The organism is Parathalassolituus penaei (genome assembly GCF_026626885.1).
Classification (GTDB): domain Bacteria; phylum Pseudomonadota; class Gammaproteobacteria; order Pseudomonadales; family Oceanobacteraceae; genus Oceanobacter; species Oceanobacter penaei.
The window spans coordinates 1-56,544 of record NZ_JAPNOA010000028.1; the positions used below are offsets into that span (position 1 = coordinate 1).

Below are 56,544 nucleotides of genomic sequence, written 5' to 3' on the forward strand. Positions count from 1 at the left end.
CAAAAGCTTATTCAGAACGGCTTCGCGACGTTCAATGGAATAACGGGCCATGGTCAGTTCCTGGCCGCCCACTGTTCGTTTTAACGTGAAAAACTCATCGGACAACTATGCTGACACAGCGGGATACTCTGGTACGTCATTACGGCCAGTAGATAAAACTCTGCCATCTTCATCTGTAATAGCTGCACCAACTTGGCGGGATAAACAAGCGGATTGCAGAGATGCAAAATATGCAGTCATCATAGCTTTCTCATCCCTGCGAGGTGACATGCCCTCTGCTCCATGAATGAGTTTCACAAAACGATCGATTTCTTTATTGATGTTACGAGCGTGATCATGTTGATTTCTAATGAAGTAGTCAGCAAGAACGGCGGTTTTTTCAACTTGTTGACCAGTTTTATCTTTTTCTTTTCTGTCGCGTCTGATTATATCATCGATTTTTTCTGATTGGATTCGCTTTTCCTCTAAATGGATTCTGCGTTCTTTCTCAGTACGAATAATAGTTAATAAGTAGAAGTTTTGGGGGTAAACCAAACGGAATAAAAAAACCTCTGACGGATGTTTTAACTGGTCGATAATGTAAGCAATTCGACATTTTGTTTTGTTTTGCTCAGCATCGTTAATGATGTCTTCTTTTTCCTCTCTTATTATTCTACTTCTTTCTGTTGAAATTCTTTTTATAGCTAGTTTCGCTAGGTAGTCGGAACCGTGTTTTTCTCGTAAATGATTCCCCTTGTTTTGTAGGCTTGTTATTCTGTCCGCTTCGTTAGTTTTATCTTTTTCTTGAGGTAGCAGATCACTGATCTTGATATGTACTGTTTTATATCCTGCAGCAGTCAAACTGCTTTTTAAACTTGAGCGAAACTCTTCAGTTAAGCTGCCAACTGCTCCACACAAAGAAATGATAATTTCGGATGATATTCTTTCTTTTATTACATCATCAGTGCCTTTTCCTTTTTTATTCAAGGTGGGAGATGTTTTTTCATCACTGATTGATGATATGGCTTGTATGTTTTGCTTCGGTGCTATTGACAATTTTACATCCCTGTTGTTGATTTTCTACCAGCCGCGTTTTTGTGCTCTTTCTATCGCCTTTTTGGACGATATTATTTCTGTAATGGAAATAGCATTGCAGGGCTTATTATCAGGTGAAATTTTTTTAGATGCCTGAATATAGTTGCTTTCAGATTTAGGGGAATTTTCTGTAACATTCAGCGTTATGATAATTGCCATGGTTTTGCCCTTTTTTGTCGCGCGCGATTTTACAACTATTTACATAGATGTCTATCTGGCGCTTATTGTTTTTAGGAATAAAAAACTCTTTTAGCTGAAAATACTCTTTGATCCTAGATGATGCATACAGATCAATCCATGACTCAATAGGACTTTGAGCGAAAAAATTGGACTTTTTCTCCATTACTGACAGTTTTTGTGGTGAGGTCGAAAACAACGGATCTTGCCAGCATCAGACGGTGTGTCAGCTGGTATTTAGCGACCAGCAGCCGGAGTTGCCTCCGGCTGTTGGGGACGATCAGGCGGTGTTAACCCTGTGGTTATTCGCCTACCGGTTTCAATTTCCAGATTTCGTCGTTGTACTGGCTGATGGTGCGGTCGGTGGAGAACATGCCGCTGCGGGCGGAGTTGATGATGCTCATGGTGGTCCAGCGGTCGTGATCGCGGTAGGCATCGGCGGCGCGTTGCTGGGCGTCGACGAAGCTGGTGAAGTCGGCGAGGGTCATCCACGGGTCGGTGGAGGATTTGATGCCGGCGATCAGGTCGTCGAACAGGCCCGGTTCAAAGCGGTTGAAGTGGCCGGATTCAAGCAGGCCCATCACACACTGCAGGTTGTGGTCGCGGTCGATGTAGTCCTGTGGCCGGTAGCTGCGACGCAGGTCGGCGACTTCCGGGGTCTTGAGGCCAAACAGGAAGAAGTTGTCTTCTCCTACGGCTTCCAGGATTTCAACGTTGGCGCCATCGAGGGTGCCGATGGTGACCGCGCCGTTCATCATGAACTTCATGTTGCCGGTGCCGGAGGCTTCTTTACCCGCGGTGGAAATCTGCTCCGACAGGTCGGTGCCGGGGGCAATCACTTCCATGACCGATACCCGGTAGTTCGGGATAAACGCCAGTTTCAGCTTGTCGCCGACTTCCGGATCGTTGTTGATGATGTCAGCAACGTTGTTGATCAGCTTGATGATGTTTTTGGCGGTGACATACCCCGGTGCCGCCTTGCCACCAATCAGCACACAACGGTTGGTCCAGTTGGCGGTGTCACCACGTTTGATACGTGAATACAGGTGAATCACGTGCAGCAGGTTCAGCAGCTGACGTTTGTATTCGTGCATGCGTTTGACCTGCACGTCGAACATGGCGTCCGGGTTGAAATGAACACCGGTGTCGCGTGCCACCAGTTCGGCCAGGCGTTGTTTGTTCTGGCGTTTGACGGCGCTCCAGCGGCTGCGGAAGTCGGCATTGCCGAGTTCTTTTTCGATGCCAGCAAGCTGATCGAGCTGGGTGATCCAGCCTTCACCAATGGTGTCGGCGAGCAGGGCACGCAGGCCAGGGTTGGAGCTGGCGATCCAGCGACGCTGGGTAACGCCGTTGGTCTTGTTGTTGAATTTCCACGGCCACAGCTGGAAGAAGTCGTTAAACAGTCCGTCTTTTAACAGCTGTGAGTGCAGGGCGGCGACGCCGTTGACCGAGAAGCTGCCAACAATGGCGAGGTAGGCCATCCGCACGTTCTGGTGCTCATCAATGATCGACATGTCGCGCAGGCGGTTGTTGTCGCCTGGCCACTTCATCGATACCTGTTTGAGGAAGCGGGCGTTGATTTCGTAAATGATGTCGAGCAGGCGTGGCAGCAGTTTCTGGAACAGTTTCACCGACCAACGTTCCAGTGCTTCCGGCAGCAGGGTGTGGTTGGTATAGGCCATACAGTTGCTGGTAATTGCCCAGGCTTCGTCCCAGCCGAGGCCGTTGTCATCCACCAGAATCCGCATCAGTTCAGCCACCGCGAGGCTTGGGTGGGTGTCGTTGAGCTGGAAGACGTTGTGTTTGGCGAATTCGCGGAAGTCGCGGCCGTGGTGTTCGAGCCATTGCGCAACCACGTCTTGCAGGGAAGCCGATACCAGGAAGTACTGCTGACGCAGGCGCAGTTCCTTGCCGTTTTCACTGGCGTCGTTCGGATACAACACCATGGTGATGTTTTCCGCTTCGGCCTTGGAGGATACCGCTTCGAAGTAGGAGCCTTTGTTGAATTCGGAGAAGTTGAACACTTCGGTGGCCTGGGCGGACCACAGGCGCAGGGTGTTCACAATGCCGTTCTGGTAACCCGGAATCGGCACGTCATACGGTACTGCCAGTACTTCCTCGGTATTTTCCCAATGTACAGACAGGTGGCCGGTTTGATGGTCGCGATAAGGGCGTGATACTCCGCCAAAGCGTACTACGCGGGTGTATTCGCGGCGCTGGAATTCCCACGGGTAACTGTCGTAACCGAGCCAGTGATCCGGGGCTTCGATCTGGTGGCCGTTCTGGATCAGCTGTTTGAACATGCCGTATTCATAACGCAGGCCATAACCCATTACCGGTAGTTTGAGGGTGGCGCAGGAGTCCATAAAACAGGCGGCCAGACGTCCAAGGCCACCGTTGCCCAGACCGGCGTCGATTTCGGCTTCTTCGATATTTTCGAGTGCCAGACCGAGCTGGTACATGGCCGCTTCGGCTTTGTGTTCGATACCGAGGTTGAGCAGATTGTTGGTGAGGGAGCGTCCGATCAGGAACTCCATCGACAGGTAGTAGGCTTTTTTCTTGTCGCTTTTGTTGTAGGACGCCCAGGTCTGCTTCCACAGTTTCATCAGGCGGTCACGGACGGCGTATGACAGCGCCTTGTAGTGGTAATAGGGTTCAGAGGTCAGGCTGCGGCCAAGCATGTTGTAAAGGTAGTTGGCAAAGTCTTCCTCGATATCGGTAACGTTCATACCGATATTTTTCAGCAAGTCCTCAATACGCAGGCGTTGTTCCTCTGCAGTCAGGGGTTCCCGGGGTACAGCTGGTGTGGTCACCGACATTCGTTGCTCTCCTGCTTGAATTACTGAATGAGTTTGAGGTACTGCCTGGCGCTTTCCTGCCAGCCAAAATGCTGGGTCATGCCCTGTTTCTGTAGCTTCTGCCATGTGCGTTTTTTGCCATACAGGTAGAGTGCGTGCAGCAGGGTCGATTTCAGAGCGTGCAAGCTGGGGTCATAAAATACAAAGCCGGTGGCGGTGCCGTTGTCGATGTTTTCAACGGTGGCATTAACCACGGTGTCGGCGAGGCCGCCGGTGCAGTGCACAATCGGCGGGGTGCCATAAATCAGGCTGTAGATCTGGTTGAGGCCACAGGGCTCAAAGCGGGATGGCATCAGGAACATGTCGGAGCCAGCCTCGACCAGGTGGGCGAGGGCTTCGGAATACCCCAGATATACCAGTACCCGTTTCGGATAATAAATGGCGAGTTTCTGCAAGGCTTCGTGATGCTGGCGATCACCGCTGCCCAGCACGACAAATATGGCATTGTGCTCTTCGAGGATCTGCGGCATCAGGTCGAGCACCAGGTCGATGCCTTTTTGCCAGACCAGACGGCCGACCATTCCAATCACCGGTATATCGAGGTCTATCTCGGATTCATGCCAGCCGAAATGATTGAGCAGGGCTTTCTTGTTTTCGGCCTTGCCCGCCACGCGGCCTTTGTCGGCGCTGTAGGTGCGGGCGATCAGGCGGTCGGTGGCAGGGTTCCAGACATCCTCTTCGATGCCGTTGATAATCCCCACCAGTTTGCCTTGTGCCTGTTTGTGAGCCATCACTCCTTCCAGACCATAGGCGAACTGTGGCCAGGTGATTTCACGGGCGTAGGTCGGGCTGACAGTGGTGACCCAGTCGGACATTTCGATACCGGCTTTTAACATCGACATCTGTCCGTAGAATTCAACACCACCATGAGTTTTCCACCAGTGCCATGGCAGTTCCAGGTAACTGAACAGGCTGTGTGGGAACAGTCCCTGATAGGCCATATTGTGGATGGTAAAAATGGTCGCCGGGCGCACCGCTTCTTCACTCAGGAAGGCAGGCACCAGGCCGGTTTGCCAGTCGTTGGCCTGCACCAGATCGGCTTTCCAGCCGATGCTGTAACGGTCGAGGGCAAGGTCGGCGGCGATGCGGGCGAACAGGCCGAAGCGTTCGCCGTTGTCCCACCAGTCGTTGCCATCGGCGGCCAGATACGGGTTGCCAGGGCGATCAAACAGCTCGGGAATATCCACAATCCACAGCGGTACATCAATGCCGGTGCTGCGCGCTTCCTTGATGGCGACGCGGTAGCTGCGGAAGGCACAACGGACATCAAATTCAGCGATCTTGTGGACGTCGGTGAGTTTTTCCCATACCGACAGGTAACCCGGCAGCACTACCCGCACGTCTTCGCCGAGACGTGCATAGGCGTTGGGCAAACCACCCGATACATCAGCCAGACCACCGGTCTTGATGACGGGATGAATTTCGGAAGTAGCAAACAGTATCTTCATGAAACGCCAAAAACCTTGTTAACCCTGATATTGCAGCACCACCGCACCCAGTGGTGGCAGTGTCACCAATGCTGAGCAGGGTTGGCCCATTACGGGTTGTTCCTGTGTATAAACCTGGCCCTGATTACCGCAGTTGCTGCCACCGTAAATGGCGGAGTCGGTATTCAGGATTTCCTGCCAGCAACCCGCTATGGGCATGCCGGTCAGGTAAAGCGTGCGTGGTATCGGTACAAAATTGAGCAGGCATACCAGCTGTTGCCGGTCACTCTTGCGGATAAAACCCAGCACGGAGTGTTGATGGTCGTTGCAATCGATCCACTCGAAGCCTTTCTGCTCGAATTCGTACTGGTGCAGGGCATCCTGTTGCTGGTAGAGGCGGTTGAGGTCGCCGACCAGTTGGCGGACGCCGCTGTGGTTCGGATAGTTGAGCAGGTTCCAGTCGAGGGATTCCGCGTCGTTCCACTCGGTCCACTGGCCCATGTCGCCGCCCATAAACAGCAGTTTTTTGCCGGGATTCAGCCATTGCCAGGCCAGTAACAGACGCAGGTTGGCCATTTTCTGCCAGTCATCACCGGGCATTTTGCCCGCCAGCGATTTTTTCAAATGTACGACCTCATCGTGCGACAGCGGTAACACGAAATTTTCAGTGTAGGCGTACATCTGGCCGAAGGTCAGCTGGTGGTGGTGATGGCTGCGGTAGATCGGGTCCTGACGGAAGTAACTCAGAGTGTCGTTCATCCAGCCCATGTTCCATTTCATGGAGAAGCCAAGGCCACCCATCCAGGTCGGACGAGAGACCAGCGGCCACGAGGTGGACTCTTCCGCCATCATCAGGGCACCGGGGCACTGGCTGTGGACTTCATGGTTGAGCACCTTGATGAATTCGATCGCTTCCAGGTTTTCACGACCGCCATGGGCATTCGGAATCCACTGGCCCGGCTCACGGGCGTAATCGAGGTAGAGCATGGACGCCACGGCATCCACGCGCAGACCATCAATGTGGAATTCCTTGAGCCAGTAGAGGGCGTTGGCGATCAGGAAGTTGCGCACCTCGTTACGGCCATAGTTAAAAATGTAGGTGCCCCATTCCAGATGTTCACCCTGACGCGGGTCGGCGTGTTCATACAGGGCGGTGCCATCAAAACGGGCGAGGGCAAACTCGTCACGCGGGAAGTGGGCGGGCACCCAGTCGAGAAAAACGCCATAACCGCGCTGGTGTAACAGGTCGATCAGGTAACGCAGGTCATCCGGGTTGCCAAAACGACTGGTCGGGGCGTAATAACCAGAGGTCTGGTAACCCCAGGATTCGTCCAGCGGGTGCTCGGCAACGGGCAGCAGCTCAACATGGGTAAAGGCGGTGGCGTCGAGATAATCCACCAGACGGTGGGCCAATTCGCGGTAATTGAGGAACTTGCCCTGTGCATCCCGTTGCCAGGAGCCCAGGTGTAACTCGTAGATACTCATTGGCTTGTGTTGCCAATCGGCATCGGCGCGTTGTTGCATCCAGAGGTGGTCCTGCCACTGGTGCTGGCTCTGGAACACAATCGAGGCGGTGCCAGGGCGCATTTCCATAGCACTGGCGTATGGGTCGGTTTTCACCAACAGGCTCTGATGCTGGCTATTGAGAATCTCGAACTTGTAGAGATCACCAGCTTGCAGGCCGGGGATAAACAGTTCCCAGACGCCGGAGCCGCCACACACCCGCATCGGGTGACGCATGCCATGCCAGTTGTTGAAGCTGCCGACTACCGATACCCGTTTGGCTGACGGTGCCCAGACGGCAAACAGTACGCCATCGATACCATCAAGGGTTCGTGGATGGGCACCGAGCAATTCGTAGATGTGCCAGTGGCGGCCTTCAGCAAACAGATGCAGGTCGAGTTCGCCGATTTGCGGCGCGAAGGTCCAGGGGCTGATGCACTGATGACGGATGCCGTCACCTTCGTCCCAGCATACCGAGTAGTGCTGTGGCAGACGCTGTTTCTGGTCATCGGTCAGACGGGCGACAAAACAGGCGGAGTTCGACAGTGGTTGCAGGGCATGACCTTCGAGCCAGGCTTTGCGGGCACCGGGTATCCATACCCGCGCGACCCAGCCGTCACCATCCGGGTGGAGTCCCAGGAACCGGAAGGGGTCAAAGTGTTCGCCGTTCGCCAGATGTTGTAACTGCTGCGACAGGTCGGCGGTATCAGTCATGTAGAGCCTCTTGATCAAGCGGGGCTGGTGGCCAGAGTTATTCCGCGCTGCGTTCAGCAGCATCCACCAGGTGGGCAATCCGTTGGGCCAGGTCCGGGGTCAGCTGGTGGCTGTCATAACGCCATAACCAGTTATCCACAATGGTGCCAGGCGTGTTCATTCTGGCCTGATTATCCAGACCAAGGAAATCCTGCAGTGGAATAATCGCCATTTGTGCCGGCGACTGCAGGGCGGCATGGATCAGTGGCCATGGCATATCGCCAATGGTCAGATCGAGCTGCGACAGAATCCAGGATTTCTGGCCTTCGTCGGTCAGTGCCTGCCACCAGCCAAGGCTGGTTTCGTTATCGTGGGTGCCGGTGTACACCACCGAGTTTTCCACTTGCTCGGCCAGTGAATGCGGGTTGTCCGGCAGGCCGTTAAAGCCGAACTGCAGTACCGACATGCCGGGCAGCCCAAAGCGGTTTTTTAACTCCACTACTTCCGGGGTAATGATACCGAGGTCTTCGGCGACGACCGGCAGAGTGCTGTGGCTGCCCTGCAGGGCGGCCAGCAATTCGGCACCCGGTGCCTTGACCCATTCACCGACCATGGCGGTGGGTTCTGAAGATGGAATTTCCCAGCTGGCTTCGAGACCGCGGAAATGGTCGATCCGCACCAGATCAAACAGCTCCAGGCTCCAGGCCATACGTTGTTGCCACCAGCGGAAGCCGTTGGCCAGCATATGTGGCCAGTGGTAATGAGGGTTGCCCCAACGTTGGCCGGTTGCCGAGAAATAATCCGGTGGTACACCGGTGACTACGGTGGGCTGTAATTGCTCATCGAGCTGGAATTCGTGCGGATTGCTCCAGACATCAACGCTGTCGTAACCGACAAAAATCGGAATATCACCAAACAGGCGAATACCACGGCGGTTGGCTTCCTGACGGATCGCCAGCCAGCAGCTGATCAGGGCAAACTGCTCCATACAGATGGCATGCAGGGCATCGGCATGTTCACGTTCAACGGCGGCGAGGGTGTCGGCATCGCGGAAGCGCCAGGCATCCGGCCATTCGTTCCAAGCCTTGCCACCCGATTGCTGCTTGAGCAGGGTGAACAGGGCGTAGGGTTTTAACCAGTGTGGCGGGTTGGCCATAAAGTCGGCAAAGGCGGTTTTATCCACCGTGTCTTGCCAGTTGTCCGGCAGCAATGCCGGATTCAGTGCAAACGCCGACACCGCCTGATACGGCGACAAGCCGTCGACCGGTTGGGTTAATGGCAGCATTTGCCAGACCTTGAGGTTGGCCTCCGTCATCCAGTCGAGGAAACGCCAGACATCAGCGTCCAGTTTGCCGGACGGTAATGAGGTCGGGTGCAGCAGAACCCCTGCGCAGCGGGCGTTAGTGGTGCTCATCGTCCCTGTTTGCCTCTTAATTGCGGATCATGGTGCCGGAATGGGCGGACTGGCTACCGGTCGACTGTAACAGGTCGAGGCTGGCCGGTATCGGCAATTGCAGCAGTTCATACAAGCGTTGCAGGTGACGACGGTACATCAGAGAAAAATCGCGCACCGAGTCGGCCGGGTTGTAATCACCGAACCACCAGAACCAGTCGGAGCCTTCACAGATGGCCAGCTGGTGGGTGGCGGCCTGTTGTTGCTCGGCTGACAGTTTGCTGAATTCGCGGTCGTACGCCTGTTTGGCTTCGACCAGCAAATCCCAGCCGATGTTCTTGTCCTTGTCACCGATCCAGGTCGAAAAGCTGCCGTATACCCAGCTGCCGGCTTTTAATTCGGTCAGGCGGTTACAACGCGCACCCTGATCAAGGGCATCGCTGAAGGTGCTCATCTGTACCCGTGGATGCTGGCTGAGGGTGGCATAAAGCGTGTCGAGGAACTGGTAACCGTTGCCCGGGTAGTATTCCCACGGGTTTTCGCCGTCGAGAATCACCGCCACCACGTGTTCTTCAACCCGCTCGCCGAGGTGGTTGGCGATATTTTCGAGGTTGTGGGCGAAGTTGTTGGCGGCGTCCTGCGGGTTCCAGTTCTTGTATTCAAAGCCGATGAGGTCGGACATACCGTCATCGCGGAAGAACAGCGCACAGTTCTGGTCGCGGTACTGCATCGGCTGGTAGAGCGCGCGTTTCGAGGAAATGTCGTGCACATCCAACCGTGATGCTTCACAGGAATGACGCCATACTCCTTCACCGGACGCGGTCCAGCGCAGACCGAATTCGTCCAGCAAACCAACGGCGTCGGCCGATACCGAGCCTTCGGATAACCATACGCCGCTGGGGCGGGTGCCAAAGAAACGCTGGTAGATATCAATGCCTTCCTGCAGGTGCCAGCGTGCGCGGTTGGCACCATCCGGGTAGGCCGCGTGTTGGGGCAATTGCACGTAAGGCATGGCATCACGAGCACTGTTGAAGTCGATCAGCAGCGGCACAATCGGATGGCCATACGGGGTCATGGAGATTTCGATCTGGCCCATTTCCGCCAGAGCCCGATAACGTGGCACCAGGTTTTCGATAACATCGGCCATGATGTTGATCAGGGTGCGCTGGTCGGCACCGCTGAAGTGTTCTTCGGCAAGGCCCTTGTTAATCAGGGCATCAACGCGGCTGTCAGTATTACGTACCGACTGTCCCATCCAGGCGAGGTGATACCAGACCAGCAAGTCGGTAAAAAAGGCCGCTGTGAAATACCCGAGGCCCTTGGCGCTGTCGAGGTCGGTGAGTTTGTCGCGCTGGGCCATATCGAGCAGTTTCCGGAACGGCGGAAACACGTCAATCATGGTGGGCGCAAACGCCTTGCTGCAGGCCTGCAGAATTTCAAAACGGGTTTCGAGGTTGTCATCCACCGGGGTAACACCGGCGACCAGATTCAGCAGTGGATCACTCATCGGCTGGCTGTTGGCCAGCCAGCGCCGCATGGTGCTGGCGTAGTCCTGCAATTGCTCCAGTAATACCGGTGCAAAGTTGACCACCACCCGCGCCTGCGGGTGGTTTTCAAGGTGGGCCACCATATCGGAATAGTCCTTGATGGCATGCAGATACACCCACGGTAATCGGTATTGGCCGTCCAGACCATCACGATAGTGGGGCTGGTGCATGTGCCAGCAAATAACCAGCTTGATCCGGTTGGGCTGCATCCGCGTCCTCCTGTGGGGTTGTGCTTAACGTGTCATGTGAATGTTCTGGCCGAGCATGTCCGGTGTGACCAGCACAATGCCGGACTCATCGACGTAAAAACGCTGGCGATCGGCTTCCAGATCTTCACCAATCACGGTGCCTTCCGGGATTTCGCAGTCCTTGTCGATCACGGCATTCTGAATCCGGCAGTTACGACCAATCTCAACCTGTGGCAGTACCACGGTGTCCTTGATCAGGCTGTAGCTGTGAACCCGGCAGTCGCTGGAGATCACCGAACGTTTGATACGGGCACCGGAGATGATGCAGCCACCGGAGACCATGGAGTCGATGGCTTCACCGCGGCGACCTTCGTCATCGAAGGTGAATTTGGCCGGTGGCAGCTGTGGCTGGTAGGTCCAGATTGGCCAGTCGCGGTCGTAGAGGTTGAGGTCTGGCGAGATGCTGCAGAGGTCGAGGTTCGACTTCCAGAAGGCTTCCAGGGTGCCGACATCGCGCCAGTAAGCCGGGCCACCGGTTTCGTCGGTGAACGGGAACGCCTTGACGTTATGGCTGGCGATCACTCCCGGAATAATGTCCTTGCCGAAGTCGCGGGAGGAGTTCGGGTTGGCCTTGTCGGCAATCAGGGTGCGGTACAGGAATTCACTGGAGAACACGTAAATGCCCATCGATACCAGTGCGGAACCGGGTTTGCCCGGAATCGGCTCCGGATTGGCCGGTTTTTCGGTGAAGCGGGTGATTTTCATGTTGTCATCGATCGACATCACGCCGAAGTCCGAGGCTTCTTCAATTGGCACTTCAATACAGCCAACGGTGACGTCAGCACCGGACTGCTGGTGTGCGACCAGCATGCGGGTGTAATCCATGGTGTAGATATGGTCGCCACCCAGAATCAGTACGTAGTTCGGGGTGTGGTGACGGAGGATGTCGATGTTCTGGTAAATGGCGTCGGCGGTGCCTTCGTACCAGCCTTTGTCGACCCGCTGCTGGGCTGGCAACAGTTCCACAAATTCACCGGCTTCGTAACGCATAAACGACCAGGCGCGCTGGATATGACGAATCAGGGAGTGGGATTTGTACTGGGTGACAACACCAATCTTGCGGATGCCGGAGTTTACGCAGTTAGAGAGGACAAAATCGATAATGCGGTATTTACCACCAAACGGCACCGCTGGTTTGGCGCGCCAGCGGGTCAGCTGTTTGAGGCGGCTACCCTCGCCACCGGCGAGAACCAGGGCCAGGGTTTTGCGGGAAATATCGGCGGTCTGTTGCATATCATCGGAACGTTTGAGCATTTTCTTGTCCTCTATCCTTGGTCTGCTCCGGGCCTTGGCACGCGGAGCGACTGCCTTGGTGACCAGCTGCCAGCGGCGGCCTGGTCGAATTTCCTGTCGTTGTTGCCAACGGTGGGTCGATTGTTACGTGTCTGACGTTTCAACCAACCTGCAATCCCAAGAATCAGGCTTTCCGTTGGCCAGATCAATGGGCTGTATGCGCCTCTCTGACGCTCTTGAGGCATAACAATAGCCGGGTTTGCGGTTGGGTAATGTCCGCTATGTCAATGAATTGGTTACAGATTGCCAATCCTGTGTGACAGCCGAATGCCAATCGCGTTGTGATGTGTCGGTAAATGGCATTTATTCCGCGAGAATGTCAGCGTCAGGCAGACCTGACAGTCGTTTGAACACCCTTGCATGGATTGTTGGATGGATTGTTGCGATAGCGACAATACCAATGAAGCGTTGTTGCGGGATTGAAGCAGTCGTTAGTTGGGTGGTTAACGGGAATGCATACACAGGCCGGGTAATGGTGTGAATCTGTTGGTCCTGAAGAGTGGAGCTGTTTATGCAGTGTGGGCATCAATGCCCACAAATGCTCAATCGATTGAAGTGAATCAGACGATGGTGCGTTGTACTTGCAGGGAGCGCAGGTGGGTCATCAGTTTGGTGATCAGCGACTGGCGTTTCGGGTTGGCCGCAACCGGACGAGATTCCAGTTCGGCCGCGCGGTTCAGAGAATGGGCATAACCTGCAGCGGCGGCTGCACTGTAAAAGCTGAACACTTCGGCTTCATCGAGATCGAGAATGCGAGAGGCCAGTACCGGAGAGGTCGCACGGCTTGACAGCAGGGCGGCGATTTTCAGGCTGTTGGCGGTAGCATGCACGCGGGTGAAGTTTGGCCAGCGTTGCAGTTTTACGACGTCGTTACGGCGGCAGTTACCGATCAGATTACCTTCCGAGCCCATCAGACCCAGGTTCCACAACAGTTCGGCGACCGGGCGACCGTTCTGATAAACCTCTGTCAGGGATGTATCGCCATGTTCCAGCAGATAGGAGCGGCGAGGGTTGCTATTTTTTGCAGGGCGCACCAGATACAGGCCTTCTGTGCCGACAATCAGAATTTCCTGTTGGCCATCGGTGGTGATCAGTGCATCCATGCGATGTTCAAGATGACCCTGGATCTGATCCAGCAGCCATTTGCAGGTGTCAGCATCAAACTTCAGTGCATATGACATGTTCAGGAAACCTTCTTGATTAGGTTAAGGACGCTCTGAATAACTTTGCACAGCCCGTGCCCTTCGGGGCTTTCGGGATGGTGATGACTCTGTGTCGCCGGTTTCTGGCGTAGCTCCCAGCGCATCGGTGTAAGTGCCATCAAACCGGCTTCGTGATTCATCACCATCACGATAAGCCAGAGCGGGCACCGAGTTATTCAGAGCGTCCTTAAGTGTGGATACGTATCTGGCGCAGATTATTGTTGCGTTTTATGTCTTTAATCCCTCAACCCATCTCCTGTCAGAATCGGTAGAAAAGTTGTAATTCGAATATAACTGAACGGTGGGGGTTTTGTGAATTGATCCACAAAATTGGCGCTTTGTTGCTATCACTGACAAGAATATAGTTTTTTACTAAATCACAACCATTAGCATCTATATATCTGAATGGTCATATTTTGATACATTTTGTAATGATAAGAAGGCTTTTAAACCCGGATTGATTTGTATTTTGCAACAAAGTCAGAGAGAAATAACAGGGTTTATAAGTGACTGATTTGTCATTTATTACAAAATAAAATGCCGATGAGCTGTATTACTACATCGGCATGAAACAATGACACGGTTCAAGCACTGATTGCTTGTGGGCGCAACTTTAATTGTTTGAGCAGTTTTTGAACTATAGTAAACCTTGGGCTCGAATTGTGATCTGCCAGTTGCACCACATCTGCACGATTAACGGCCGTACTGTAACCCGCATAGTGAGCAGCACTGCAAAATTGATAGAGTTCGTCCTCGCTGATATGCAGGATGCGTGACGCCAGTACCAGCGAAGTGGCGCGACTTGTCAGTAATGCGGTGATCTTCAGACTGTTGGGAGTGCGGGTCAGACGTGAGAAATTCGGCCAGCGTTGCAGGCGAATCACGTCGTCACGACGGCAGCCAGGCAGCAATTTGCCGTCTGACAGTTGAAAGGCACAGTTCCACAGCAGTTCATCCAGTGGTCGCCCGCTCTGTTGAATGCCAGTCAGGCGCGAGTCATTGGCCTCCAGTGCCTGGATGCGCAGCCCTGCAGAAGTGGATCTGGAGCCTGGTTCGGTGATCTCTTTGTAATGGCGGTACAAGCCGTCTATCCCCGATACTACCCAGCGCTCGTTACCGAGGCTGATCAAACGGTTCAGTTGCTGGCTGCGGGCGCGACCCAGCTCTTGCAGGAACAGTTGGGCATCATTGCTAATCAGACTGGTAACGGTCATATACAACTCTCCCGGAAAACCTCAGTTCAGATGACACAAGTGTCGATACCCAGCAGTTCCGGAATCGTGGTTTCCGCAATCTGCAGGTGCTTTTTGTCGCAATAACGACGCTCCTTGTCGGTCGGGTCACTGATCAGTGCCCAGCCGGACACGGGTTCAGCTGCGCCCCAGGTGATGTCACTCATCACCATCCGTTCGGTATCGCGCTGAAAACGCATCCCCATAAACAGATACTGTTTGCCGAGTCGGTAGTCCTTGAGGAACGCCGGGATGGCAAAGCCGCCCATGAGCTCGGTGATGTAATCGACGTAGTCGGCATCGGACGCAATGTAGACAGCCTCCGGAATCGGGCTGCCCATGGGTTTGAACAGCACCGGCAGGCCGGTATCGACCTGTTGCTGGTCGATTTCCCGATAGTCACCACCCACCCGGTATTCATACAGACGAAAACGGAAGCTGCTGCCCATCAGGCGGGCGGTGCCAAGAATCAGCAGATGATCACGGTCGCGATAACGTTGCTGCAGCTGGGTGTCGCGATTGCAATCAATGATGTAGGGAGCCTGACAGTCGGCCAGCCACTGGTGCAGGGCGGACGTACTCCACTGGCGCTCACCGTAGGTGCGGGTCAGGAAACGTTCGATGAATTTACGGCCTTTCTTGTTTTCGAGATTCATGGCCGCCCGTGGGAATTCGTACATCAGGCGTGGAGCCATGGGTTTGCCGTCGTTCATGGCCAGAATCAGGCTGTCGCTGTCAGCGGGAATTGGCAGACCACTGCCTTCTTCCATGACTCCTTCAAGGGCTCCGGCACCCAGGTAGGGTATCAGGCTGCCACTGCGGATAGCGGCTCTGATCTGTTCACTGTCCGGGATCTGCACCATGTCTCTCTCCTGTATGGTATCGGGTCGTTTGTGATTCACGACGTCTGTACAGGAACGGCAAGAAGCAGGCCATTTATAACCGGTTGATTTGGCTCAATTTGTCGGGAATATCTCCGACAATATTCGCAGTATTTGCAGGCTTTACGACAATTGTGGCGGATATATGACAGGGCGTATTTGCATATAAACAGTATATCGATATGGCTGCTAAATGGTCTGTCAGAGTATGTACGATAACAACCTTATAATTGTTGTGTGTATGACACTGGCATTGTATTTGTCGTACAAATTTTGCCTTGTTTATGTGAGGCTAAAATTAAAAATCCTTATTTTTCAATAGAGTAGGTTTTTACAGCTGAGCTGGCACAGTCACTGCAATATCCATTTCGTGCTCAGGCAGAAGCAACCGTGATGGAAGCAACCGTGATGGAAGTAACGTGCCTGCCGCCCGATACCCGCTGGGGAACAGTCCTGAAGGGTAAAGGTCCTCGCTCGGAAATTTATAGGAGAACTGACTATGGCAATGCGTCAATGTGCTATTTATGGCAAAGGCGGTATCGGCAAGTCTACCACCACCCAGAACCTGGTGGCGGCACTGGCCGAAGCTGGCAAGAAGGTCATGATTGTAGGTTGTGACCCGAAAGCTGACTCTACCCGTCTGATCCTGCACTCCAAGGCCCAGAACACCATCATGGAAATGGCGGCGGAAGCCGGCACCGTGGAAGACCTGGAACTCGAAGATGTGCTGAAAGCCGGTTACGGCGGCATCAAATGTGTTGAGTCCGGCGGTCCAGAGCCAGGCGTTGGTTGCGCTGGCCGCGGTGTAATCACTGCGATCAACTTCCTCGAGGAAGAAGGTGCCTACGAAGAGGACCTCGACTTCGTATTCTACGACGTACTGGGCGACGTGGTGTGTGGCGGTTTCGCCATGCCAATCCGCGAAAACAAGGCTCAGGAAATCTACATCGTTTGCTCCGGCGAGATGATGGCCATGTACGCGGCCAACAACATCTCCAAGGGTATCGTGAAGTACGCCAACTCGGGCGGCGTACGTCTGGCAGGCCTGATCTGCAACTCTCGTAACACTGACCGTGAAGACGAGCTGATCATTGCCCTGGCGGAGAAGCTGGGCACCCAGATGATCCACTTCGTTCCACGCGACAACGTGGTACAGCGCGCTGAAATCCGTCGTATGACTGTGATTGAGTACGATCCGAAGGCCAAACAGGCTGACGAATACCGTGCTCTGGCTCAGAAAATCATCCACAACAAGAAGCTGGTGATTCCTACACCAGTGACCATGGATGAGCTGGAAGAGCTGCTGATGGAATTCGGCATCATGGAAGAAGAAGACGAGAGCATCATCGGCAAGACCGCTGCAGAACTCTGATTCGTAACGACCCGCAGGCTTTGCCTGCCGGGATCCGCTGCGGCCAGATCTGCCAGGCTCTGGTCTCTGCGGGCCCACTCGGGACAGGACAGATTGGTCCTGTCGGAACCCGCCGCACCGTACTCCCTCCACGGTGCGGCGCTCTGCGACCCGTATCCAACTTGTAAGGAGGCCCCTCATGGCCGCTATGTCACGTGACGAAGTCGAGTCCCTGATTCAGGAAGTACTCGATGTGTATCCAGCCAAAGCCAAAAAGGATCGAGCCAAACACCTGAGCCCTAACGATCCTTCTCTGGAACAGTCCAAGAAGTGCATCACTTCCAACAAGAAGTCCCTGCCAGGTGTGATGACCATCCGTGGTTGCGCCTACGCCGGTTCCAAAGGTGTGGTGTGGGGTCCGATCAAGGACATGATCCATATTTCTCACGGCCCGGTGGGCTGTGGTCAGTACAGCCGCGCCGGCCGTCGTAACTACTACATCGGTACCACCGGTGTGAACACCTTCGTGACCATGAACTTCACTTCCGACTTCCAGGAAAAAGACATCGTGTTCGGCGGCGACAAGAAGTTGGCCAAGCTGATCGACGAGATCGAAACCCTGTTCCCGCTCAACAAGGGTATTTCCATCCAGTCTGAATGCCCGATTGGTCTGATCGGTGACGACATCGAAGCCGTGGCCAAGAAAAAAGGCGCTGAACATGGCAAGACCGTTGTACCGGTGCGCTGTGAAGGTTTCCGTGGAGTGTCGCAGTCGCTGGGCCACCACATTGCCAACGATGCGGTCCGTGACTGGACCCTGGGTGCCCGTGACGACGATAACAGCTTCGCCCAGACCCCTTACGACGTTGCCATCATCGGTGACTACAACATTGGTGGTGATGCCTGGTCTTCCCGCATCCTGCTGGAAGAAATGGGCCTGCGCGTAGTCGCCCAATGGTCCGGTGACGGTACCATTTCCGAGATTGAGCTGACTCCCAAGGTCAAGCTGAACCTGGTGCACTGCTACCGCTCCATGAACTACATCTCCCGTCACATGGAAGAGAAATACAAGATTCCATGGATGGAGTACAACTTCTTCGGCCCAACCAAAACCATCGAATCCCTGCGTGCTATCGCCGCCAAATTCGATGAAACCATCCAGGCCAAATGCGAAGAAGTGATTGCCAAATACAAGCCGGAGTGGGAGGCCGTGGTGGCCAAATTCCGTCCGCGTCTGGAAGGCAAACGCGTCATGCTCTACATCGGTGGTCTGCGCCCACGTCACGTGATTGGTGCCTATGAAGACCTCGGTATGGAAGTGGTGGGCACCGGTTACGAGTTTGGCCACAACGACGACTACGACCGCACCCTGAAAGAAATGGGTGATGCCACCCTGCTGTACGACGACGTAACCGGTTACGAATTCGAAGAGTTCGTGAAAAAAGTAAAACCGGACCTCATTGGTTCCGGCATCAAGGAAAAGTACATCTTCCAGAAAATGGGTGTGCCTTTCCGTCAGATGCACTCCTGGGATTACTCAGGCCCGTATCACGGCTTTGACGGCTTCGCCATCTTCGCCCGTGACATGGACATGACCCTGAATAATCCGTGCTGGGGCAAGCTGGCTGCACCGTGGAAAAAATCCGCCGCCGCCGCTGATACCGCCGTGGCAGCTTCTGCCTGATCTCTGTGAGTGAGTCAGGCGGTGGTTGCCGCCTGACCCGGAATAATCCCGTTTACCCGCCAGACCACCGATTCGTGGCGCGGGAGGAGAATGACCATGAGCCAGTCTGTAGAAAACATCAAACCCTGCTATCCACTGTTCGGTCAGGACGAGTACAAGGATATGCTGGCCAACAAGAGGGCCAGTTTTGAAGAAGCACACGCCCAGACCCAAATAGATGAAACCTTCCTGTGGACTACCTCGGAAGAGTACAAGGAGCTGAACTTCCAGCGTGAAGCTCTGACCATCAACCCGGCCAAAGCTTGCCAGCCACTGGGCGCGGTACTCTGTTCCCTTGGTTTTGAGAACACCATGCCATACGTGCACGGCTCCCAGGGCTGTGTGGCGTATTTCCGTACCTACTTCAACCGTCACTTCAAGGAACCAATCTCTTGTGTGTCGGACTCCATGACCGAAGACGCGGCGGTGTTTGGTGGTCAGCAGAACATGAAAGACGGTCTGGAAAACTGCAAGGCCATCTACAAGCCGGACATGATTGCGGTGTCCACTACCTGCATGGCGGAAGTGATTGGTGACGACCTCAACGCGTTCATCAATAACTCCAAGAAAGAAGGCCATATTCCGCAGGAGTTCCCGGTTCCATTTGCCCATACCCCGTCTTTTGTGGGTAGCCACGTAACCGGTTGGGACAACATGTTTGAGGGGATTGCCCGTTATTTCACCCTCAACCATATGGAAGACAAGGTGATTGGCAGCAACCACAAGATCAACATCGTGCCGGGTTTTGAAACCTACCTTGGCAACTTCCGCGTGATCAAACGCATGCTGAAGGAAATGGATGTTGGTATGAGCATGCTGTCCGATCCGGAAGAAGTGCTGGATACCCCGGCCGATGGCAAGTTCCGTATGTACTCAGGTGGTACTACCCAGGCCGAGATGAAAGATGCCCCGAATGCGATGGATACCATCCTGTTGCAACCGTGGCACCTGGAAAAATCCCGCAAGTTCATCGCCAACACCTGGAAACACGAGGTGCCGAAGCTGAACATTCCGATGGGCCTCGACTGGACTGACGAATTCCTGATGAAAGTCAGCGAAATCAGCGGCCAGCCAATTCCGGAAAGCCTGGAAAAAGAACGTGGTCGTCTGGTCGACATGATGACCGACTCCCACACCTGGCTGCACGGCAAGAAGTTCGCCCTGTGGGGTGATCCGGACTTCGTGATGGGCCTGACCAAGTTCCTGCTGGAACTGGGCTGTGAACCGACTCATATCCTCTGCAACAACGGCAACAAGCGTTGGAAAAAAGTGATGGATGCCATGCTGGCCGAGTCGCCATATGGCGCCAACTGCGAAGTTCATATTGGCCGTGACCTGTGGCACATGCGCTCACTGGTGTTCACCAACAAGCCGGACTTCATGATTGGCAACAGTTACGGCAAGTTCATCCAGCGTGACACCCTGTACAAGGGTAAAGAGTTCGAGGTGCCGCTGATCCGTATCGGCTTCCCGATCTTCGATCGTCACCACCTGCACCGTCAGACCACCATGGGCTACGAAGGCGCCATGCAGATCCTGACCACCCTGGTGAACTCTGTTCTGGAACGTCTGGACGAAGAAACCCGCGGTATGCAGACCACCGACTACAACTACGACCTGGTGCGCTAAGACCCGTGGGAGCAGCCCGGCGGGTTGCTCCCGTGCCGTCCTGTACGGTTGTTGTGATACCGGTAACCCCGGATCTGAAGCCGCGTGGAACCAGGTTCTGCGTGGCTTTTTTGCTGGATATCAGGGCTTCAGACCGTGGTTACTGCCGCAGCGGATCTTCCGCGACCTGCCAATTCAGAGGGATTGACCATGCCAAACGTAATGCTGCGTGAAAACGACAAGGGAGAACTGACCTTGTACGTACCGAAAAAAGATCTCGAAGACACCATCGTTGCCATTGAACACAACCGCGCAGATGCCTGGGGTGGCGAGCTGACCCTGGCCGATGGCTCCAGTTTTATTATCGACGTGATGCCCGGCAAACCGGACCTGCCGATCACGGTACGCGCCAAACGTGGTGAGGAAGCCTGATCATGGCGGCCGCGGCGGCACTGGATGAAAGTATCGCCCTACGCATTGGTCTGGCTTGGCGCTGTTTACCGATCAGTATCAGCCTGGCCGACTTTGTTGCCATCCTGATTCGTGCCGTCGGCCAGCCGGTCAGTGCCCAGCGACTGGGGCGGTTACGGCTCAAGCGCTTGCGCGAAGCCGCTCGTGGTCGCCTGGATCACAGTAGTGATGAATCCCTGCGTACGGTTCTGATGTGGTTACGCGGTCAGGGTCAGGCGCCACAACCGCCATTACCACAACCGGTTGCGTTGGCCGCAGGGGATATGCCCGGTTCGATCCGGGTTGCTTGTGCTTCCAATCGCGCCGACCGGATTGATGGGCCGTTTGGCTCTTGTCAGCGTTACCTGGTCTATCAGGTGTCCGCTCTGGAATACCGGCTGGTAGATATTCGCTCCCCGGAGAGTGGTGGTGATCGCGCCGAACGTTATCAGCAGCGTCTTGAGTTGTTGGCGGATTGTCATGTGCTGGTGGCGTTGACCATTGGTGGCCCGGCCGCCGCGTGCCTGGTACGTGCCGGTATGCATCCGTTGCGGCTCGGCGTTCCGGCCGCCGCCCCCGATTTTATGCAGGAACTGCAGCAGGTACTTGAGTCCGGCCCGGCGCCATGGCTTCTGAAGATCATGGAAGCCTCGGCGCGCCAGAGCTGGCAACAGCAACAGAACCGACTTCGCGAGGTAATCTCATGATTGATGCCAATACGCTTGAACAGGCGCTGGCGCTGGTAGACCAGCAGGGCCTGAGTGAACAGACCATCAGCCAGTTGCGTCAGCAATTTCCCGGCTGCCATTTCACCTGGTGTATGGAAGACGATATTCATTTTCCACACAGTTACCGCGATACCGAACAGTACCGGGTCTATCTGGTGGATTCCCGCAATCACTGTTCGATCCTTACCAATGAGCCAGCGTTGGCTTCTGGGGTGGTGCTGGCCGAAGTGATGGGGGAGTAAATCATGGAAACCGAAAACCTTACTCCGGTTGGTGATTGTCGGCGCTGCCGTTATCGTTCCAGTTTGTTATTGGCTGGACGTTGTGTGCCCGGTGATATCTGTATTGCGGTTCCCAGTGGCCGTCAGATGGATCGCTTTTTGCGAGTGAATCCGGAGTTAGCCTCCCTCTATCTGCATGATGATTTCTGGGAGCGGCGTGCCATCGCGGTGCGCTATATTCCCCCTGAATTGCTGGTTGGGCTGGTGGAAGACCCGGACGAAGCGGTACGGCGCGCTGTTGCGTATCGGTTGCCTCGGGAGCAACTGGTGGTACTGATGCACGATGAAGACCGTGAGGTGCGGATTACCGTGGCGGATCGTTTACCGGTCGAGATGATCGAAAAGATGGCCGATGACCCGGATTATCTGGTGCGTGCCTATGTGGTGCAGCGTGTGCCCGCAGGCCGTCTGTTCCGCTTTATTCGGGATGAGGATCGTCAGGTGCGCAAACTGGTGGCACAGCGTTTACCGGTGGAAAGCCTGATTCTGATGGCCCGTGATGAAGAGCCGGAAATACGGGTAATGGTGGCCAATCGGCTGGAAGGGGCTGCGGTTGTACCGCTGTTGACGGATTCAGACTGGATGGTACGACTGGCGGCGGTGGCCAATGCGCCGACTGAGGCACTGCTTGCATTGCAGAATGATCCTGATCCGGAAGTTCGGGATGCGATCAGCCAGCGGCTGGCATCCCGGCCAGTCAGCTAATGCGTGGTTTCGACCTCGTCAGCCAGCATTCGTATAAAGGCAAGGTCATGCTCGGTAAGGTCATCGAGACGATAATTCATCAGCACATTCATGAAGGCCGACGCCGCTTCCGACAGGATTCCCTGTAACCGGCAGTGATTGGTTAACGGGCATTCCACTCCGGCACAATCAATCGGCAGCAATTGCGGTTCGAGGTTTTCAACAATGGTTCCGAGTGCCAGCGTGCGGGCACTGTCGGCCAGACAAATACCACCGGACTTGCCACGGGTACTGTTGATCCAGCCAAGGGATGCCAGGCGCTGACTGACCTTGTTGACATGGTTGTGGTTCATATTCAACCGCTCGGACAAATGTGCCAGCGATACTTTTTCTCCTGTCGGCATGGCACTTACGTACACGAGTATACGTAGCCCATAATCAGTGAATCTGGTTAGTTGCATATCAGTAATCTAAAAGCCACAAAAGGCCAATATATACGCGGTCAGAGTGTCCGAAAACCATATTGTCGGAACAATGGGTTTTACCGCACGAGCTATTGATATGGCTCAGGTTTTGAACTTTCTCATATAGCCTGAAAAGGTTATGGTTAAGGGTTAAATTTATGGCGTTTATGAGCGGTATATTCCTATCCGCAATCCTGGTTGTTATATAAGGGATATGCAGAGCCACTGTTAATTTGCGGGATTTACGAGGAAGAGATGAAAAAAGGCCGCTATTTGCGGCCTTTTTCATCTGACAATTCCGATCAAGGGATAAAGTTGATCGGGAATTCAGCCTTGGCGACTTCCACTTCCGGACGGGACTTGAACTGCATACGACGGCACTGGGATACCAGGCGTTTCAGCAAATCGTCGTCTTTCAGTTCGCTGCGACCAATTTCACAGGAGCTGACGGAGCCGTTCGGAGCAATGGTGGCCACCAGAACCACAGTACCAGACAGGGTCGGGTTGGTACGCAGTGCACGACGGTAGTAGGTGAAGAAGGTGCTCTGATTGCTTTCGAACACTTTCCGCATCTCTTCCTGGGTACGCTTGCTACCCGCTTCCTTGGTCTTGCGCACTTCTTCCTTCGACACGGCCACTTCGGTGACTTTACGCTCACCCAGTGACTGGCCGGTGGTTGCCGTGGTCAGACTGCCGGTATCGACACCACCAGACAGGGCAACAACAGCGTTTGGATCAACCACACTACCGGCGCTGACGGCTTTGGCGCCAACGTTGCTAAGTGCAGCATTGTTGGTGTCGAGCTTGGCGTTCGGAATAGTGGAGGCCAGTGCTGCCAGTGAGCTCATGGCATCAGTACCGAGTTTCTGTTTGGCAGATTCCTGGGCTTTCTGACGCTGTTCCGGCTTGGCTTCAACTTTCGGCTGTTGCTTCGGTTTTTCCACCGGTTTGGGTTTCTCGACCGGTTTTACCTCTGGCTTCGGCTCGGGTTTTGGCTCAGGCTTTGGCTCTTCTTTCTTCGGTTCTTGCGGTTTCGGCTTTGGCGTTTCCGGCTTTTTCTTCTCAATCAGCTTGGCCAGCTGTGGAGGCAATTGCTCCATCTGCTTGCGATCAGGCTCAGGAAGAGTAATACCCGGAATAATCACACCAGCTACCAGTACTACAGCAAGCGCTATACCCAGAATTGGGACAAAACGTTTGCCACCAGTGTCTGACCATGGCAACACGGGCTGGTAACGGTACAGAGGCGAAGTCTCACTCATGGCGTGCCTCCTGTCAGCTGGTTAACGGCCAGGGAGATATTGCCAAAGGTTGCCTTGGAGGCGGTCTTCATGACCTTCTGTAGCAACTGATATGGCGTATCCTTGTCTCCGACGATGTTAATCGGGCGACCTTCTCCGGCAGCTTCAAGATCCGGGTCCAGAGTGGTACGGGCGGCCATGTATTGCAGCTCGGTCAACAGCGGTGCCAGGGTTTCTTCCTGGGTAGCTGCTGCATCTGCTACGGTCATGATCGGACGTCCCTGCACCATGATCACTTCCTTGGTGACCACCACGACGAGGTTTTCGTTGGGTGCGTTCTGGGCAACAGAATCCGGCAGACGGATTTCCTCGCTACCTTCAATCCGGACGTCGCTCTGGTTGAACATCAGGAAGAACACCAGAATGGTGAAGATGTCCATCAGTGCGGTCAGGTTAAGGGTGGCACCGCCCTTGTTGCGCTTGTGCGCACGCTCCATCCGCTTGGCGCGACGAGATGTCTGTTTCATTTCGTCTCCTCCGCTGCGGCTACGTCAGGCGCGTTACCCAGTGAAATGTCCGGGAACAGGGTGGCGTCCACAACGGAACTCACAACCACAGCCGGATACACCCGTACGGTGTCCATCACGGTAATCAGCGTCTGATAATCAATGCCTGCTTCCGGAAGCAGACTGATGTCGCGCTTCTCAACAAAAACAGGTTCCTTTTTGAGTTCCTGCAGGGCTGCGGACAGGCCGGCAAAGTCCTGCTTGCCGTCTTTCAGCGGCAGGCTGGCTACGTCCGTTGTCTGCAGCAGGTAGCTCCAGGAAACGTTCATGCCGTCTGGACGGATCACGACCTCCAGCGTCACATCTTTTGGATCAACTATGGTGGGCTGATCGCTGTTGGGTAACTTGAGATCGAGTACCGACAACTGCGAGAACACCATGTTCAGCAGCAGTACTGGTACCAGTACGATCATCAGGTTCATAAAAGATGTAACGTTGAGTTCCGCCTCTTCACGATTACGTTGGCGTCTCATATCGGCTTACATCTCACTTGGCAGCGGTGGCTGGAGCTTGCTTGCGTTCGGTAATGATGTTCAGGAATTTCACACCGGCCATTTCCAGACTATCAATGATTTCATTGGTCTTGGTTTGCAGGTAGGTGTGCAGCAGCAGCAGTGGAATGGAAGCGATCAGACCGAATGCCGTAGTGTTCATCGCAACCGAAATACTCTGGGACAGCAGAGCTGCTTTTTCAGCAGGAGCAGCGTTGGCTACCGCGGTGAACGCAGCGATCAGACCCATAATGGTACCCAACAGACCCATCAGGGTTGCGATGTTGGCCAGGGTCGCGATGTACTGGGTGCGTTTTTCCAGCTGTGGCAGAGCTTCCATCAGACCTTCTTCCAGCGCGTATTCGATTTCTTCACGACGCTGGGAGCCAGGGATGCGGGCGATAGCAGCAGAGAAGATGTTGCCCAGCTTGCTGTTGGATTCGTTGGCGTAGTTCAGGGCAGCACGCATGTCACGGCTTTCCAGCATTGGCAGAATTTCTTCGAAAGTGTTGCGGTTGGCAGAACGCTCGCGGCTCAGGTAGAGCAGACGTTCGATGGCAATAGCCAGACCGATCGCCATAACGACAGCGATCGGGTACATGAACGCACCGCCCTCTTGAAAGAAGCGAATGATGGAATCCATAAATATCCCCCAAATGTTGGTATAAAAATCAATGACTTAAAGGTTTTGTGTTTGTGCTGCAGACTGTATACAGCAAATTGCATGCAATTGTTTGACGATCACCACAGAGATACCAGAACAGGTATCAACTGCGATGGTCAATCTTTCCTATTCCCTGGTTCCCTATCGCGTACCTTTGGTTTCCTGAGTCAGGTTGCCAATTCCTCGCTGGAAGCGCTGTGCATAGTCACTTTCCAGCTGGAATTTGCGGGGGTGCAGTGGAGTTGCATCGCTAAAGTCCTTCTGGTAACCCTCAATCGGTTCGAACGGAATTTCGATATCCGGAGTGGATTTCCAGGAGGTGATGGTCATGATACTGGTATCTTCGCTACCGCCCATAACCGAGATGCCTTCGAGTTTGACAGTGTCAGCACTCATGGCAGGTGCAGCCAGCAGCAAGCTGCTGGCAACAATCAGGAAAGATCTCATTCTGGGGAGTCCTCAGTACTGGCTTCGGTCGTCACGGCTTCTTCCGCTGTGGCTGCCGGGGTTTCTGCCGGAGACTCGCTGGCTGGTGCTGTACCGGCTGTTGAGCTGGAAGAGGCAAGACCATACCGGGTTTCAAGGTCCTGAATCCAGATGGTCAGATTGGCATCCGCCGGTTTGCTCAAACTCTGGGCAATACGATACTGCTCAACAGCATGGGCATAATCACGCAGGTAGAGGTCGTACAGAATACCCAGATTGCGGTGCAGGTCAGCATCCTGACCGTTACAGGCGATAGCATTCTTATAGGCAATTTCTGCCTTGCGGAATTGCCCCTGTTCACGGTCTACCAGACCTTCCACTCCGAATATCGGGCAGAACTCGCTATTGAGCGCACGTGCTTTGGCAAGACTGCTCTGGGCATCTTCATACTTGTTCAGATGGTACTGTGACAAGGCTAGGTTGACCCAAATTCCCGGATAATCGGGGTACTTCTCGGACATTTGTTGCCAATGAGTCAGCGCTGGCTGGTATTTGCCACTTTTCAACAGACCCAGGCCATGTTTATAGAAGCCTTGCATCTGCGGATCCAGATTGGCATCAGTTTTGGTGGTGACGGTCTGGTCGGTTGGTGCCGCCTGTGTGGTTTCCAAGCTGTCTTGACGGCTGGGCGAAGATGCACAGCCGGTCAGCAGCAAGGCAGCCATCAGGAAACTAGCGAATTTCACTGACATAGTTCACAGCCTTTTCTTCCTTGCGGTACTGGGTCGGTACCAGATCTGCCATTACCTCGAAGCTCTTCTTGACCCATTCGTCATAGATACCTTCGTAGGTACGATTGATGTTTTTCATGTGGATGTTGACCGCAGCTTCTTCGAACGGATAAGCCTGGTCTTCCAGCAGGAACTGGTACTCTTCCAGCTCCAGATCATCCATACCTTTTGGACGCTCAGACTTCAACAGTGACTGTGCCAGTTCGGTGTAGAGCTGGGCAATCTGATAAGTCGAGGCTGTAGTGTATTCCTGTACTCCGGATTCTACGGCTTCTGTGTACTTGGCTTGAGCATCCTGCAGTGCCTTGTTCTTCACTGGTACACTCTTGTTGAGTGGCAGCGTCAGACGGATGGACTCGTATATCTTGCGTTCATCCTCGGCGGATTCATACAGGGCACCAGCAGCCAGGTAACGTGAACGTTGGGTCTGGTTCGGACCAGCGTTGCGGTTCAGACGAATGATCTGATCCAGCCAGTAACGACGGTTCTCAGCGTTGTTGTCCTTGCCATACAGTTCCTGCAGCTTGTTGGCCGCTTCAATCAGTGGATCAAATGGCTGTTGATAGTTGTTGGCATAGCGTTTGTACATCAGCAAGGCATTCTTGTTATCACCTGCTTTTTCGTAGTACTCAGCGGCCTGGAAGGTGGCAATCCGTTTTTCTTCAGGACGGCTGCCTTCACGGGATACTTCTTCCAGTGCGTTAGCAGCTTGCTTCCATTTGCCTTGTTTTTCGTACAAATACACCAGCTTGGCCGGAATATCGGCACTCAGCTTGTCACGTGGGTACTTGTTCTGGAACTCTCGCAGGGCGTTTTCGGCACCCGCGTAGTCGCCGGCTTCCAGCAAGAGGGTGGCGGCGTCGTATTCGGCAATTGCGGTGTTTTTACTGCCAGGAGCAACATCACCAATACGTTTCCAGTTGGCAACGGCCTGTTCGTAGTTACCGGAAGCCTTGGCTTCTTCACCCTGTTTGTAGATCGCTGCCGCAACCTTGTCGCGCAGTTCCTGGCGGGTCTTGTTGTCGATCTTCTGATAGGTGAGGGCATCGCTCAGTGCCTGTTCCGATTCAGGGTACAGACCCAACTCGAAGGCGGAGTGGCCACGAACCAGTGCTGCACCATAACGGTGCTCGTCACTCAGGCCATCACGCATCTCCCACGCCAGACGAGATACTTCCAGTGCTTGCTGGTAGTTGTGATCTGTCAGGAATTGCTCTGCAGTTGCCACCAGAACCTGACCACGTTCCGGGTGGTTAGGGTAGTTACGAACAAAGCTCATGGAGTATTGGGCAGCCTGCTGGCGCCATTCAGCTTCTTCGCCGTCGTTCGGCTGATAACGGTTATAAGCGAGAATAATAGCGTAAGCGGCTTCGGCAGCTTGTGGGCTGTCCGGGTAGTTGTTGACGACTACCATATACTGATCGCGAGCACGTTTGTAGTTGCCCAGCTGGTAATAGATCTCGGCCAACAGGAAGTTGGCTTCAGCGGCATCGGCGGCATCCGGGAAGCTGCGAATATATTCGTCATACCATCTGGATGCATCGGCAAAGTAACGAGCGCGTTCGGCCTTGTCCTTACTCTGCTGTGCAAATCCATGGTTGAACTTGGCCAGGTCGAGAAGATAAGCGGCCAGTGGGCCTTTGATGGTTTCGCGAACTTTTTCGTCGTGGTTTTTCCAGTATTCACTGTTCATACCAAAACGCTCGATGTATTCACCCGCGTACTGGCGTTTCAGTAATGGATAACCGGCAGCATCAAAGCGGCTGACAATTTGCTGGTAGTAGCCAGGTGCACGGTCACTGTCTGGGTGGCGTTGGGTAAACGCCGTCAGGGTGGTTGCGCCTACCTGATAGTACTTCTGTTCGTAGTACAGGTCGGCCAGCTGTGCATAAATCAGGTATTCGTAGTTGCGTTCACCGTGTTTGTCGAAGAATTTGCCGACTTCCTCTGATTCTCCGATATAGGTGAAAATCACTGCCATGGCATGGACGGTATCACTCAGAATCTCACGCTCAACACCTTGTGCACGATCGATTTGTGATTGACTGTTGAAGTCTTCATCCATCACTTTGGCAAAAGCATCCAGACTGTCATCGTAACGGTTCTGTTTGAATAGCGACCAGCCGATCATATAACCGGCGTTGACATAATATTTGTTGCCGCTGCGGCCTTTTGACTGCAAGCGCGCAAACGATGCCTGGGCATCGGTGTAACGGTCTTGACGGTACAGTAACTGACCCAGGCGGAATTCACTGTCAGTGTAATACGGTGACAATGGGTATTCCTTTACCAACTGTTGTACGGTTCGCACGACATCATCGGTGCGACCCGCCATGGTGTAGGCTTTGGCCAGCTGATACAGCACTTCATCGTTGCCAGCCTGGTTCGGAAACTCTTTCAGCACCCGTTCGTAGTCGGCAATACTGGCCTCCAGCTGTACTGGATCCATATTGACATCTTCATTGGTTTCACCCATCCAGGCCGCTTCCTGCTTTTGCATTCGCATGGCCGCGACGCGACGGGATGCCAGAGCTTCCACTTCCTGGCCCTGTACCACTTCGAGATAGGCCTGATAGCGTTTGATAACGTCTTCGCTGGTCACCACCAATGGTTCACGGGATGGTGATTTCAGAGCGTGATAACCAAGATCTGCGATGTTGCCCTGATCTCGATTCTGGACGTTACTGCAGCCAACGCTGGCGAGCAGGCAGGAGGATACGGCGATCCACGCCAGTGAGCGTCGGTTATTGATCATCACCCAGACCTCCGGTTTTGGCATTACGACGCAGTTCTGTGTCATACAGACGGGCGATGGAGAGGCGGGTGGTCGCCAGATAGTCCTTCAGCCGGCTTTTCAGCATGTCCAGATGCTCTCTGGCGGTTGCAACAACGCGCATTTCCTGCTCGCTGCGCAGCTGCGCCAGATGTTGTTCAAGTTGTTCAAGTTTTGTGTAAGTGGCGGCCATACTGCTCAGATGGCTATCGGTATTGGCGTAGAAGCTGGCCATCTGGTCTTGCATGGTACGTGCAGCATTAATCTGCTCGTTCAGTTCTTTAGCCTGTTTCTGACGGGCTCGCAGGTCTGCTTCTGCTGCCGCGCGACGTTCTGGTTCTTGCTCGTGAACTTGCCATTTGGCAAGTCCGGCCAATAACATTGCACGGTTTGCTTCTCGCGCACTGGCTTCTGTGTCGGTACCCGCTTCGAGTATCAGGCTTTCAATATGGGCAATATCGGCTTTTTCACTGTCGGTAGCGAAGCGGAATGGCTGTCTGTATTCGGCACGCAGGGTATCAACACTGGCCAGAATGCTGTTATCAAGTTCATGCAGGCGTTCGGTGGCAGCATTGATATCTGTCAGCAACGCACCTTCGGCAAATCGACTGTTGTTATCACTGGCTTCAGTCTGAAGATTTTGCAGATATTGCTTACGTTCCGTTACCCAGTTTTGCATCGCGACTACGTCCTGTAGCTGTTGCTGTGCTGTAATAAACGGCGCAGTGCTGAACAGGCTGATCAGTGCCCGACTGGTTCGGTCGTCCTGCAGATTGTGCAGGGCTGGATGCAAGGCATCGTCTTCGTTACCAGATGTTTCTGGCAGACGTTTTTCCCACTGTTGAATCCACGCCAACAACAATGCGTCGTCGTTGAGGCGGTCGATCTGCTCGAGGCCAGTCAACATGCCTTTTTCAGCGTATTCGTAAACGTGAAGTGACTTGATTCCACCCTGCATCAGCTCGGCGACGTACGCCGTGGCCATCAGAGACTCCAGTACACTGAGATTGACGATTGGGTAGTTGTCCTGCAACACCCGCCATGGTTGCAGTGCTTGATCGTATTGCCACTGCTTGGACAGGGCCCAACCGTATTGCAACAGACCATCCGGAGTTGCCGAGCTATTCTTGGATACATTCCGCAGGTAGTGAACGGCTTCTGGATAATGTTTTTGGCGCATTTCGTAACGGCCAGCAGTTACCAGGAAACGATCACGCAGAGAGCGTTCGTTGTAGTCGTCCGGTGTGATGCTGATTTCGTTTTTGATGAATTCGGCCAGTTCATCAGAGCCAACGTCCTGGCGCATCATGGCCAGCATCAGGTTATAGCGGGCAAAACTTTGCCAGCGTGTGCCCGCGGTCATTTTGTCCAGTTCGCTGTGAGCTTTGTCGAGCTGGTTCTGTTGCGCGCTGGCGGTTACCTGAATGTAGTGTGCTTCCTGAACTTGATCCGGGGTCAACAAACCCGATTCAGAAAGGGCTCGGTCGGCGAGCTGGAACGCTTCTGGCCAATGGTCATTTTCAGATGCGCGCTGGGCCAGCGCAAACCAGGTAATAGCGGTACCAGGCTGGCGGGCTATTCCATTGTCGCCCAACATGGCAATTGCGTGAGACTGCATTCCAAGATCCATCAGACCATCGGGCACAGTACCCAATATGTCGGCATCCAGTAATGACAGGTCGGCGCGTGAGTCTGTCAACGCAGCGAACTGGTCTCCGGAAAAATAGTGGTACAGATAGATACGCTTGCTCAAGGCATGTTCTCGTGGAGTAGCCTTCACACCGGCAGCCACAGCTGCCTGGTTCAGTTGCTGCACCAGGTCTGAACCGGCCTCTGGGGACTCAGCAGTCGCACTGCTGGCCCAGGCCGCGGCCGATATGGCCAGAGCGAGTAATCCCAGCTTTTGCATGTGTTACCAGGTCCTGAGGGTGGCGACAGCGCTTCTCTGCGCTGCGTTATCAACGATGGACAGCAGCATTTTCAGATGGGTTTCGCCTTTACGAACGATTCCTTCGTACACCAGGTCTCGTTCCTGCTGACGTTCATCCATGCCATGAACCACAATTTTTACGCGGTGATTACCCGGTGCCATATCAATGGCTGGCAGTGGTTGTACACCACCAAACGCCAGTGCCTGAACATCCGCCTGGGTGTAAACGTAACTGATTGGAGTGATTCCCGCGCCACTGACCTTGAGAGTCAGTGGTTTGAAAAAGCGGCCGCCACTGACGGCGACATACAGTGAAGCCTTGGTGCTCACCGGGCTGACCAGACGATCCTCGATTTCGGAAATTTCATTACCGATTTCGATAACAGAGCGTTTAGCCGACTCAATTTCCAGTTGGGCATTGTCCTGGGTTTCTGCCACGGCCTGGGTCATCCCCAGTATCCACAGCATCCCTGCAGCCAAAAACTTCATAACCACCTCATCAACGTTGACGTTCCAGACCAGTGCTCGACAGCCAGGAGGCCAGAGCGCGATCGGTGAATTCCAGATTTCTGTTCAGGTTGCCGACCAGTATGCGGTCGAGAACCCCTTCCGGGCTGATCAGCATGACTGCTGGTACCGGACTTACCTTCCAGGCGCCTGGCAGGTGGCTATCGTTGATCAGCTCGGACATCCCGCTGAGGGTGTCGCGTGGATAACTGTCTCCGTCAGCATCGCGAACCACACGTACAGTCAATGATGGATAATCCTTGCTGTAACGTTTGGCCAGGGCTTCGTATTTCGGCACTGCGTCACGGCAGACAATATTGCAATCGCCAACCCAGATCAGCAGAACCGGTTTGCCCAATTGTTCGCGCAGGCTGAATCCATAACCACGTGCTGCGGGCAAACGCAGGTCACCGGGCTTGTCACCGACCAGAAGGGCAGTGTTATCCGATTCGGCTGCATTAGCCTGTGATAATCCCAGTACGGTCAGGATCAGTAATAGAATCCGGCAGTTAAGCCCCATTGCAGACCCCTGTGAGTACCCACTTTGTTAAGAACATCGTCGTTGACCCGGAAATAACGGGTGTCGATGCCGATCCAGTAGTCGTCCTTCAGGATTTGCAGTGAGGTACCAAATCCGTAGTACATACCGTTGTTGCCACCAGTGAACTGTTGACCCAGAACGGCGTCCGCGTTGAGTTTCCACGGTACGTAGGTTTCACCACCGTCGAAGCTGGTCAGACCATTAAGCAAGGTGTAACCCAGACCCGCGTTGAATACGCGGAAGGTACGACCAGAGCTCATGATAACGGTACCTGAACCATCGGTGATTTCCGGGTTGTCGAGGGAGTCAACACTCACTTCGGCACCCAGCAGGGCATCCCAGTTTTCGCTCACGTGGTAACGTGCATTGCCTGTTACCAGAGTGTGCTCACCGAAGGCAGTGGACGCCTGGCGGGCAAGACCAAAACCGATCAGACCGTTGCGGGTCGGGATGGTGTCGTTAAAGCCCAGATTACGCGGGGTTGGCTCGAAAATTTCATCGGAATCCGGACCGGCTTCACCAGACAGCAGCGGCAATATACTGGCCATTACGTCGGCGTCATCCAGCACGGATGTGCTGTTATCAGTCTCGCTCGCACCAACGGCTTCTGATTTGCGTATTTCGCCCAGCAGGCTGGCCATTACCGCAGGATCGTTCAGAACCTCGGGATTGCTATCCGGCTTGTTACCAACACCCTGCTGGGCAGCCAGCAGAGGGAACAAGCTCTGCATTACCTTGGTGTTGTCCAGAGCTGACGTGTCAGTCGGCGGAACGTAAGTATTACGCTGACCTTTGGCCGCTGCGTCAGAACTGGTTTTTTTGCCCAGCACACCCAGCAGATTTTTCAGCACTTCTGGATTGTTGAGTGTGGAATCGTCAGTCGCGGCATTTGCCAGTGGCGCTACTGCGAGAAAAAGACCCAGTACCAGACTGGATCGGTTCAGAAACGGATTTTCCATACGAGGCCCAACGCTCCATGATTTGCACTGTTGCCAGACAGGGCTTGTTGCATTTGTACCCGCGCCCCAATGCTGACTTTGTAATCGATATTCCAGTTGATGTCGGAAGTGGCAGTTACCAGCGGAACCATGATGGAATCGCCATCATTGTCCCAACGGTGTGAACCCGCGCCATTCTTGCCAACTCCAACTCCCAGAAAACCATCCCAACTCCAGTGACCATTTTCGGCAAACGGTTGGTGCAGACCAGCTTCCAGAGAATGCCAGTCACGACCCTGGTTAGTCGCACTGGTCAGACGGATGGTGAAGTCCTGCTCCAGTGCACTGAAATTCAAACCGACGCCAAGGGCATTTTCGGTAGTGATACTGACTTCCGCCTGTGGTGCCTTGTCATCATGATCGATGAACTGCAACGGTTCTGGACGGTTGATGTGTGGAGCCTTTTCAAGGTCGTAGATATTGATCCAACCTCGGTAATTACCTGCCTGCACGTACAACCAGTCGAGCTGACGTTCCAGAGGAATCAGGGCCGTATCAGAAGGCAGATCCGTAGTGATCGGGTACGAGGACGATGGACCAATTCGGAGGTGCAGTGGCTCGGCGTTCGCAGCTTGAACAAGCCCGACGGTGAGAGCCAGTGCCTTGATAAGAGTGTACAACCCACCGATGCGCGGCACGGGTTGCTGCTGTATTTCCAGAGTCGCCTGCATGTCGGCACCAGTTCCTTGTGTAAATTACCAGCTATGGCTTTGGCACAACGCGTGGGAGTATGCTCACCCACTTTTACTGCGTCAACACGTCGTGCCAATCCTGTTACCAATCGTAACTTTTTGTATATTCAGTAGCCAGCAAGTGCCGGAAATGCCGACTAACAAGCTGTTGAATTGAGAACTGCATCACATATATGTGGGGATTTTCGGTCTGAATTGGCCAGATTCTGTTTGTGTCGAATTTTGACCAGGGGTCAGTTAGCACATGGTTGGCCATGCAGTCGTGTCATGTTATTCGTAGTGTGCATTATCTCCGAGCCCTGTTACAGGATGGCGGCAGATTTTACCTGGGCCCATACCCGTTTGCCGGGCTCCAGTTGCAGGCTGCTGGCGGAATAGTGGGTCATTCGTGATAACAGCGGTGTTGAACCCACCAGTACCCGCACCAGCACAATACCGGGATCATCGGCTGCGGCGATGGCATCGACCTGACATGGCAACAAATTCACTATGCTGCTGTCGTGATATTCCGACAATGCCAGACTGACGTCTTTGGCCAGCACCTGAATCCGGACTCCGGTGCCGATGACGCGGTCGTGCTGACGAATACGCAATTCACCACCGGCAAATCCGAGCGTGGTCAGATGCCACTGGAAATCATGGCTGATGACCTCACCCTCAATCACCACGGCGGCTTCCGTCCCCAGACCGGCGACATCGTCCATACTCGACAGGGTTTCCTGAAGGGTGCCACTGGCGCGCACGCGGCCATCCTGTAGACACACCAGATAGTCTGCCAGACGTGTCACTTCCTGCATGGAGTGAGTAACGTAGAGGACCGGCAAGGAAAGTGCTTCCTTGAGGTTTTCGAGGTAAGGGAGAATTTCCTGCTTGCGTTTGTCATCCAGCGACGACAAGGGTTCGTCCATGATCAGCAGACGGGGTTTGTTGAGTAACGCGCGGGCGATGGCGACCCGCTGGCGCTCACCACCGGATAATTGATATGGACGACGGGCGAGGGTGTGGCCAATCCCCAGCATCTCGATGACCTGATGGATTTCTGCAGGGCTGACCGTGGTTCGTGCACGTTTGATGGCGTAATCGAGATTGCCCTGGGCGCTCAGATGCTCAAACAGGCTGGATTCCTGGAATACACAGGCGATCCCGCGTTGCCAGGTGGGTACAAACGTCTGGCCGGTTTGCCAGGTTTCCGTCCCGAAGCGCACCTCACCGCTGGCACGTTCCAGTCCGGCGATACAGCGCAATAGTGTGGTTTTGCCGGAACCGGAATGGCCGAACAGCACACTGACACCGCGTTCCGGGAAGGTCAGCTGTGCTTGTAGCGAAAACTCACGGCGTTGCAGATTGAGATCAACACTCAGGGTATTGGTTGTCAGGGTAGTCATCCGCGTTTACCCATTCCGGCCAGGCGCTGGCTGTTATAAAGCAACAGCAGGGCAGCAAAGGAAAAAATCACCATCAGTAATGACAGGCTGTGAGCATGGGCGAAATCCAGAGCTTCAACATGGTCGTAAATCTGGACCGAAATGACTCTGGTCTGGCCCGGAATATTGCCACCCATCATCAGCACCACGCCAAACTCACCAACCGTATGGGTAAAGCCCAGCACGGCAGCGGTGATAAACCCCGGCCGGCACAGAGGCAGTACCACGCTGAAAAAGGTATCCAGCGGCGAAGCGCCCAGAGTGGCGGCCGCTTCCAGCGGACGGCTACCCATGGCTTCCATGGCGTTCTGGATCGGTTGCACCACAAACGGCATGGAATACAGCACCGATGCAATCACCAGACCGGCGAAGGTAAAGGGCAGGGTGCCGAGCCCGAGACTCTGGGTGAGCTGACCAACCGGGCCATTCGGCCCCATGGTAATCAGCAGATAAAACCCCAGCACACTGGGCGGCAACACCAGCGGCAGGGAAATCACCGCACTGACCGGACCTTTCCAGCGGCTGCTGGTGCGTGCCAGCCACCAGGCCAGCGGTGTGGTGATGATCAGCAGGATCACCGTTACCAGGGTTGCCAGACGCAGGGTCAACCAGATTGCCGACCAGTCGGCGGCTGACAAGCCGAATTCCATAACATGTCCTTGCTACTGGCCCATATCATTTTTATGCATGGGCCATGTTTACCGTGACTGACAGGCGTTCGCCTCAGTGAGCGGCCGTCGGTTGCGCAGGCGCCTTGTGATGGCGCAGCAGCTTCAGACACATCACATTGGACGCCAGTTCCACCGCGGTAAAACCGTCGATGGTTTGTGCTGTGGTATCGGCATCGTGCCCCAGCAGCCAGGCCACCCATTCCGCTTTGCCGGCAGAGGCCGCATACATCAGTGCAGTCGCACCGTTGTCGTTGCGATTGTTGATATCAACACCGGCTTCGATCAGGCGTTCGGCAATGCGGAAACTGCTGCTGACTACCGCCGCCCACAGGGCATTGGTGCCATCCATATTACGCTGATTTACATCCACACCCGCCGCCAGCAGCTCTTCGACGACATATTCGTGGTCCATACGGCTGGCGAGAATCAGCGGGGTGTCCTGGTAACGGCCCGGTTTGTCCGGTGCGGTTGGGTCCAGTTTGTGTTCTTGCATCCATGAAACGGTTTCAGGGCTGAACGAATAGCTCATCTGTGTGCCTCCACTGCAGTTGCACTGGCAAACCCCTTGCAATCTCCAGTCCGGCGGCCGGAGGTTTGTCGATATCCGGCCGTCGGGGCCAGAGCGCTGATTTTTACGGGGTTTTGTCACGTCGTATAGTGTCGCCAGTCATGATTGGTGACATCGATTGTGCGAAATCCAACAAAGCGAGCGCGACAAATGGCCTGACTGCGACAATTTTATCCGCCAGCAGGAGATGCTTATGCTCACACATCGGATTGAAAAAGGTGATGCGGTTTACGCACTGGTCACCATCGGAAACGACGGCTCGGTTCCCAATACCGAGGCCGACGAAGTATTTGCTCGCCCCGGTGACATGGGGATGCTGATCAACACCGGTCATCTTGAGGAAGACCCTTCACAATTGCTGTATCTGGTGTCCTTTGCCTTGCCCAGTGGTGAAATGGGGCCGCCGGTAACCTGTTTGCCAGAAGAGCTGAGTGCCGAGCGCCCTGTTATGGCCTGATTATGGCCGGATTGAGAGATACGCTGGCCTGCTGCGATGATTGTTCCATGTGGAACCATTCATCGCCGCGCCTGACATCCACGGTGTTACGATTCGACCATCTGTTCTGAACCGGGGGAGCCATGAACCAGCCCGATGACCCCGCTGCGCTGACCAGCCTGTGGCAGTACCACCAACGCAGCAAACACCATCTGCAGCGTTATGCGGCAGGCCCCGACAGCATCGACTGGGATCAGCAGCCTGATCCGTTCCGTCGTTATGACGGTTGTGAGTTGATACATCTGCCCTTACAGGCGGATGCCGAAGTGTTCCCGTGGGCCGCCGTCTGGCTGCCTTGTGTCTTCGAAGCCCGCTCGTCCTCCCTGATCAGTCTGAGCCTGTTGCTGGAGCAGTCGCTGGCGCTGTCGGCCTGGAAACAGTACGGCAGCAGTCGCTGGTCGTTACGTTGCAACCCGTCCAGTGGCAATCTGCATCCGACCGAAACCACCTTGTTGCTGGCGGGTATCGATGGTCTGGCCGATGGCGTTTATCACTATCGGCCGGATTTGCACGCACTGGAATTGCGGGCTCGTCTTGGCCAACCATTCCCGTACCGTGGCATCTGGCTCGGTTTCAGCTCGCTGATCTGGCGGGAAGCCTGGAAATATGGCGAACGCGCCTGGCGTTATTGTCAGCACGATGTTGGTCACGCTCGTGCCGCCGTTGCCTTTGCTGCCCGCACGCTCGGCTGGTCGCTGGCACCTGTGAGGTTGGACGATACAAGCCTTGAACGCCTGTTGGGGCTGGCTGCGATTGTGGCTCCGGCTGAACCGGAGTGTGCCGACTGTCTGCTGGCGCTCGGCCCCGACAGTGTGGCCGTGGATTCTGCCACGCTGGTGCAGGCATGGCTGACAGCACTTGCCGATGTTGAATGGCAAGGTCGTGCCAGTGTGGTGGATGTGCGGCATCTGTATCAGTGGCCGGTCCTGGACGACGCCGTCCAGCTGGCGCGTATAGCGGATACCACTTCCCCGCAGGTTGCGGATGAGCTGTCGGAATGGCCAACACCATTAGTGAGCCACAGCGACCACACCGCCGCCCGGCTGATTCGCCAGCGCCGGTCTGCTCAGGCCTTTGATCGTCAGACCCTGATGCCGCAGGCGGATTTTTTCACCCTGCTGGACCACAGTCTGCCGCGGCCAACGCTGGCACCCTGGCACAGCCTGGCTCATAACGGCGCGGTGCATCTGCTGCTGTTTGTGCATCGGGTTGAAGGTTTGCCATCGGGTTTGTATGCCCTGCCACGTAACGGTGCGGCATTGGCGGATTTACAACAGACCCTGCGGGAAGAGTTCCAGTGGCAGCGGGTCGAGCAAGCGCCTGCCCATTTGCCGCTCTACTGTTTGCTGGAAGCCAAAGCCGAGCGCACCGCAGCGCGTTTGTCATGCCAGCAGGCCATTGCTGCTGACAGCTGTTTCAGCCTTGCCATGTTGGCTGATTTGCAACCGATGGCCGAACAGCCCTGGTGGTATCGCGAGTGTTTGCAGGAAGCGGGTGCCATCGGCCAGCAGCTGTATCTGGATGCGGAAGCCTGTGGTTTTCGTGGCACGGGTATTGGTTGTTTCTACGATGATGCAGTACATGAGTTGTTGGGGCTGACGGATGAGCGTTGGCAAAGTCTGTATCACTTTACGGTGGGGGCGGCATTGCATGATCCGAGGATTGTGAGCTGGCCTCCGTATCGGCGTTAGCTATTGGCGTCTGGCTGGGCCGCGATCGGATCGCGTCTGGCGTCTGGCGTCTGGCGTCTGGCGTCTGGCGTCCGACTTCAGACTTCAGGCGCTTTGCGGCTACTCGGCTTGTTAATTGTCGAGGCTGTTTGCCCTCTTGGGGACCTTGTCCCCCGGCCGGGTCGGCCGTTGCGGTGAATTCCGGCTCGCCCAGATGGGCATTTGGCGGCCAGCTGCGCTGGGTGAGATTAGTGTTGATTGATACGGTTCGTCCGACGTCTGGCGCTTTGCGGCTACTCGGCTTATTAACTGGCCCGGCTGCTTGCCCTCTTGGGGGACCTTGTCCCCCGGCCGGGCGGGCCTCCCCCTGCTTTTGCCCGACTGGGCTCGTGCCTCCGAAATTCACCGACAACGGCGTTTCGACCCCGACCCGATGGCACGTCCTTGTGCCAACGGGTCTGGCGGGGCATCCATGCCCCGGCCGGGTCGGCCGTTGCGGTGAATCCCGGCTCGCCCAGATGGGCAATATCGTAGCCAGCTACGCTGGGCGAAATCGGTGTTAATAAATGCTCTCTTGTAGTGTGGGCATTTATGCCCATAAAAATCCTGATCGACACCCGACACCCGACACCCGACACCCGACACCCGACACCCGACACCCGACACCCGACACCCGACACCCGACACCCGACACCCGACACCCGACACCCGACACCCGACACCCGACACCCGACACCCGACACCCGACACCCGACACCCGACACCCGACACCCGACACCCGACACCCGACACCCGACACCCGACACCCGACACCCGACACCCGACACCCGACACCCGACACCCGACACCCGACACCCGACACCCGACACCCGACACCCGACACCCGACACCCGACACCCGACACCCGACACCCGACACCCGACACCCGACACCCGACACCCGACACCCGACACCCGACACCCGACACCCGACACCCGACACCCGACACCCGACACCCGACACCCGACACCCGACACCCGACACCCGACACCCGACACCCGACACCCGACACCCGACACCCGACACCCGACACCCGACACCCGACACCCGACACCCGACACCCGACACCCGACACCCGACACCCGACACCCGACACCCGACACCCGACACCCGACACCCGACGCCCGACACCCGCCTTTCTGTCGCAGCTCGTACAAGCCTTTGTCGTAACCCTGCCATGAGCGGTCGGTTGTCGTGTTTGCAACATAACTCTTTAGAGATAATCCATTAAAAATCAATGATTTATTGGCTGGCCTCCGGTTTGCAATATTCCTTCTGAGATACCCGGCAGGAGTCGGGATGATTCGGTCGCGCAAGTGATCGGCAGCCGCGAGGGGACACCATGAAAGCAAAAGACATTGCCGAGCTGTTGGATGAACCGGCTTGTGAGCACAACAAGAAGGAGAAGTCCGGTTGTGCCAAACCCAAGCCGGGGGCGACGGATGGTGGTTGTGCTTTTGATGGTGCCCAGATTGCGTTGTTACCGATTGCGGATGTTGCTCACATTGTCCATGGGCCGATCGCCTGTGCGGGCAGTTCGTGGGACAACCGTGGCACCCGTTCCAGTGGTCCAACCCTGTACCGGATCGGTATGACCACCGATCTGACCGAGCAGGATGTGATCATGGGGCGGGGTGAAAAACGCCTGTTTCATGCCATTAAACAGGCGATTGAGGAATACCAGCCGCCAGCGGTGTTTGTATACAACACCTGCGTGCCAGCACTGATGGGCGACGATGTGGACGCTGTCTGCAAGGCAGCCGGGGACCGTTGGGGGGTTCCTGTTGTCCCGATTGATGCCGCAGGTTTTTACGGGACAAAAAACCTGGGGAATCGTATCGCCGGTGACGCCATGGTGCGTTACGTGGTGGGCACTCGTGAACCGGACCCTGTGCCTGTTGAGGCAGCTGCTCGGGGTGTTCCGGTGTACGACGTCAACCTGGTGGGCGAATACAACATCGCTGGCGAGTTCTGGTATGTGTTGCCGTTGCTGGAAGAACTGGGCATCCGGGTGTTGTGCACTCTGTCCGGTGATGCCCGTTTCCGGGAAGTGCAAACCATGCACCGGGCGCGGGTGAATATGATGGTGTGCTCCAAAGCCATGATCAACGTTGCCCGCCAGTTGCAGGAGCGTTTTGGTACGCCCTGGTTTGAAGGCAGTTTTTACGGCATTACCGATACCTCACAGGCGCTGCGCGACTTTGCCCGAGTGATCGGGGATGCCGATCTGATTGCTCGCACTGAAGCCCTGATCACACGGGAAGAAACCCGTATTCGTGCAGAACTGGAGCCGTGGCGTGCGCGTCTGGCTGGCAAGCGGGTGCTGCTCTACACCGGTGGCGTGAAGTCCTGGTCGGTGGTGTCGGCCCTGCAGGATCTCGGCATGAAAGTGGTGGCCACCGGCACCAAAAAATCCACCGAAGAAGACAAGGCGCGCATCCGTGAGCTGATGGGCGACGACGTCAAGATGCTCGACGAGGGCAGTCCGCGCGCACTGCTGCAAACCGTCCACGATTACCGGGCTGACATTTTGATTGCCGGTGGTCGCAACATGTACACCGCACTGAAAGCCCGTATCCCGTTCCTCGATATCAACCAGGAGCGTGAATTCGGCTACGCCGGTTATCAGGGCATGCTCGAACTGGTACGCCAGCTGGCGCTGACACTGGAAAGCCCGATCTGGGAAGCGGTACGGCGGCCAGCACCGTGGGATTGCCGTCCGCAGGCGGAACGGTTGGACACCTGTCCAGCGGCAGCCAGTTCTGCCAATAGTGCGCTGCCAACCCCATTGCCTGCCGCTGTTGCCAGCAGTTCCCGTATGGCCAGCTGAAACCGTCACCCCAACGGCAAGGAGCACCTTATGACCACCATCATCAAACGTAACAAGGCATTGTCGGTCAGTCCGTTAAAAACCAGTCAGACTGTGGGCGCGGCACTGGCCATGCTGGGAGTGGCGCGGGCGGTGCCATTGATGCACGGCTCCCAGGGCTGCACCGCGTTTGCCAAGGTATTTTTTGTCCGTCATTTCCGGGAGCCGGTGCCGTTGCAGACCACTGCCATGGACCAGATCAGCTCGGTGATGGGGGCGGACGACAACATTGTTGAAGCCCTGAAAACCATCTGCGAAAAAAGTGCACCGGCGTTGATCGGGCTGGTTACCACCGGTCTGGCCGAAACCCAGGGCGCGGATATCCAGCGCGCCGTCAAAGAGTTCCGGGTGGCGTATCCGCAGTTTGCCGAAACGGCAGTGGTGGCCGTCAACAGCCCGGATTTCTCCGGCAGTTTTGAAAGCGGTTTTGCGCTGGCTGTACGGGGTTTGTTGCAAACCCTGGTGGTGAGTAAGGACGCGCAGCCATGCCGTGTTGGCACCCGACCTCGGCAGGTTAATGTCTTGTGTGGTGGCAACCTTACGCCCACCGATATCGAGTGGGTGGCGGAAAGCATCGAACAGTTTGGTCTGCGGCCGTTGTTGATCCCGGATTTGTCCGGCTCGCTGGATGGTCATCTGGCCGAGCAGTCGTTCAGCCCGGTGACCACCGGTGGCGTCAGTGTGGATGACATCCGCACCGCCGCCGACAGCATCGCCACCCTCGCGATTGGTGAAAGCCTGTTTGCCACTGCCGATTGGCTGCAGGAACACACGGCAGTACCGGCTTACCACTTTGGCCATCTGATGGGGCTGGATGAAGTCGACCGCTGGCTGATGTGCCTGTCGCAACTGAGCGGCCAGCCGGTGCCAGAGCGTTTTCGTCGGCAGCGCCAGCAACTGCAGGACGCCATGCTTGATACCCATTTCATGATCGGTTTTGCCCGTATCGCGATTGCCTCCGACCCCGACATGCTGGCCGGTTTCTGTCGTCTGGCGCAGCAGATGGGGGCTGAGGTTATCAGCGCCGTTGCACCGGCTCGCGGCGCGGCGCTGGAGAGCCTGGTGGCAAGCGGTTTGCCGGTGCGTATTGGTGATCTCGAAGACCTGGAAGCCGAGGCCCGTGAGCGCCATGCCCAGTTATTACTGACCAACAGTCATGGCGTGGCCAGTGCCGAACGGCTGGGGATTCCGATCTTGCGGATCGGTTTCCCGCAGTACGACCTGGTGGGGGGTTTCCAGCGTGGCTGGTTTGGTTATCGCAATACCGCCCAGACCCTCTTTGATCTGGCCAATCTGGTGTTGTCGAACCATCACGACATCCAGCCGTATCACTCGATTTACCGCGCCGCCGAAACACTCGCAGCACAGGAGCTGTTGGTATGAGTCTGACCCGGCGCCTGACAGTGGTGGCCGATAACCAGCAGGACCTGTTTCTGAAGGTCGCGTTTGCGACCTCGGACAACCGTCTGGTGGACCAGCATTTTGGCTCAGCCAGTGCGTTCGCCCTGTATGGCGTTAACCCGGAACGGGCGCAGTTGCTGCAGATTATCGCCTTCTCTGCACAAGAGCGCGAAGAAGACCGGCTGGCCGACAAACTGGCGGCGCTGGATGACTGTATTGCCGTGTATTGCCGCGCCTGCGGAGCATCGGCGGTGCGGCAGTTGCAGGTGCGCCATATCCAGCCGGTGAAGGTTAACGACGGTGCTGAAATCCGCGATCTGCTGGCCGCCTTGCAGCAGGAATTACGTGAAGGCCCATCCAGCTGGCTGGCCAAGGCGATCCAGCGCCAGCGGCTGATGGTGAGTGGATTTGATGCCATGGAAGCCGACGGCTGGCAGGAATAAGACGGGCGGCCTGACCTCAGTTCAGGTCGCCCAGACTCAGGCCCCGAAGCACGGGCCCTATCAACAGGAGAGCCCCATGAGTGAGCAAGTTGTTGACGCCGGTAACGAGCTGCTAACCAACCCCTACGTGCGCCAGATTGTGGTGCAGCTGCGTGCCCTCGACAGTTATGGCACCTACGACACCTGGACCGATGACAAGGTGCTGGACCCCCTGATTCTGACCAAGGAACGCCGCCGAGAGATCCCGGTGGTGGGTGATCCGGATGAAACCGTGGTGGCACGGGTGAAGGCTTATTACAACGCACTGGCGGTCAGTATCGAAGCCCAGACCGGCCTGATGGCGGTGCCCTTTATCAACCTCACTCACGAAGGGTTCGGTCGGGCCCTGATCATCATCGGCAAGCTGGTGGTGCTGGATAAAACCCTGCGTGACATCCATCGCTTCGGGTTTGATTCACTGGAAAAGCTGGTTGAGGACATGGACAAGCTGGTGCTGAAAGCCGTGACCCTGACCCGTGAACACGAAGCCGTCGCCACCCTGTAAGTGACCCGCAGCAACGGAGATCTGAGCATGAGCCCTGATGACATCAAAGCCCTGAAAAAAGAAGCCAGCACTCGCAAGCGTCTGGCCAGCGACATTGCCTCGGAAATTCACGATCTGGTGGAAGACCGCTACTGGACCGAGTTTAACGATCTGCCAGCGCTGGCGGCTGAAGCCATTGCCGCCTGTGAAGCCTGGCAAACCGCGCAGACCGCTTATGAACAGGCGGCCGCCAGCGAAACCGTCTGACCCCGGCAGGGTAACTCGCGCGTGTTGAGACAGCGGCGGCCCTGGTTGGCCGCCCCTGATAATAACGGCCCGCAGAGGCCGCCGCCCGTCAGTGGGCAACCGTGACCATAACCGTCCGCCCGTGCGGACACTGCAGACAGGAGAGCCGCATGGCTGACGTGATCACCGGCCGCACCCGCGGGGGCGCACAGTGGGTGCCGGAATTTGTAACCGCCCTCAACCCGGAAACCTGCATCGGCTGTGGCCGTTGTTACAAGGTTTGTCCTCGCGATGTGTTTGATCTGGTCGACCGCGCCGACGTGCTGGATATGGACGACAGCGATTTCGACGATGACGACGAAATGAAGGTGATGACCATCGCCAACGCCGAAGACTGTATCGGTTGTGTGTCCTGCGCACGGGTCTGTCCGAAAAACTGCCACACCCACGAAGCCATGGCGGGGTAATCAGCATGTCAAAACCGGAAATCCACGTATTTGTCTGCGGCCAGCAACGTCCGGCCGGACATCCACGCTCCAGCTGTGGAGAAAAAGGCGCGGCGGCAGTGCTGCAGATGTTCTCCGAGCGTCTGATCGCCCGTGGCCTGTTCAACAAGGTGTCTCTGGTGACCACGGGGTGTCTGGGGCCCTGTCGGGCCGGTGCCAACGTGTTGGTGTATCCGGGCGGCACTCTCTACATGGCGGTCAGCAAGGACGACATTGAACAGATCATCGACCAGCACCTGATCGGCGGGGAACCTTATCTCGACAAGGTCGCCCCGGATCAGGTCTGGGGTTAGGAGCCGGTTATGAATATCCACGCTGAACAGGTCACCCTCGCCGAACGCGTGCAGCAGGAGAGCACCCGTATCCGGCGTGTACAGGATGCCCTGCTCGATGAGCTGGAGCGTTTTGGCCTGCAAATCCATGGTGAGGGGATTCGTCAGCCATTCGCCAGTGTGCGCTTGCAGGAAGACCCGTTTGATCATTCGGTAGCGCTGATGGGGCAGTGGCGTAATCCACTGGGGATGAATCAGGGCAGCATCCAGATTCTGGAAAACGGTCAGGTGTTTGCCGAATTTGATGTGCTGGTGGTGCATCCACAGCGCCCCGCCTGGTTTATTGAAGCGGTGACCGCCTGGGGAAACGACAAGGGGATAAAGGCTGAATTACGGCTGATTCCGGTGCCGGGAGCCTGAAGATGACGGCGCAGGATCACCCGCATCCTCCATCCCTTCTGGCCAGCGCTGCCGATTGGTGCGGCTGTTATGCGCGCATCGAACAGCAGGCGTTGCAGATCGCGGCGGATGCCGTGGTGGAGCGGGTAACCCTGGGACTGAACTGGAGTGTGGTGGATATTCGCCAGCACGACCGGCTGGCCACCGGCATCTGTTTCAGTCCCATTGATCCGCCCCGTAATTTGCCGTGGCCGGGCAGTTTGTGTGGTCGCCCGGTGGCCGAACTGGCAGGCTGGTTAACACACTGGGACAGCACCGAAGCCGTAGTCGGCACCGCGGTGTGTAATGCTGCCATCAATCTGGCAACACCCTCGCTAACATCGAGGATTTCCCTCGACAACAACGCTCCTGGCCATTTGCGGGTGTTTGAGCATTTTGCGCCGCAACTGGCAGGCAAGCGGGTGGTGGTGATTGGCCGTTATCCAGGTATGGAGCGGTTTTCCGGGCGTTTTGACTGGGACTGCATTGAACGCAAGTCCAGTGATCAGAGCCTGCCCGACAGCGCTGCCAACTTCCTGATTCCATCGGCCGACTGGGTGTTTGTGACGGCCAGTAGCACTGCCAACAAAACCCTGCCACACCTGCTGATGTTATGTGCCCAGGCGCGACGTACCCATACGCAAACGCTGGTGCTGATGGGGCCAAGTTTGCCCTGGATGAGTGATTGGGCTGAATGGGGCGTGGATTACCTGGCCGGAGTTCGCGTGCAGGATAACGGCAGGCTTCACAGTATAGCCGCTGAAGCGGGCGGCACCCGGATATTCGAGCAGGCAGTGGGGTATGAATTGCTGAAATTGTAATGCTCTCTCCTGGCTGATGCGCTTGTGGGGTTTTGAAATGGTTTGTCCTGAACGGAACCCGATGAATGCCGACAAAGGTCGATTTCTAACCAGCATCGGGGTTGTTATAGTCAGCGCATCCCCATCCAGGGCAACAAGGAGCTCGCCATGAACCATCTGCACGTTCTGATCACCGGAGGGGCCAGCGGTATTGGTCTCGGCATCGCGGAAACACTGGGCCAGAAAGGCGCCCGCATCACCATTTCAGACATCAGCCAGGAAGCACTCGACCGTGGTGTTGCCCACCTGAAAGAACTGGGCATCGACGCCAAAGCCGTCCAGGCGGATATGTCGAAGGTGGAAGCCATTGATGCGATGGTGGCCAGTCTGGCGGCGGACCCGGTGAACGTGGTGGTCAACAACGCTGGCCTGCAATACGTATCGGCACTGGAATCCTTCCCGGCCGACCGCTGGAAGCTGTTAATCGACGTGATGCTGGTTGGTCCGGCCATGCTCAGCCGCGCTGTGTTGCCAGCCATGCGCGACAAGGGCTTCGGTCGTATCATCAACATCGGTTCTATCCACAGCCTGGTGGCATCACCGTACAAATCGGCCTATGTCGCCGCCAAACACGGCCTGATCGGCTTTTCCAAAACCCTGGCGCTGGAAACCGGTGATACCGACATCACCGTCAACACCATCTGCCCGTCCTACGTAAAAACCCCGCTGGTGGAACAGCAGATCGCCGCCCAGGCCCGTGAAAACGGCATTTCCGAAGACGAAGTGATCGAAAAAATCATGCTGGCACCAATGCCGAAAAAGCAGTTTATCGACATCAGTGAAATCGCCGAAACCGTCGCCTTCCTCGCCAGCCCCGCCGCCCGCAACATTACCGGCCAGGCCATTGTCCTCGACGGCGGCTGGACCGCGCGTTAATTCCAACTCCGAGTCGGATAACGCCTTCGGTCGGGCGGCGCTCCGCTCTTCCGACCTACGGTTGGTAGACTGATGTAGGTCGGAAGAGGCCGCGTAGCGGGCGTTATCCGACGCCATGCGGTTTTTCTCTAATTGGTGACCCCTTTTGGTTTAACCCGCCATCGGCCATTCCGGATTACCAGTTGGTGTTTTTAATCGTAGGTCGGAAGAGCCCGCGTAGCGGGCGTTATCCGACACCATGCGGTTTCCTCCAATCGGTGAGCCTTTTGGGTTTTCCATCGCTTTTTGTCTTTCCGACCTACGTGAATATGGGTTAGCCGGGATATGTTGGCGGCGTGTACTAACAGGGATTTTTGTATGCGCTATCGACGTTTTTATGTGTCGGGTGGGACATATTTTTTTACTGTGAATCTGGCGGATCGGCGTTCGCTATTACTGGTGGAACGGGTCGCCGAGTTGCGGGAGGTGGTGCGTCGTGTGAAAGCGTTGCGGCCTTTTGTGATTAACGCCTGGGTGGTACTGCCGGATCATATTCATGCTGTCTGGACGTTACCCGCAGGCGATTCCGATTTTTCCGGGCGCTGGCGGGATATCAAAACCCGCTTCGCCAAAGTCATCCCTGCGACTGAAGCTTTATCGGCAAGCCAGCACCAGCGCCATGAACGTGGTATCTGGCAGCCTCGCTTCTGGGAGCATTGCATCCGTGACGAGGAGGATTACTGGCGGCATCTGGATTATGCGCATTGGAATCCGATGAAACATGGTTATGTGCAACGGATTCAGGATTGGCCATATTCCAGCTTTCATCGTGCGGTGACAGAAGGGTTGTATCCGCGTGATTGGTGCGGCGAGATACTCGTGCGCCCGCCGGTCAGATAACGCCTTCGTTCTTCCTCCTGGTCGGATAACGCCTTCGGTCGGGCGGCGCTCCGCTCTTCCGACCTACGGTTGGTAGACTTATGTAGGTCGGAAGAGCCCGCGTAGCGGGCGTTATCCGACGTTTACCCCGCCCTTACCAACAGCCGACGCGGTATCCATACCAATACACCGAGCAGGCTTAGCAACAGCAGCAACCACTGCGGTACCTGCATTGCCAGATGGGCGAGCAGGTCCATCAGGTTACCTTTCCAGGCCATTTTGCTGGTGCGACTGACAATCAGGGTGAAACGCAGCGCGCCCAGTTGATCGAGCATACGCAAACCGTTCTGGCCAAAGGTGGCCGCCAGTTCAACGGCCTGTTGGCCGTGAAGCGCCGCGAGGCGGGTCAGTTCTTGTGCAGAGTTGCCCACCAGGCGATACAGAATCACGCTGTTGTCACCGAAGGTGCGGGCGAAGCGGGCCATATGGCTGAGGTTGTCGGCGTTGCTGGTCTGCTTTAACAGACGCAGGCCGCCGGGGGTGTGGGCGAGGGTGCTGACGTCGCCTGCCAGCCCGGCCAGGCTGGCAATACTGCGCGATTCACGGGCAGCGCGGGCGCTATCCAGCAGCGCATTGCCCAGCCATTTTGGCAACATACCAAGCTTGTGGGCGGCCTTGACGGTCGCCAGTTCGGTTTTGGTCGAGGTGGTGGCCACCGCAGCCGGTGCGGCGGCGCCAGCCGATGCAACGGTTCCAGCGCTGCTGGCGGCCTGGGCGGCACTGGCAACAACGCCGATGCTGGCCAGGGCGACCAGCACTTCATCCACTTCCTCACCTTTGGCCAGATGCAGGCCTTCGCCAGCCAGATCGCGAATATCCCCAATCACAAACAGGTCGCTGGCGACCCCGGCCACCAGGCCGAGGGTTTCATCACTGGTGCCCGTCAGCAGACCTTCACCCACTTTTTTGAGCTGATAACCCCAGCTGTTGCGAACCTCGTCGATCTGGCGCGCCAGCGTCTGCGCCTGCGGATTAGCGCTGACGTAGTCGTAATGCATAAAGAAACCCAGATATTGCGCGGCTTCGGCGTAGTGGTCGGTATTTACCAGCTCACGGGTGTGTGGCAGTGGATCGGTTTGTACCAGTGCATCCAGCCCCAGTGCGTATTTTTGCCAGAGGGCTCCGGCGGCAACAGCGGCCAGTAACAGCAGGGTCAGTTTTAACAGCAGGCGCAACATCGGTACAGAACTCCATTTCATAAAAGGCCTCCGCAGTGTAACGCCAGTGGGCGACAGGGGGGATGTTTGTGTTGGTCGGCAATTGCTGTTGTCTGCCTTTGTTCGGTGTTGTCGTATCCCCGACAAAGCTTTGCTCTGGTGGTTTTTGCGACACCTGATGTCGTGCTTGCTACAAATTCAACTATTTGAATTTAAAAGACTTTTATCTGCCTGGTCGGCTGGCACCGGGGTTGCACTGTCTAATTCATACGGCTCCGACAGAGGGCCTCGAACTCAGCGAAACAGTGCATCAAGGAGATACCACCATGCTCATCATGACTGACAGTGCGGTTTCTGCAGTACGTCGTTTTATGGACAGCACCCAGGCTCCGATTGTGGGGTTGCGGATCAAGGTCGAAGGCGGCGGTTGTTCCGGTTTCCAGTACGGCATGAAGCTGGAATCCCAAGCGGAAGATGCCGACGAAGTGTTCGATTTTTCCGGTGTGAAGGTGTTGGTGGATACCACCAGCGCGCCTCTGCTGAACGGTGTCACCGTCGATTTTGTGGATGGCCTGGAAGGCAGTGGCTTCAAGTTCCACAACCCCAATGCCTCCAATAGCTGCGGTTGTGGCAAGTCCTTCAGCTGCTGATCCCCGGGTTGTCCCGTAACCCGTAACCCCAATCGAATTCGCGGAGCCAATACCATGTGGGATTATTCCGAAACCGTTAAAGAACACTTCTACAACCCGCGTAACGCCGGTGCTGTGGCGGAAGCCAACGCCGTGGGTGACGTGGGCTCCATCAGCTGTGGTGATGCCCTGCGCCTGACGCTGAAAGTGGAGCCGGATACCGAGGTGATCCTCGATGCCGGTTTCCAGACCTTTGGTTGTGGTTCTGCCATTGCCTCGTCTTCCGCTCTGACCGAAATGGTAAAGGGCAAAACCCTCGATGAAGCCCTGACCATCACCAACCAGGACATCGCCGATTTTCTCGGTGGTTTGCCACCGGAAAAAATGCATTGCTCGGTGATGGGCCGTGAAGCCCTGCAGGCCGCGATTGCCAACTACCGCGGTGAAGAGTGGGAAGACGACCACGAAGAAGGCGCTCTGGTGTGCAAGTGTTTCGCCATCGACGAAGTCATGATCCGCGACACCATCAAGGCCAACAACCTCAGCTCCATCGAGGACGTCACCAACTACACCAAAGCCGGTGGTGGTTGTTCTTCGTGCCATGAAGGCATCGAAAAAATCCTCAGCGAAGAAATGGCGGCTCGTGGTGAAACCTTTGTGCCGGGTGCGGTGGGCAAGAAAAAAGAAGGGGTGGTGAAACTGAAATCACCCAAGCCGGAAGCTGCACCAGTGGTGGCCGCTGCCAAGGGCAAACTGACCACCGTTCAGCGTATCCGCGTGATCGAAGAGGTTCTGGAAGGACTGCGTCCGGCTCTGAAGGCGGATGGTGGTGACGTTGAGCTGATCGATGTCGACGGCAAGAACATCTACGTGAATCTGGTGGGTGCCTGTTCCGGTTGCCAGATGGCGGCCATGACCCTTGGCGGGGTGCAGCAGAAGCTGATCGAAACCCTCGGTGAGTTTGTAAAAGTGGTGCCTCACAGCGAACGCCCAGTGGCGATTGAAGGAGTCTGAATCATGGCGGATATCTACCTCGACAATAACGCGACCACCATGGTTGATCCGGACGTAGTGGCCGCGGTGATGCCATTTTTCAGCGAGCAGTTTGGTAATCCATCATCGCTGCACAACTTTGGCAACAAGGTGGGATTTGCGCTCAAGCAGGCGCGCCAGTCGGTGCAGAACCTGCTGGGGGCTGAGCATGAATCGGAAATCATCTTTACCTCCTGCGGTACCGAGTCAGATTCCACGGCGATTCTGTCGGCTCTGAAGGCCTATCCGGAGCGTAAGGAAATCATCACGACCGTGGTGGAGCACCCGGCCATTCTGAACCTGTGCGACAACCTCGCCAGCGAGGGTTACACCGTGCACAAGCTCAAGGTGGACTCCAAAGGTCGGCTGGATCTCGATGAATACGCCCGTCTGCTCAGTGACAAGGTGGCGGTGGTATCGGTGATGTGGGCCAACAACGAAAGCGGCACCCTGTTTCCGGTGGAAAAAATGGCCGAGATGGCGGAAGCCGCCGATGTGCTGTTCCACACCGATGCGGTGCAGGCGGTGGGCAAGATTCCGATGAACCTGCAAGACACCAGCATCCATATGCTGTCGCTGTCGGGCCACAAGTTGCACGCTCCAAAAGGGGTCGGGGTGCTGTATCTGAAGCGTGGTGTGCGGTTCCGGCCGCTGCTGCGTGGTGGTCACCAGGAGCGTGGTCGTCGTGCTGGTACGGAAAACACCATCGGTATTGTGGGGCTGGGCAAGGCCTGTGAACTGGCCCTGCAACACATGGAATACGAAAACACCACGGTGGCGGCTCTGCGTGATCGTCTGCAGGCCGGCATTCTGGCAGCCGTGCCACATGCGTTTGTCACCGGTGATCCGTCTAACCGCCTGCCCAATACCCTCAACATTGCGTTCGAGTACATCGAAGGTGAAGCCATCCTGCTGCTGTTGAACAAGCAGGGGATTGCGGCGTCGTCCGGTTCGGCCTGTACCTCCGGTTCGCTGGAACCTTCCCACGTCATGAAAGCCATGGGCATTCCCTACACCGCTGCCCACGGCACCGTGCGTTTTTCCCTCAGCCGTTACAACACGGCGGAAGAAATCGAACGGGTGATCGAAGCGGTGCCGCCGATTGTGGCGCAGCTGCGCAAGTTGTCGCCGTACTGGGGTGCTAACGGTCCGATCGAAAATCCGGAACAGGCCTTTGCACCCGTCTACGCCTGATCCTGTTTTTCTATCCCCCGTACCTGGATGACTGTCACGGTCTCTGGATGGCAGTACCTGTACGGAAACACTTTGATGGCAGTACTTGATGGCAGCACTTTGACAGCAGGCAGGTGATGTATGAACCAGCAAACGCCCAAACCGGCCGTGATTATCGACGATACCACCCTGCGTGACGGTGAACAGAGCGCCGGGGTGGCGTTTACCGCCGAAGAAAAACTGGCGATTGCGCGTCAGCTGGCAGCGGTTGGGGTGCCGGAGCTGGAAATCGGAATTCCGGCCATGGGCGCGGAAGAACGCGAGGTGATGCAGGCCATTGCTGGTTTGCATTTACCGTCGCGGCTGCTGGCCTGGTGTCGCCTGTTTGATGCCGATCTCGACGCCGTGTGCGGCATTGATGTGCATATGGTGGATCTGTCGATTCCGGTATCGGACCAGCAGATTCGCCACAAGCTGGGGCGTGACCGTGGCTGGGTCGAAAGCCAGATCACGCGGCTGGTGCGGGCCGCTCGCGAGTTGGGATACGAGGTCTGTCTGGGTTGTGAAGATGCCTCGCGGGCCGATATGGATTTCCTTTGTCATCTGGCCGATGTGGCGGCTGCGGCCGGTGCCCGCCGTCTGCGCTTCGCCGACACGGTCGGCATTCTGGAGCCTTTCACCGTGCTGGAGCGTATTCAGCGCTTGCGCGCCCACAGTGATCTGGAGCTGGAAATGCACGCCCACGATGATTTCGGTCTGGCCACTGCCAACACCCTGGCGGCAGTACGCGGTGGTGCCACTCATATCAACACCACCGTGAATGGTCTTGGAGAACGCGCTGGTAATGCGGCGCTGGAAGAGTGTGTGCTGGGGTTAAAACACCTGTGTGGTATCGACACCGGCATCAATAGTCGCGGCGTACCGGAGTTGTCGGCACTGGTCGAACGGGCGTCCGGGCGTGCGGTTGGCTGGCAAAAAAGCATTGTTGGCGAAGGGGTGTTCACCCACGAAGCCGGTATTCATGTGGACGGCCTGATGAAAGACCGTCGCAACTATCAGGGCCTTGATCCCGATGAGCTCGGGCGTCAGCACCGACTGGTGCTGGGCAAACACTCCGGCAAACACATGCTGGAGCGTTCTTATCAGGAGCTGGGTATCGAGCTGCAAGGCTGGCAAGCGCCGGTGCTGTTGCAGCAGGTGCGGCAGCTGGTGACTCACCAGAAACGCAGTCCGTCCGGCGCTGAACTGCTGGCGCTGTACCAGAATTTGCAGGCACTGGCGCTGGATGCCGTGCCACTCAACCTTGATCGTCAGGGGGAGGGCAGCCCATGTCCGTTGCAATCACTCGCCAGTTAAAACAGCCGTCGCTGTGGGCCCAGTGCCGCGACGATATTGCCAGTGTGTTCCAGCGTGATCCGGCTGCCCGCACCCGTTTTGAGGTGTTAACCACCTATCCCGGTGTGCATGCGGTGATCGCTTACCGGGTTGCCAATCGCCTGTGGATACGCGGCTGGCGTTACCCTGCGCGCTTGTTGTCATTCCTGGCGCGGCTGCTCAGCAATGTGGATATCCATCCCGGTGCCACCATAGGTTCACGCTTTTTTATCGACCACGGTGCCTGCGTGGTGATTGGTGAAACCGCCGTGGTGGGAGATGACGTCACCCTTTATCACGGTGTCACCCTCGGAGGCACCAGCTGGAACCGTGGCAAACGTCATCCGACCCTCGAAGACGGCGTAATGGTGGGTGCCGGGGCCAAGATTCTCGGCAATATCACCGTTGGCAAACACTGCCGCGTCGGAGCCAATTCGGTGGTGGTGGAAGACGTGCCGGAAGGCTGCACCGTGGTCGGCATTCCCGGCAAGGTGGTGAAACTGCGTGAAGTTGGCAGCCTCAATCCCTACGGCATCGACCTTGATCATCATCTGATTCCCGATCCGGTGGGCAAGGCCATCAGCTGTTTGCTGGCACGGATCGACAGCCTTGAGGCACGGCTCGACCAGCGCAGCCGCGTTGAGCGTTACAGCGGCTGTGATATCGACAACAGCATTTGTGATCAGGACTGCGCGGGGGGTGAAGTACATCGCCTGAACCCGCGTGATCTCAGCGGTTTTCGCCAGGCGCGCAAATAACAACAGAGGAGCCGCCCACCATGGATCTGCAGGATTTTGAAGGTCAGGCAATGTACTTCGATGAGCCGATGCCCGCGGCGGTCAGTTCTCTGATCGAGGAAGCATCGCGCCGTTATGCCGATGGTATGGCCGAACCCTGCCTGCAGCGGGCGTATGCGCTGGCACCGGTAAACCTGTCGGTACTGGTGGCCATGTACCGGTTTTATTACTACCAGCACCGTCTGCGTGAAGCCATTGGTGTTGCGGAACAGGTGATGGCGGTGGTGGCACCGGGAATTGGTTTCCCCGAGCACTGGCGCAGCCTCTGTTTTAACGATCTCGCCAACGGCCTGATGGTGTCGTTCACGCGGGTGCGTTTTTACCTGCTGGCGCTCAAGGGCGCGGCTTACCTGCAGCTGCGGATTGGCAATATCGCCACCGGCGTTGAGATGCTCAACAAGGTGGTGGAATTCGACAGCAATGACCGCCTGGGTGCTCGTGCCCTGTTGCAATCCATGGGACCGGCGCTGATGCACGACGACGATGAACAAGCGCGCCAGCCGGCACCGCTGATGAGTTGTTAACCACATTCAACCGTTGACTACGGCCTGTTTCTGATGAGGAGAACACCAATGGAAATGTCGCTCGATATGGTTCGTGATGAGTCGATGGCGCTGGAAGACGCCCTTGATGAACTGGAGTCTGCGGAAGACTTCCTCGACTACTTTGGCATCCCGTTTGACCCCCGGGTGGTGCAGATCAACCGCCTGCACATCATGCAGCGCTACCACGACTACCTGACCAAAAGTGCCAGCTCGCTGCAACAGCATCAGGAGGATGAACCGGCTCTGCGAGCGGTGTATCAGGTGCTGCTGGAGCGAGCCTATCAGGACTTTGTTGATTCCGATGCTCTCACCGAAAAGGTCTTCAAGGTGTTCCGGATGCACGAACCACAAACGTCGTTTGTGTCCATCGACAGCCTGCTGGGGCCATAAGGGTTATTGGCGACTGGGGATAAACCGGGGCCGTAGCAACGCGGCCTGGCTCAACAGGAGAACCGCATGAAACCTGTGTATGAATACGGCGACGAGGTTCGTCTGATCCGTAATGTCCGCAACGACGGCACCTTTCCCGGCAAGGATGTTGGCGAGCTTCTGATTCGCCGGGGCGCTTGTGGTGTGGTGTACGACGTTGGCACCTATCTGCAGGACCAGCTGATTTACCGGGTGCACTTTCTGAATGACAACCGCACCGTGGGTTGCCGCGAGGAAGAACTGATCCCGGTAACAGCCCCCTGGACTGACAGCCGCTTTGAGTTCCGTGATGCCATTGTGGCTCGGGTGCGAATGTTCAGTGCTGGCCAGCAAGTTGTGGCTCCCGGTGATGCAGGGGAAGTGGCGCGGGTTATCCACGAAGACAACGGTGATCTCTGGTACTTCGTCAGTTTTGCCGACTACACCTTCCGGGTGCCGGAAGCCGCGATTGTTACCGCGGCGGAATGGACTGCCGAACAGGCCGACATCACCAACCCGGCGCTGGAGCACTGATATGAAACATCCGACATCCGACGCCTCCGTCAGCGATCCGGCCTTGCTGGCCTATCGGTTGTTACGCATTGCCGGAGATCGCTTCGGCTGCAACCCGCAGGAACTCGACAGCCAGCAACGCCAGGCCGCTGAACGTATTGCCGAGCGTGAGCAGCAGCTGGAAAAACTGGTGTTATCCAGTGCCGAAGCGCGCCAGGTGATCGTGAATCAGGCTAGCCTTGAACAGGCGCTGGAAGAA

The 56,544-nt window shown here is 56.0% G+C and carries 56 protein-coding genes (1 of these 56 only partly in view); 29 read left to right on the forward strand and 27 right to left on the reverse strand.

What is annotated here, in order from left to right; all coding sequences use genetic code 11:
* Nucleotides 1-105: 105 nt before the first annotated feature.
* The 10 genes from OUO13_RS10330 to OUO13_RS10375 all read right to left on the reverse strand — a co-directional run bounded on the left by OUO13_RS10330 (nucleotide 106) and on the right by OUO13_RS10375 (nucleotide 15,510).
* Nucleotides 106-1,035, reverse strand: a complete 930-nt coding sequence (locus OUO13_RS10330) for a hypothetical protein (protein ID WP_283173805.1) — start codon at nucleotides 1,033-1,035, stop codon at nucleotides 106-108.
* Between the two features lie 518 nt (nucleotides 1,036-1,553).
* Nucleotides 1,554-4,070, reverse strand: a complete 2,517-nt coding sequence (locus tag OUO13_RS10335) for a glycogen/starch/alpha-glucan phosphorylase (RefSeq protein WP_283173806.1) — start codon at nucleotides 4,068-4,070, stop codon at nucleotides 1,554-1,556.
* Between the two features lie 20 nt (nucleotides 4,071-4,090).
* Nucleotides 4,091-5,557 (reverse strand): glycogen synthase GlgA, encoded by a 1,467-nt coding sequence (gene glgA / locus OUO13_RS10340; protein WP_283173807.1) that lies wholly within the window; start codon nucleotides 5,555-5,557, stop codon nucleotides 4,091-4,093.
* Between the two features lie 18 nt (nucleotides 5,558-5,575).
* On the reverse strand, nucleotides 5,576-7,753 hold the full coding sequence (gene glgB / locus OUO13_RS10345) for a 1,4-alpha-glucan branching protein GlgB (protein WP_283173808.1): 2,178 nt from the start codon (nucleotides 7,751-7,753) through the stop codon (nucleotides 5,576-5,578).
* Between the two features lie 37 nt (nucleotides 7,754-7,790).
* Nucleotides 7,791-9,146, reverse strand: coding sequence for a 4-alpha-glucanotransferase (gene malQ, locus OUO13_RS10350; protein WP_283173809.1), 1,356 nt, complete (start codon nucleotides 9,144-9,146; stop codon nucleotides 7,791-7,793).
* A 16-nt stretch (nucleotides 9,147-9,162) separates the two neighbouring features.
* Complete coding sequence (locus OUO13_RS10355) at nucleotides 9,163-10,881, reverse strand: glycoside hydrolase family 57 protein (RefSeq protein WP_283173810.1); 1,719 nt, start codon at nucleotides 10,879-10,881, stop codon at nucleotides 9,163-9,165.
* Between the two features lie 24 nt (nucleotides 10,882-10,905).
* Complete coding sequence (gene glgC / locus OUO13_RS10360) at nucleotides 10,906-12,174, reverse strand: glucose-1-phosphate adenylyltransferase (protein WP_283173811.1); 1,269 nt, start codon at nucleotides 12,172-12,174, stop codon at nucleotides 10,906-10,908.
* Nucleotides 12,175-12,773: 599 nt separating this feature from the next.
* The gene (locus OUO13_RS10365) at nucleotides 12,774-13,394 is read right to left on the reverse strand and encodes a hypothetical protein (RefSeq protein WP_283173812.1); all 621 of its coding nucleotides are present in this window, start codon (nucleotides 13,392-13,394) and stop codon (nucleotides 12,774-12,776) included.
* Nucleotides 13,395-13,999: 605 nt separating this feature from the next.
* A complete protein-coding gene (locus OUO13_RS10370; RefSeq protein WP_283173813.1) occupies nucleotides 14,000-14,629 on the reverse strand; it encodes a hypothetical protein in 630 nt (209 codons plus the stop codon).
* A 26-nt stretch (nucleotides 14,630-14,655) separates the two neighbouring features.
* Complete coding sequence (locus tag OUO13_RS10375) at nucleotides 14,656-15,510, reverse strand: SIR2 family protein (protein ID WP_283173814.1); 855 nt, start codon at nucleotides 15,508-15,510, stop codon at nucleotides 14,656-14,658.
* 517 nt (nucleotides 15,511-16,027) lie between these two features.
* Between OUO13_RS10375 and nifH the strand changes: the two genes are divergently transcribed.
* The 7 genes from nifH (at nucleotide 16,028) to OUO13_RS10410 (ending at nucleotide 22,374) form a co-directional block, all read left to right on the forward strand.
* On the forward strand, nucleotides 16,028-16,900 hold the full coding sequence (gene nifH, locus OUO13_RS10380; protein ID WP_283173815.1) for a nitrogenase iron protein: 873 nt from the start codon (nucleotides 16,028-16,030) through the stop codon (nucleotides 16,898-16,900).
* A gap of 178 nt (nucleotides 16,901-17,078) precedes the next feature.
* On the forward strand, nucleotides 17,079-18,563 hold the full coding sequence (gene nifD / locus OUO13_RS10385; protein ID WP_283173816.1) for a nitrogenase molybdenum-iron protein alpha chain: 1,485 nt from the start codon (nucleotides 17,079-17,081) through the stop codon (nucleotides 18,561-18,563).
* A gap of 96 nt (nucleotides 18,564-18,659) precedes the next feature.
* Entirely contained in the window at nucleotides 18,660-20,231 is a 1,572-nt protein-coding gene (gene nifK / locus OUO13_RS10390) for a nitrogenase molybdenum-iron protein subunit beta (RefSeq protein WP_283173817.1), read from the forward strand.
* A gap of 189 nt (nucleotides 20,232-20,420) precedes the next feature.
* Nucleotides 20,421-20,642 (forward strand): putative nitrogen fixation protein NifT, encoded by a 222-nt coding sequence (gene nifT / locus OUO13_RS10395; protein ID WP_283173818.1) that lies wholly within the window; start codon nucleotides 20,421-20,423, stop codon nucleotides 20,640-20,642.
* A 2-nt stretch (nucleotides 20,643-20,644) separates the two neighbouring features.
* Nucleotides 20,645-21,367, forward strand: a complete 723-nt coding sequence (locus tag OUO13_RS10400; protein WP_283173819.1) for a NifB/NifX family molybdenum-iron cluster-binding protein — start codon at nucleotides 20,645-20,647, stop codon at nucleotides 21,365-21,367.
* Entirely contained in the window at nucleotides 21,364-21,630 is a 267-nt protein-coding gene (locus OUO13_RS10405) for a DUF6129 family protein (protein WP_283173820.1), read from the forward strand. The genes OUO13_RS10400 and OUO13_RS10405 overlap by 4 nt, the downstream gene beginning before the upstream one ends.
* Nucleotides 21,631-21,633: 3 nt before the next feature.
* Entirely contained in the window at nucleotides 21,634-22,374 is a 741-nt protein-coding gene (locus OUO13_RS10410; RefSeq protein WP_283173821.1) for a 4Fe4S-binding leucine-rich repeat protein, read from the forward strand.
* Here OUO13_RS10410 and OUO13_RS10415 read toward each other — a convergent pair.
* From OUO13_RS10415 to OUO13_RS10490, 16 genes are all read right to left on the reverse strand, one after another.
* The gene (locus OUO13_RS10415; protein ID WP_283173822.1) at nucleotides 22,371-22,814 is read right to left on the reverse strand and encodes an Rrf2 family transcriptional regulator; all 444 of its coding nucleotides are present in this window, start codon (nucleotides 22,812-22,814) and stop codon (nucleotides 22,371-22,373) included. The genes OUO13_RS10410 and OUO13_RS10415 overlap by 4 nt on opposite strands.
* Before the next feature lie 305 nt (nucleotides 22,815-23,119).
* Nucleotides 23,120-24,079, reverse strand: coding sequence for an AgmX/PglI C-terminal domain-containing protein (locus OUO13_RS10420; protein WP_283173823.1), 960 nt, complete (start codon nucleotides 24,077-24,079; stop codon nucleotides 23,120-23,122).
* Nucleotides 24,076-24,585, reverse strand: a complete 510-nt coding sequence (locus tag OUO13_RS10425; protein WP_283173824.1) for an ExbD/TolR family protein — start codon at nucleotides 24,583-24,585, stop codon at nucleotides 24,076-24,078. Before OUO13_RS10425 ends, OUO13_RS10420 begins: the two co-directional genes overlap by 4 nt.
* Complete coding sequence (locus OUO13_RS10430) at nucleotides 24,582-25,097, reverse strand: ExbD/TolR family protein (protein ID WP_283173825.1); 516 nt, start codon at nucleotides 25,095-25,097, stop codon at nucleotides 24,582-24,584. Before OUO13_RS10430 ends, OUO13_RS10425 begins: the two co-directional genes overlap by 4 nt.
* A gap of 13 nt (nucleotides 25,098-25,110) precedes the next feature.
* A complete protein-coding gene (locus OUO13_RS10435; protein ID WP_283173826.1) occupies nucleotides 25,111-25,758 on the reverse strand; it encodes a MotA/TolQ/ExbB proton channel family protein in 648 nt (215 codons plus the stop codon).
* Between the two features lie 162 nt (nucleotides 25,759-25,920).
* The gene (locus tag OUO13_RS10440; protein WP_283173827.1) at nucleotides 25,921-26,226 is read right to left on the reverse strand and encodes a hypothetical protein; all 306 of its coding nucleotides are present in this window, start codon (nucleotides 26,224-26,226) and stop codon (nucleotides 25,921-25,923) included.
* Complete coding sequence (locus tag OUO13_RS10445; RefSeq protein ID WP_283173828.1) at nucleotides 26,223-26,957, reverse strand: tetratricopeptide repeat protein; 735 nt, start codon at nucleotides 26,955-26,957, stop codon at nucleotides 26,223-26,225. The genes OUO13_RS10440 and OUO13_RS10445 overlap by 4 nt, the downstream gene beginning before the upstream one ends.
* Entirely contained in the window at nucleotides 26,938-29,751 is a 2,814-nt protein-coding gene (locus OUO13_RS10450) for a tetratricopeptide repeat protein (protein ID WP_283173829.1), read from the reverse strand. Before OUO13_RS10450 ends, OUO13_RS10445 begins: the two co-directional genes overlap by 20 nt.
* Nucleotides 29,741-31,678: a tetratricopeptide repeat protein gene (locus OUO13_RS10455; protein ID WP_283173830.1), complete on the reverse strand. Its 1,938-nt coding sequence runs from the start codon at nucleotides 31,676-31,678 to the stop codon at nucleotides 29,741-29,743. The genes OUO13_RS10450 and OUO13_RS10455 overlap by 11 nt, the downstream gene beginning before the upstream one ends.
* Before the next feature lie 3 nt (nucleotides 31,679-31,681).
* Complete coding sequence (locus tag OUO13_RS10460) at nucleotides 31,682-32,188, reverse strand: hypothetical protein (RefSeq protein WP_283173831.1); 507 nt, start codon at nucleotides 32,186-32,188, stop codon at nucleotides 31,682-31,684.
* A gap of 10 nt (nucleotides 32,189-32,198) precedes the next feature.
* Nucleotides 32,199-32,726, reverse strand: a complete 528-nt coding sequence (locus OUO13_RS10465; RefSeq protein WP_283173832.1) for a thioredoxin domain-containing protein — start codon at nucleotides 32,724-32,726, stop codon at nucleotides 32,199-32,201.
* A complete protein-coding gene (locus OUO13_RS10470) occupies nucleotides 32,696-33,706 on the reverse strand; it encodes a hypothetical protein (RefSeq protein ID WP_283173833.1) in 1,011 nt (336 codons plus the stop codon). The genes OUO13_RS10465 and OUO13_RS10470 overlap by 31 nt, the downstream gene beginning before the upstream one ends.
* On the reverse strand, nucleotides 33,688-34,416 hold the full coding sequence (locus OUO13_RS10475; RefSeq protein WP_283173834.1) for an SH3 domain-containing protein: 729 nt from the start codon (nucleotides 34,414-34,416) through the stop codon (nucleotides 33,688-33,690). The genes OUO13_RS10470 and OUO13_RS10475 overlap by 19 nt, the downstream gene beginning before the upstream one ends.
* A gap of 323 nt (nucleotides 34,417-34,739) precedes the next feature.
* The gene (gene modC / locus OUO13_RS10480) at nucleotides 34,740-35,822 is read right to left on the reverse strand and encodes a molybdenum ABC transporter ATP-binding protein (protein WP_283173835.1); all 1,083 of its coding nucleotides are present in this window, start codon (nucleotides 35,820-35,822) and stop codon (nucleotides 34,740-34,742) included.
* A complete protein-coding gene (gene modB / locus OUO13_RS10485) occupies nucleotides 35,819-36,511 on the reverse strand; it encodes a molybdate ABC transporter permease subunit (protein WP_283173836.1) in 693 nt (230 codons plus the stop codon). The genes modC and modB overlap by 4 nt, the downstream gene beginning before the upstream one ends.
* Nucleotides 36,512-36,584: 73 nt before the next feature.
* A complete protein-coding gene (locus OUO13_RS10490; RefSeq protein ID WP_283173837.1) occupies nucleotides 36,585-37,061 on the reverse strand; it encodes an ankyrin repeat domain-containing protein in 477 nt (158 codons plus the stop codon).
* Between the two features lie 232 nt (nucleotides 37,062-37,293).
* On the opposite strand from OUO13_RS10490, the gene OUO13_RS10495 reads away from it, so the two are divergent.
* The 13 genes from OUO13_RS10495 to OUO13_RS10555 all read left to right on the forward strand — a co-directional run bounded on the left by OUO13_RS10495 (nucleotide 37,294) and on the right by OUO13_RS10555 (nucleotide 48,618).
* Nucleotides 37,294-37,557 (forward strand): nitrogen fixation protein NifZ, encoded by a 264-nt coding sequence (locus OUO13_RS10495; RefSeq protein WP_283173838.1) that lies wholly within the window; start codon nucleotides 37,294-37,296, stop codon nucleotides 37,555-37,557.
* Between the two features lie 122 nt (nucleotides 37,558-37,679).
* Complete coding sequence (locus tag OUO13_RS10500) at nucleotides 37,680-39,287, forward strand: SagB/ThcOx family dehydrogenase (protein WP_283173839.1); 1,608 nt, start codon at nucleotides 37,680-37,682, stop codon at nucleotides 39,285-39,287.
* A gap of 1,360 nt (nucleotides 39,288-40,647) precedes the next feature.
* Nucleotides 40,648-42,135: a nitrogenase iron-molybdenum cofactor biosynthesis protein NifE gene (gene nifE, locus OUO13_RS10505; RefSeq protein ID WP_283173840.1), complete on the forward strand. Its 1,488-nt coding sequence runs from the start codon at nucleotides 40,648-40,650 to the stop codon at nucleotides 42,133-42,135.
* A gap of 30 nt (nucleotides 42,136-42,165) precedes the next feature.
* Nucleotides 42,166-43,557: a nitrogenase iron-molybdenum cofactor biosynthesis protein NifN gene (gene nifN, locus OUO13_RS10510; protein WP_283173841.1), complete on the forward strand. Its 1,392-nt coding sequence runs from the start codon at nucleotides 42,166-42,168 to the stop codon at nucleotides 43,555-43,557.
* The gene (locus OUO13_RS10515) at nucleotides 43,554-44,018 is read left to right on the forward strand and encodes a NifB/NifX family molybdenum-iron cluster-binding protein (protein ID WP_283173842.1); all 465 of its coding nucleotides are present in this window, start codon (nucleotides 43,554-43,556) and stop codon (nucleotides 44,016-44,018) included. Before nifN ends, OUO13_RS10515 begins: the two co-directional genes overlap by 4 nt.
* 76 nt (nucleotides 44,019-44,094) lie before the next feature.
* A complete protein-coding gene (locus OUO13_RS10520) occupies nucleotides 44,095-44,562 on the forward strand; it encodes a NifX-associated nitrogen fixation protein (RefSeq protein WP_283173843.1) in 468 nt (155 codons plus the stop codon).
* Between the two features lie 27 nt (nucleotides 44,563-44,589).
* Nucleotides 44,590-44,808 (forward strand): CCE_0567 family metalloprotein, encoded by a 219-nt coding sequence (locus tag OUO13_RS10525; RefSeq protein ID WP_283173844.1) that lies wholly within the window; start codon nucleotides 44,590-44,592, stop codon nucleotides 44,806-44,808.
* A 149-nt stretch (nucleotides 44,809-44,957) separates the two neighbouring features.
* Nucleotides 44,958-45,254, forward strand: coding sequence for a ferredoxin III, nif-specific (fdxB, locus tag OUO13_RS10530; protein WP_283173845.1), 297 nt, complete (start codon nucleotides 44,958-44,960; stop codon nucleotides 45,252-45,254).
* A gap of 5 nt (nucleotides 45,255-45,259) precedes the next feature.
* Nucleotides 45,260-45,586: a (2Fe-2S) ferredoxin domain-containing protein gene (locus tag OUO13_RS10535; protein ID WP_283173846.1), complete on the forward strand. Its 327-nt coding sequence runs from the start codon at nucleotides 45,260-45,262 to the stop codon at nucleotides 45,584-45,586.
* Nucleotides 45,587-45,595: 9 nt separating this feature from the next.
* The gene (locus tag OUO13_RS10540; protein WP_283173847.1) at nucleotides 45,596-45,985 is read left to right on the forward strand and encodes a hypothetical protein; all 390 of its coding nucleotides are present in this window, start codon (nucleotides 45,596-45,598) and stop codon (nucleotides 45,983-45,985) included.
* A 2-nt stretch (nucleotides 45,986-45,987) separates the two neighbouring features.
* Nucleotides 45,988-46,824 carry a DUF364 domain-containing protein gene (locus OUO13_RS10545; protein WP_283173848.1) on the forward strand — a complete coding sequence of 279 codons (837 nt, stop codon included), beginning with the start codon at nucleotides 45,988-45,990 and terminating at the stop codon, nucleotides 46,822-46,824.
* Between the two features lie 147 nt (nucleotides 46,825-46,971).
* The gene (locus OUO13_RS10550; protein WP_283173849.1) at nucleotides 46,972-47,739 is read left to right on the forward strand and encodes a 3-hydroxybutyrate dehydrogenase; all 768 of its coding nucleotides are present in this window, start codon (nucleotides 46,972-46,974) and stop codon (nucleotides 47,737-47,739) included.
* 357 nt (nucleotides 47,740-48,096) lie between these two features.
* A complete protein-coding gene (locus OUO13_RS10555) occupies nucleotides 48,097-48,618 on the forward strand; it encodes an REP-associated tyrosine transposase (protein WP_283173850.1) in 522 nt (173 codons plus the stop codon).
* Nucleotides 48,619-48,740: 122 nt separating this feature from the next.
* On the opposite strand, the gene OUO13_RS10560 is transcribed toward OUO13_RS10555, so the two are convergent.
* Complete coding sequence (locus OUO13_RS10560) at nucleotides 48,741-49,856, reverse strand: hypothetical protein (protein WP_283173851.1); 1,116 nt, start codon at nucleotides 49,854-49,856, stop codon at nucleotides 48,741-48,743.
* Nucleotides 49,857-50,140: 284 nt separating this feature from the next.
* On the opposite strand from OUO13_RS10560, the gene OUO13_RS10565 reads away from it, so the two are divergent.
* The 9 genes from OUO13_RS10565 to nifM form a co-directional block, all read left to right on the forward strand.
* Nucleotides 50,141-50,464, forward strand: coding sequence for a HesB/IscA family protein (locus OUO13_RS10565; RefSeq protein ID WP_283173852.1), 324 nt, complete (start codon nucleotides 50,141-50,143; stop codon nucleotides 50,462-50,464).
* A 54-nt stretch (nucleotides 50,465-50,518) separates the two neighbouring features.
* A complete protein-coding gene (gene nifU, locus OUO13_RS10570; protein ID WP_283173853.1) occupies nucleotides 50,519-51,457 on the forward strand; it encodes a Fe-S cluster assembly protein NifU in 939 nt (312 codons plus the stop codon).
* 3 nt (nucleotides 51,458-51,460) lie between these two features.
* The gene (gene nifS / locus OUO13_RS10575; protein ID WP_283173854.1) at nucleotides 51,461-52,669 is read left to right on the forward strand and encodes a cysteine desulfurase NifS; all 1,209 of its coding nucleotides are present in this window, start codon (nucleotides 51,461-51,463) and stop codon (nucleotides 52,667-52,669) included.
* A 120-nt stretch (nucleotides 52,670-52,789) separates the two neighbouring features.
* The gene (nifV, locus tag OUO13_RS10580; RefSeq protein WP_283173855.1) at nucleotides 52,790-54,004 is read left to right on the forward strand and encodes a homocitrate synthase; all 1,215 of its coding nucleotides are present in this window, start codon (nucleotides 52,790-52,792) and stop codon (nucleotides 54,002-54,004) included.
* Nucleotides 53,977-54,780 carry a serine O-acetyltransferase gene (gene cysE / locus OUO13_RS10585; RefSeq protein WP_283173856.1) on the forward strand — a complete coding sequence of 268 codons (804 nt, stop codon included), beginning with the start codon at nucleotides 53,977-53,979 and terminating at the stop codon, nucleotides 54,778-54,780. Before nifV ends, cysE begins: the two co-directional genes overlap by 28 nt.
* Nucleotides 54,781-54,800: 20 nt before the next feature.
* On the forward strand, nucleotides 54,801-55,343 hold the full coding sequence (locus OUO13_RS10590) for a hypothetical protein (protein WP_283173857.1): 543 nt from the start codon (nucleotides 54,801-54,803) through the stop codon (nucleotides 55,341-55,343).
* Between the two features lie 48 nt (nucleotides 55,344-55,391).
* A complete protein-coding gene (nifW, locus tag OUO13_RS10595; RefSeq protein WP_283173858.1) occupies nucleotides 55,392-55,754 on the forward strand; it encodes a nitrogenase-stabilizing/protective protein NifW in 363 nt (120 codons plus the stop codon).
* A 66-nt stretch (nucleotides 55,755-55,820) separates the two neighbouring features.
* Nucleotides 55,821-56,306: a nitrogen fixation protein NifZ gene (locus OUO13_RS10600; RefSeq protein ID WP_283173859.1), complete on the forward strand. Its 486-nt coding sequence runs from the start codon at nucleotides 55,821-55,823 to the stop codon at nucleotides 56,304-56,306.
* Nucleotide 56,307: 1 nt separating this feature from the next.
* Nucleotides 56,308-56,544 carry the 5' portion of a nitrogen fixation protein NifM gene (nifM, locus tag OUO13_RS10605; protein ID WP_283173860.1) on the forward strand. The gene runs 663 nt beyond the window's last position, so the window shows 237 of its 900 coding nt (coding positions 1-237); it begins with the start codon at nucleotides 56,308-56,310; its stop codon lies beyond the right edge, outside the window.

Excerpts from the sequence above, each read along its gene's own strand:
- OUO13_RS10555 (WP_283173850.1), top strand. The coding sequence starts at position 48,097 with ATGCGCTATCGACGTTTTTATGTGTCGGGTGGGACATATTTTTTTACT.
- OUO13_RS10375 (WP_283173814.1), bottom strand. The coding sequence starts at position 15,510 with ATGGTGCAGATCCCGGACAGTGAACAGATCAGAGCCGCTATCCGCAGT.
- OUO13_RS10425 (WP_283173824.1), bottom strand. The coding sequence starts at position 24,585 with ATGAAACAGACATCTCGTCGCGCCAAGCGGATGGAGCGTGCGCACAAG.
- OUO13_RS10560 (WP_283173851.1), bottom strand. The coding sequence starts at position 49,856 with ATGAAATGGAGTTCTGTACCGATGTTGCGCCTGCTGTTAAAACTGACC.
- glgC (WP_283173811.1), bottom strand. The coding sequence starts at position 12,174 with ATGCTCAAACGTTCCGATGATATGCAACAGACCGCCGATATTTCCCGC.
- OUO13_RS10600 (WP_283173859.1), top strand. The coding sequence starts at position 55,821 with ATGAAACCTGTGTATGAATACGGCGACGAGGTTCGTCTGATCCGTAAT.
- nifU (WP_283173853.1), top strand. The coding sequence starts at position 50,519 with ATGTGGGATTATTCCGAAACCGTTAAAGAACACTTCTACAACCCGCGT.
- OUO13_RS10355 (WP_283173810.1), bottom strand. The coding sequence starts at position 10,881 with ATGCAGCCCAACCGGATCAAGCTGGTTATTTGCTGGCACATGCACCAG.
- OUO13_RS10440 (WP_283173827.1), bottom strand. The coding sequence starts at position 26,226 with ATGAGATCTTTCCTGATTGTTGCCAGCAGCTTGCTGCTGGCTGCACCT.
- OUO13_RS10500 (WP_283173839.1), top strand. The coding sequence starts at position 37,680 with ATGAACCAGCCCGATGACCCCGCTGCGCTGACCAGCCTGTGGCAGTAC.
- OUO13_RS10450 (WP_283173829.1), bottom strand. The coding sequence starts at position 29,751 with ATGATCAATAACCGACGCTCACTGGCGTGGATCGCCGTATCCTCCTGC.
- OUO13_RS10335 (WP_283173806.1), bottom strand. The coding sequence starts at position 4,070 with ATGTCGGTGACCACACCAGCTGTACCCCGGGAACCCCTGACTGCAGAG.
- OUO13_RS10445 (WP_283173828.1), bottom strand. The coding sequence starts at position 26,957 with ATGTCAGTGAAATTCGCTAGTTTCCTGATGGCTGCCTTGCTGCTGACC.
- nifK (WP_283173817.1), top strand. The coding sequence starts at position 18,660 with ATGAGCCAGTCTGTAGAAAACATCAAACCCTGCTATCCACTGTTCGGT.
- OUO13_RS10515 (WP_283173842.1), top strand. The coding sequence starts at position 43,554 with ATGAGTCTGACCCGGCGCCTGACAGTGGTGGCCGATAACCAGCAGGAC.
- OUO13_RS10545 (WP_283173848.1), top strand. The coding sequence starts at position 45,988 with ATGACGGCGCAGGATCACCCGCATCCTCCATCCCTTCTGGCCAGCGCT.
- nifW (WP_283173858.1), top strand. The coding sequence starts at position 55,392 with ATGGAAATGTCGCTCGATATGGTTCGTGATGAGTCGATGGCGCTGGAA.
- OUO13_RS10520 (WP_283173843.1), top strand. The coding sequence starts at position 44,095 with ATGAGTGAGCAAGTTGTTGACGCCGGTAACGAGCTGCTAACCAACCCC.
- OUO13_RS10535 (WP_283173846.1), top strand. The coding sequence starts at position 45,260 with ATGTCAAAACCGGAAATCCACGTATTTGTCTGCGGCCAGCAACGTCCG.
- OUO13_RS10495 (WP_283173838.1), top strand. The coding sequence starts at position 37,294 with ATGCTCACACATCGGATTGAAAAAGGTGATGCGGTTTACGCACTGGTC.
- fdxB (WP_283173845.1), top strand. The coding sequence starts at position 44,958 with ATGGCTGACGTGATCACCGGCCGCACCCGCGGGGGCGCACAGTGGGTG.
- OUO13_RS10470 (WP_283173833.1), bottom strand. The coding sequence starts at position 33,706 with ATGGAAAATCCGTTTCTGAACCGATCCAGTCTGGTACTGGGTCTTTTT.
- OUO13_RS10465 (WP_283173832.1), bottom strand. The coding sequence starts at position 32,726 with ATGGGGCTTAACTGCCGGATTCTATTACTGATCCTGACCGTACTGGGA.
- nifD (WP_283173816.1), top strand. The coding sequence starts at position 17,079 with ATGGCCGCTATGTCACGTGACGAAGTCGAGTCCCTGATTCAGGAAGTA.
- nifV (WP_283173855.1), top strand. The coding sequence starts at position 52,790 with ATGAACCAGCAAACGCCCAAACCGGCCGTGATTATCGACGATACCACC.
- OUO13_RS10550 (WP_283173849.1), top strand. The coding sequence starts at position 46,972 with ATGAACCATCTGCACGTTCTGATCACCGGAGGGGCCAGCGGTATTGGT.
- OUO13_RS10540 (WP_283173847.1), top strand. The coding sequence starts at position 45,596 with ATGAATATCCACGCTGAACAGGTCACCCTCGCCGAACGCGTGCAGCAG.
- OUO13_RS10370 (WP_283173813.1), bottom strand. The coding sequence starts at position 14,629 with ATGACCGTTACCAGTCTGATTAGCAATGATGCCCAACTGTTCCTGCAA.
- OUO13_RS10565 (WP_283173852.1), top strand. The coding sequence starts at position 50,141 with ATGCTCATCATGACTGACAGTGCGGTTTCTGCAGTACGTCGTTTTATG.
- modB (WP_283173836.1), bottom strand. The coding sequence starts at position 36,511 with ATGGAATTCGGCTTGTCAGCCGCCGACTGGTCGGCAATCTGGTTGACC.
- nifH (WP_283173815.1), top strand. The coding sequence starts at position 16,028 with ATGGCAATGCGTCAATGTGCTATTTATGGCAAAGGCGGTATCGGCAAG.
- OUO13_RS10415 (WP_283173822.1), bottom strand. The coding sequence starts at position 22,814 with ATGCAACTAACCAGATTCACTGATTATGGGCTACGTATACTCGTGTAC.
- OUO13_RS10400 (WP_283173819.1), top strand. The coding sequence starts at position 20,645 with ATGGCGGCCGCGGCGGCACTGGATGAAAGTATCGCCCTACGCATTGGT.
- nifS (WP_283173854.1), top strand. The coding sequence starts at position 51,461 with ATGGCGGATATCTACCTCGACAATAACGCGACCACCATGGTTGATCCG.
- nifE (WP_283173840.1), top strand. The coding sequence starts at position 40,648 with ATGAAAGCAAAAGACATTGCCGAGCTGTTGGATGAACCGGCTTGTGAG.
- OUO13_RS10420 (WP_283173823.1), bottom strand. The coding sequence starts at position 24,079 with ATGAGTGAGACTTCGCCTCTGTACCGTTACCAGCCCGTGTTGCCATGG.
- OUO13_RS10430 (WP_283173825.1), bottom strand. The coding sequence starts at position 25,097 with ATGAGACGCCAACGTAATCGTGAAGAGGCGGAACTCAACGTTACATCT.
- nifT (WP_283173818.1), top strand. The coding sequence starts at position 20,421 with ATGCCAAACGTAATGCTGCGTGAAAACGACAAGGGAGAACTGACCTTG.
- cysE (WP_283173856.1), top strand. The coding sequence starts at position 53,977 with ATGTCCGTTGCAATCACTCGCCAGTTAAAACAGCCGTCGCTGTGGGCC.
- malQ (WP_283173809.1), bottom strand. The coding sequence starts at position 9,146 with ATGAGCACCACTAACGCCCGCTGCGCAGGGGTTCTGCTGCACCCGACC.
- glgA (WP_283173807.1), bottom strand. The coding sequence starts at position 5,557 with ATGAAGATACTGTTTGCTACTTCCGAAATTCATCCCGTCATCAAGACC.
- OUO13_RS10590 (WP_283173857.1), top strand. The coding sequence starts at position 54,801 with ATGGATCTGCAGGATTTTGAAGGTCAGGCAATGTACTTCGATGAGCCG.
- nifN (WP_283173841.1), top strand. The coding sequence starts at position 42,166 with ATGACCACCATCATCAAACGTAACAAGGCATTGTCGGTCAGTCCGTTA.
- OUO13_RS10455 (WP_283173830.1), bottom strand. The coding sequence starts at position 31,678 with ATGCAAAAGCTGGGATTACTCGCTCTGGCCATATCGGCCGCGGCCTGG.
- OUO13_RS10490 (WP_283173837.1), bottom strand. The coding sequence starts at position 37,061 with ATGAGCTATTCGTTCAGCCCTGAAACCGTTTCATGGATGCAAGAACAC.
- OUO13_RS10435 (WP_283173826.1), bottom strand. The coding sequence starts at position 25,758 with ATGGATTCCATCATTCGCTTCTTTCAAGAGGGCGGTGCGTTCATGTAC.
- OUO13_RS10405 (WP_283173820.1), top strand. The coding sequence starts at position 21,364 with ATGATTGATGCCAATACGCTTGAACAGGCGCTGGCGCTGGTAGACCAG.
- OUO13_RS10525 (WP_283173844.1), top strand. The coding sequence starts at position 44,590 with ATGAGCCCTGATGACATCAAAGCCCTGAAAAAAGAAGCCAGCACTCGC.
- glgB (WP_283173808.1), bottom strand. The coding sequence starts at position 7,753 with ATGACTGATACCGCCGACCTGTCGCAGCAGTTACAACATCTGGCGAAC.
- OUO13_RS10365 (WP_283173812.1), bottom strand. The coding sequence starts at position 13,394 with ATGTCATATGCACTGAAGTTTGATGCTGACACCTGCAAATGGCTGCTG.
- OUO13_RS10475 (WP_283173834.1), bottom strand. The coding sequence starts at position 34,416 with ATGCAGGCGACTCTGGAAATACAGCAGCAACCCGTGCCGCGCATCGGT.
- modC (WP_283173835.1), bottom strand. The coding sequence starts at position 35,822 with ATGACTACCCTGACAACCAATACCCTGAGTGTTGATCTCAATCTGCAA.
- OUO13_RS10410 (WP_283173821.1), top strand. The coding sequence starts at position 21,634 with ATGGAAACCGAAAACCTTACTCCGGTTGGTGATTGTCGGCGCTGCCGT.
- OUO13_RS10460 (WP_283173831.1), bottom strand. The coding sequence starts at position 32,188 with ATGAAGTTTTTGGCTGCAGGGATGCTGTGGATACTGGGGATGACCCAG.